Origin of the sequence: Pseudomonas sp. MWU12-2319 (genome assembly GCF_023242525.1) — a bacterium.
GTDB lineage: Bacteria > Pseudomonadota > Gammaproteobacteria > Pseudomonadales > Pseudomonadaceae > Aquipseudomonas > Aquipseudomonas gingeri_D.
Genome location: NZ_JALJES010000021.1, coordinates 55591 through 111459, shown reverse-complemented (window position 1 = coordinate 111459; position 55869 = coordinate 55591). Strand labels below are relative to the sequence as shown.

Sequence of the window (55869 nt, the reverse complement as noted above, 5' to 3'; positions counted from 1 at the left end):
GCGGCCCATTTCCTCACGGACCATATCGCCCAGGGAACGGCCGTTGCGGCGTGTGGAGAGGAACAGGACGATAAAGTCCTGCACCGCACCGGCCAGGACCACACCGGCGATCAGCCAGAGCGTGCCAGGCAGATACCCCATCTGCGCCGCCAGCACCGGCCCGACCAACGGTCCCGCGCCGGCGATGGCCGCGAAGTGGTGACCGAAAAGAATGTGTTTGTTGGTCGGCACATAGTCCAGACCGTCATTGTTGAGCACCGCCGGCGTGGCCCGATTGGCATCGAGCTGCATGACATTGTTGGCGATGAACAAACTGTAGTAACGATAGGCAACCAGATAGATCGCCACAGCGGCGACCACGATCCACAAGGCGTTGATCGCCTCGCCGCGGCGCAAGGCCACTACGCCCAGGGCGCATGCTCCAACGATTGCCAGCAGCAGCCAGGGTAGGTGGCGTAGCGGGCTATTATTATTTTTCATTTTTATATTCCAGCCAGAGAGGACAAGAAAGACAGCTACCTTGAGTTTAGCGCCAACAGGGCCAAAGGCCATACCCGACATTGCTCGAGAACGGCTTTTTTGCCCCTGCGCGATGGCTTGCAATGGCCACCCACCCTAGCCCACGGCAGCACAAATCGTGTGGTATCCGGCTATACATTCGCTCCTGCTGGCTGTGGAGGCTATAGTCAGTGAATACGCCAAGGAGCCACGTCATGAGCGACCCGCATTCCAATCGACGCCAATTCAAACGTATTGATTTCGACGCCGACACCACCCTCAGCCAGGGCTCCACCGTCTGGTCGGCGCATCTGATCGACCTGTCGCTCAAGGGGCTGCTACTTCAGCGACCCGGCACCTGGGATGACAGCAACGAGGGCATCTTCCGCGTCGACATTCGCCTGGCGGCAAACGCCCATGTCGAAATGGACGCCGAACTGGTGCACCGGGAAAAAGACCACCTGGGCTTCAAGTGCCTGCATATCGGCCTCGAATCGATCCAGCACCTGCGGCGCCTGATCGAGTTGAATCTGGCCGACGCGGCGGAACTCGAACGGGAACTGGGCGCCCTGATCGAGCTGTAAACAAAGCCCTACAAAAGTTGTGGAATCAGGCTTGCCGGCGATGCGGCGGTGAATACACCCTCGCAATCACTGGCAAACCCGCACCGGCTCCATCAGGGAAACGCCGAGCGCTGTGGAAAATCGCTCTCGGTGTCCCAATACCCCGTCTCTTGCCGCGACGACAATTGCCAGGCGCCGTTCTTGAACCGATAAGTCCGGTAGGTAGTGACGAACTCTTCATCCTCGCTCGCCGGCGACGAGGACACCTGCTGGATCTGTGCCACGCCGTCCGCCGTCGGCGCACCGACCTGCCAGGCCGCCTTGCCGGTCTGGGCCAGGAACAGCACCTCGCTCTTGCCCTCCGCCGTCCGATAGACCGTGGCGTTGAGCTTGCCCGTCGACGGCATCAGTACCTGGGTGGCCGGACCGCTGTAGGTGCCCATCGGCGCCGTTTCATCGATGGTCAGGAAATAGGCCGGGGCCGGCAGACCCACCAGGGGGGCTTTCTCAACCGTGGCCAGCGGATAACCCAGGCTTTTGTTTTCCAGCGCCTCACCGGAGGCCGCCAGCAAGCGCACCTGGGCGTCGACGAACGGCTTGTTCTCGACATCCGCGGCGAGCACCTGGTCATCGATACTTTCCGGTTCCGTACCGTTGCCCCACAGGGCGCGATGCAGGTCCGGAGTCATCCGCACATCCTCCAGTATCTCCAACACCTGCCCGTTATCGATCGGCAATTGTTGGGCCACGCGATAACCGGCGGGCACCTCTGTCGCCCCTGCCAAGCCGCACCACACGGCCAATCCCAACCCCAGCACGGCCGAGTTGAAACCTTTCATCCTTTGACTCCCTTCCCAATAGGTCGATTGATAGATGAAGCGATCATTATTCAAACAACGCATCCAAAGCCTGCTCCAACCGCGTCACCGCGATGATCACCAGCCCCGGCGGCGCTTCTTTCGGCGCATTGCCCTTGGGCACGATGGCCCGCTTGAAACCATGCTTGGCCGCCTCTTTAAGACGCTCCTGGCCGCTGGGCACCGGCCGCACTTCGCCGGACAGGCCAACCTCGCCGAACACCAGCAGGTCGTGGGGCAATGGCCGGTTGCGCAGGCTGGACATGATCGCCGCCAGCAGCGCCAGGTCCGAGGCGGTCTCCAGGACCTTGACCCCGCCGACGACGTTGAGGAACACATCCTGGTCGTGGGTCGGAATCCCGCCATGGCGGTGCAGGACCGCCAGCAGCATCGCCAGGCGATTCGGGTCCAGCCCGAGGGTGACCCGGCGCGGGTTGGCCAGGTGACTGTCGTCCACCAGGGCCTGCACCTCCACCAGCATCGGCCGGGTGCCTTCCCAGGTGGCCATGACCACACTGCCCGGCACTTCTTCCTGGGCCCGTGTCAGGAAAATCGCCGAGGGGTTGGAGACTTCCTTCAGGCCACGGTCGGTCATGCCGAACACGCCCAGCTCATTGACCGCCCCGAAACGGTTCTTCACCGCGCGCAACAGGCGCAGACGGCCATCGGACTCGCCTTCGAAATACAACACGGTGTCGACCATGTGCTCGAGCACCCGCGGCCCGGCCAGGGCGCCTTCCTTGGTCACGTGACCGACCAGGAAAATCGCCGTGCCGCTCTGCTTCGCATAACGCACCAGCAGCGCCGCGCTCTCGCGGACCTGGGACACGCCGCCCGGCGCCGATTGCAGTTGCTCGGTGAAAATGGTCTGGATCGAGTCGATCACCATGACCTTGGGCTTTTCCACCCGGGCGGTGGCAATGATGGTCTCGATGCAGGTCTCGGTCATCACCCGCAGCTGGTCCTGGGGCAGGCCCAGGCGCCGGGCGCGCATGGCGACCTGTTGCTGCGACTCTTCGCCGGTGACATACAGCGCCGGCATGCGCGTGGCGAGATTGCACAGGGTCTGCAGCAGAATGGTCGACTTGCCGATGCCCGGGTCGCCACCGATCAGCACCACCGAGCCGTCCACCAGGCCGCCGCCGAGCACTCGGTCGAGTTCCCCGGACGCCGTGGAAAAACGCGGGATTTCCTCGACGCTGACTTCGGCCAGGGTCTTGATCTGCGCCTGTTGTCCGGCCCAGCCGGTGCGACCGCTGGGTGGCGCGGCACCGCCGCTTTCCACCATCGTCTCGGTCAGGGTGTTCCAGGCCCCGCATTCACCGCACTGGCCGGCCCACTTGGGAAAGGTCGCGCCGCACTCGGTGCAGCCGTACATGCGCTTGGCCTTGGCCATCTGAACCCCCACGCAAAACCGCGATGATAGCTCAGCTGGCGGCGATCAGCGCGGCGCCGGTGTGCGGATTTCGCCGTCCGCCAGACGCGCCGCGCTATTGCCCAGGGGATCTTCGGCGTCGAGGTTGGCACCTTTGGCCGCCAGGGCGTCGAGCAACCCGGTACGTTTGAACAACCCGGCGTACATGGCCGCCGTCTGGCCGGCGCCGTTGCGTTGGTCCGGGTTGCAGTCGGTGGCGAGCAGGCGCCGGGCGATGCTCACCTCGCCCTTGAAGATCGCGCCCATCAACGCGGTGTTGCCGCGTTTGTCCTGGGTGCAGGCATTGGCTCCGGCGGCCAGCAGGCGTTCGACCGCCGGGCCCTGGCCGTGATAGGCCGCCAGGATCAGCGCGGTGTAGCCCTGGTCGTCCTGGGTATCGAGGCTGTAGCCGGCGTCGATAAAGGTGTTGAGCATCTCGACGTCGCCACGGCGGGCGGCATCGAAATAGTAATCCTTGAGCTGCGCCTGGAGGGCGGCCGGGTCGGTAGGAACTGACGGTTCCTGGGCTGAAGCGCCCAAGGAACAGACCAGTAAAAGCAAGAAAGCATAAATACGCATGGAGAAACTCCGTTGCGGTGGGAAGCCGGAAGGTGTTTGGTGAGTTCAAGGGCCTCTTCGCGGCGATGCGGCGTCCCGACAAGCTCCGCTCCCACAGGATTTGAGTCGAGCCCAGGTTTTGTGTACGACACAAAACCTGTGGGAGCGGAGCTTGCCCGCGAAGAGGCCGGCACTGACACAACAACTATCGGGGATTGCTAGTCCGCCAGCTTCGCCGCCAACGCCTTGACCCGTGCCAGGTCACCCTTGGCCACCTTGGTCACCCCCGCGCCATACTCCGGGTCGGCCTTGTAGAGAAACGACAGCATGATGTGCTTGCTCTCGTCGTCGGTGTCCGCCAGGGAACCGCCGAAGTTCTCGATCAGGTCCTGCTTTTCCTTCTTGCTGTAGGAGCGGTACAGGTCACCGGCCTGCTTGAAGTTCTGCTCGCGCTGGATCTTCGCCTGCTGGGTGCTGCCCGCCAGGGCCAATTGGCTGTAACGGGCCGCCTGCGGCTCCTCGCGAGGCAACAGGCGGCTGGGCTGATAATTCACCCCGGCGCTGCTGTGGCCGCTGTTCATCGCCCCATCCTGATTGCCGTTGTTGACCGCGACTTTCGGCGCGTTGATCGGCAACTGCAACGCGTTCGGCCCCAGGCGATACATCTGGGTATCGGCATAGGAAAAGACCCGGCCCTGCAACAGCCGGTCCTCGGACGGCTCGATACCCGGCACCAGGTTGGCCGGGGCCATGGCCACCTGCTCGGTTTCCTGGAAGACATTCGCCGGGTTGCGATCCAGCACCATCTGCCCGACCTTGCGCTCAGGCACGCCCGGCCAGATCTTGGTGGCGTCCAGCGGATCGAAGTCGAACTTGCCCAGGTCCTCTGGCGTCAGGACCTGGACATAAAGATCCCACTTCGGAAACTCGCCCTTGTTGATATGCGCCACCAGATCGTGGGTCATATGGCTGTAATCCTTGCCCTGCACTTCGACCACCGATTTTGGATCCAGGTTTCGAATCCCTTGCAGACTCTTCCAATGGAACTTGACGTAATGCACGTCGCCCTTGGCATTGATCAATTTGTAGGCGTGCACACCGTTGCCATCCATCTCCCGGTAACTGGCCGGCGTGCCGGAGTCCGAGTACAACTCGGTCAGCGTGCGAGTGGCTTCTGGGACATGGGAGAAAAAGTCGAAGCGCCGCGAGTCGTCATCGAGATTGGTCCGCGGATCGGGCTTGAAGGCATGCACCATGTCCGGGAACTTGATGGCATCGCGAATGAAGAAGGTCGGGAAGTTGTTGCCCACCAGGTCCCAGTTGCCTTCGCTGGTATAGAACTTGGTGGCAAAGCCGCGCGGGTCGCGCAGGGTTTCCGGCGAATGATTACCGTGCACCACTGCGGAGAAACGCACGAATACCGGCGTGGCACTGCCGGCGGCAAAGACCTTGGCCTTGCTCAGGTCGCTCAGGTCATTGGTGACGGTAAAGGTGCCATGGGCACCGGTGCCGCGCGCATGCACCACACGCTCCGGAATACGCTCACGGTCGAAACGCTGGAGTTTCTGGATCAGTTGCACGTCCTGCAGCAGCACCGGCCCGGCGGCACCGGCGGTCTGCGAGTTCTGGTTATCGCCGACCGCGGCACCGTTATCACGGGTCAGGGTCGCGGCGTGGACGGACAGGGATAGCAGGCTGGCGCTCAAGACGCACAGCACGCGCCTTGAAGAAACGCTTCCAAGGGCAGGAATGATGTTCATGTCGGACTCCTCTGGTTTTTGTAGAGCGCATTCCAATGCGCTGACCAGAGGCTAGTGACTGAAGCCCGGTTCTCTAAATAGAAAAGCCTGAAGAGGTCGATTGAGAAAATAGACGGGCCATCCGCCACCAAGGCGCGTATTTCGCGCGATTGCTGGCACTTTGCAAACTTTTCCCCGGGCAACCGGTCGATTAGAGCAAGCGCAGCCGGCTCCGCGCATCCTGCAAGATCCACGCGGCTCCATTACACTGCGCTCACTCCACTCATCTGTAACAAGGAATAACCTATGAGCGTGCTCAGTGAGTTCAAGGCCTTCGCGGTCAAGGGCAATGTGGTCGACATGGCCGTCGGTATCATCATCGGCGCGGCCTTCGGCAAGATCGTTTCGTCGTTTGTCGGCGACGTGGTGATGCCTCCGATCGGGCTGCTCATCGGCGGGGTCGACTTCAGTGCCCTGGCCATTACCTTGAAAGCCGCCGACGGCAATGTGCCAGCCGTGGTCCTGGCCTATGGCAAATTCATTCAGAGCTGCATCGACTTCATCATCGTCGCCTTCGCCATTTTCATGGGGGTCAAGGCCATCAACCGGCTCAAGCGCGAAGAGGCGGCAGCCCCGACCGTGCCGCCGATCCCGACCAAGGAAGAGGAACTGCTGGGCGAGATCCGCGACCTGCTCAAGGCCCAGGCCAACAAGCCCTGACTGCCATAACGCAGTGTCGCCCTACCAATAGTTCTCCACCGCCACCTGCCCGGGGCGCCGGCTCAGACTGAGCTGCAAGCCCCGTTGCTTGAGCAGCGCCCGGGTGTCATCGATCATCTGTGGATTGCCGCACAGCATCACCCGGGAATGCTCGGGTGACAGCGCCACCCCCGCCACCCGTTCAAGCTCGCCGCTCTCGATCAAGTGAGTGATGCGTCCGTTCAACAGACCCGGACACTGCTCGCGGGTCACCGTGGCAATGAACTGCAGTTTGTGGCCGTGCTCGGCCAGGTAATCGCGCCCGGCCAGGCCGGCGATCAGTTCCCCATAGGCCAGCTCCGCCGCCTCGCGGGCACTGTAGACCAGGATGATCCGCTCGAAGCGCTCCCAGACCTCGAAATCCTGCAGGATCGACAGGAACGGCGCGATACCGGTGCCGGTGGCCAGCAACCAGAGGTCGCGCCCGTCGACGAAACGGTCCAGGGTCAGGTAGCCAAATGCCTGTTTGTCCACCAGCAAGGTGTCGCCCTCGCGCAGACGACTCAGCTCGCTGGTGAATTCGCCCCCGGGCACGACGATGGAAAAGAATTCGAGGAACTCGTCATGGGGTGAGGACACCATCGAATAAGCCCGCCACACGACACTACCGTCGGCCTTGCTCACCCCAAGGCGGGCGAACTGGCCGGCTCGAAAACGAAAGCCGGCATCACGGCTGGCGCGCAAGGTGAACAGACTGGGGGTCAAGGGCTGGACATCGTGCAGCACCTGGCGGGTGAACTTCTCGGCGCTGGCAGTCATGACGTTCTCCGTAAGGCAGTGAACGTCAGTGTCGCGCAAAGTCCATGGGAGAAACACCGGTACTTTGTGTTGGTATAGGATTTCCGGAAAACTTATACACATTAATTACAAAAATACACATACAACTGAAAACAACAGCTTATATAAAATATTTCGACCAGCACTTAGTAAACACTCACAAATAGAAGCTCTTGCAGAGTCCGCAAAGGCCCTACTTACACCCACACCCTCCGCAAGGGTACAATCCAAAATGATAGCAAACCGCCCTCAATTACCGCACGACGCGCGATAACTGCTTTTTTTTAAAGTCGATAAAAATATCATCGGAGAGCAAAAAACATCGGCCCGCAATACGGATCTTTCCTACACTATTCCCGTCACCTTCGACCGTTACACGCAATCACGGAAGGGCACCTCAATGGAGAACTGGCAGGACAATCAACTGCATCAGCTCATGAGTGAAAAAGAAGAACAAGCAATCTTCAACGCAGTTTTCAATCTGGCCATGCAAATAGGTTTCACCTACGTATCATTCAGAATGACCACCCTACTCGGAAGCCATCAAACAAACAGCACAAGCTTCAACAACTACCCAAGTGAATGGAACAGATGCTATCAGCGCAACAACTACCAAACGATCGATCCGTTGGTTTTCCACTGTCATCGTTCGGTGTTCCCGATCCTCTGGTCCCCGGAGGTCTTTCAATCCACCCCAACACTCTGGAGAGACATGCAAGAGCATGGGTTGAGACAAGGATGCTCACAGTCCGTCCATGACGTTCGCGGCATCGTCAGTACCTTGAGTCTGGCGCGCAATTCGGTCCCGATTACCACCGATGAGTTCTACAGCAAGGCAGGGCAAGTGCTCTGGCTGTGCAACTGGCTGCATTCAGCGCTGGCAGACAAGCTGCTGCCGACCCCACGGTCGGACAACAGCTACCCGTTGTCGCCGCGCGAAGCCGAGATCATGAAGTGGACCGCGGAAGGCAAGACCGCCTCCGAGATTGCCGACATTCTCCACCTGACCACGCGCACCGTGGGTTTTCACATGAGCACGATCATGAGGAAGTTCGGGGTCAACAACAAAGCTTCCGCCGTCTTGTGTGCCGCCAAATCAGGGCTGCTTTTCTGAACGAGCACGGAGCGACCAGGCAGAAGGACCTGCCCTCAGAAGAAACAGGCAATCCGCGCCAAACCCACGTAAAATCCTTCGAACTTCTCTTCCCGCTTGTCCTGTCCTGACCTGTGACGAGGCAACATCGACGCTCCAGAGCCCTCCATGCCCCTGCTAGAAAGCCCGTTTGCCCGACTCGACCTGATCCGCCAGCCCGAACAACAGAACGAGCCCCTGCAAGCCTTCGATGCCGCGGATGAGTACCTGCTCGCGCATCTGGCCGAGCAGGGCGTGTCGGCCGAGACCCGGGTGCTGGTGCTCAACGACAGCTTCGGCGCCCTGGCCAGCAGCCTGGCCGGACAGGTGCGGGTGACCAGCAGCGGCGACTCGTTCCTCGGTGCCCTGGCGCTGGAAAAGAACCTGGTGCGTAACGGCCAGGCCTTCGACGCGGTGCCGCATATCCCCGCCAGCGAGACCTGGGCCGGGCCCTTCGACCGGGTGTTGATCCGGGTGCCGAAGACCCTCGCGCTGCTGGAAGAACAGCTGATTCGCCTGCAAGGCCAGCTGGCACCGGGCGCCCAGGTGATCGCCGGCGCCATGATCAAGCACCTGCCCAGGGCCGCCGGCGATCTGCTGGAGCGTTATATCGGCCCGGTGCAGGCGTCCCTGGCGGTGAAGAAGGCCCGCTTGCTGATCGCCACGCCCGAGGCCCGGGAGCCGGCCGTATCGCCCTACCCGACGCGCTACCGGCTCGACGAACCGGCCATCGAGCTGCTCAACCACGCCAATGTGTTCTGCCGCGAAGGCCTGGACATCGGCACCCGGGCCTTCCTGCCCCATCTGCCGGGCAACCTGGGTAGCGCGCAGGTCGCGGACCTGGGCTGCGGCAACGGGGTATTGGCGATCGCCAGCGCCCTGCAAAACCCCCAGGCCCAGTACACCCTGGTGGATGAGTCGTTCATGGCCGTGCAGTCGGCGCGGGAAAACTGGCGGGCAACGTTGGGCGAGCGCGAGGCAGTGATACAGGCTGGCGACGGCCTGGCGGGACAAGCGCCGCAATCGCTGGACGTGGTGTTGTGCAACCCGCCCTTCCACCAGCAGCAGGTGGTCGGCGACTTCCTCGCCTGGCGAATGTTCCAGCAGGCCCGTGAAGCCCTGGTGGTGGGCGGTGCGCTGTATATCGTCGGCAACCGCCACCTGGGTTATCACAGCAAGCTGGCGCGGTTGTTCCGGGGCGTCGAACAAGTGGCGGCGACACCCAAGTTCGTGATTCTCAAAGCGCGCAAGTAACCACAACCCACCGAGCTCTGACGCCGTACCCAATGTGGGAGCGGAGCTTGCCCGCGAAGGGGCCCTCAAGGACGCCAAAAGCTTCGCGGGCAAGCTCCGCTCCCACAATGACCGCGTTGGCCGTAAGACGGTATCTACACGGTCACTCGCTAGTGCGTAGTTAACCCTGCCGCTTTCATGAACAGCCGCATCAGGCTGGCAACCACGAAGAGCGAAAGCACGCTCCCCGTCCAGATAATCACCAGCCAGCCAATACGTTGCCAGAGCGGTTTCTTCTCAGCCGCTTCGATCTCCTGCAAAGAAGGTTTGCCTGCCATGACCCCAGTCCTCGTCTTTCAAGCGCCCTAGTGATAACCGTCTTCGTGGGTCACCTTGCCGCGGAACACGTAGTAGCTCCAGAAGGTGTAGCCCAGGATGAACGGGATGATGAACAGCGTCCCCACCAGCATGAAGCCCTGGCTTTGCGGCGGCGCGGCGGCGTCCCAGATCGAGATCGACGGCGGCACGATATTCGGCCACAGGCTGATGCCCAAGCCGCTGTAGCCGAGGAAAATCAGCGCCAGGGTCAGCAGGAACGGCGTGTAGTGGGCGTTACGCGCCACCGCCCGGAGCAAACCGTACAGCGTCACCAGCACCAGGATCGGCACCGGCAGGAACCAGAACAGGTTCGGCAAGGTAAACCAGCGCGCGGCGATCTCGGCATGGGCCAGGGGCGTCCAGAGACTGACCACCCCGATCACCGCCAACACCACATAGGCCAGGGGCCGCGCCAGGTCATGCATCTGCTCCTGCAACTTGCCCTCGGTCTTCATGATCAGCCAGGTGCAGCCGAGCAAGGCATAGGCCACCACCAGCGCAACGCCACAGAACAGCGTGAAGGGCGTCAACCAATCCAGAGAGCCGCCGGCGAACTGGCGATTGACCACCGGAATACCATCGATGAAAGCCCCCAGCGCCACGCCCTGGAAAAAGGTCGCGGTCAGTGAACCACCGATAAACGCCTTGTCCCAGATATGCCGCTTGTGCTCCTTGGCCTTGAAACGGAACTCAAAGGCCACGCCACGAAAGATCAGCCCGATCAGCATCAGGATCAATGGCAGGTAGAGCGCCGACAGCACCACCGAATAGGCCAGCGGAAACGCGCCGAACAAGGCCGCGCCACCGAGCACCAGCCAGGTTTCGTTGCCGTCCCAGACCGGCGCGACGGTGTTCATCATCACGTCGCGGTCACGGTCGTCCTTGATGAAGGGGAAGAGAATGCCGATCCCCAGGTCGAACCCATCCATGACCACGTACATCATGATGCCGAAGATGATGATCACGGCCCAGATCAGCGGAAGATCAATACCCATGACTCAGTTCCCCTTGTTCAGGTGGTGAGCATCTTCGGCGCCATCATCGGCGGCGGAGAGCGGACGGGCCGGCGTACGTTGCTGGCCGGGACCACCGTGGCTCGACTCGGCCCCTTCGTTGGTTTTCGGCCCTTTGCGCACCAGGCGCATCATGTAGCCCAGGCCGGCACCGAACAGCGAGAAATAGACCACGACGAACAGCGCCAGGGTGATGCTCATTTGCACCAAGGTGTGCCCGGACGAAGCATCCGCCGTGCGCATCAGGCCGTAGACCACCCAGGGCTGACGGCCGATCTCCGTGGTGAACCAGCCGGCCAGGATCGCGATCAGGCCCGAAGGTCCCATCCACAGCGCCAGGTACAGGAAGGTACGGTTGCTGTAGAGGCGATCACGCTTGCGCAGCCACAGGCTCCAGAGCCCGGTGAAGATCATCAGGAAACCCAGGCCGACCATGACCCGGAACGACCAGAACACAATGGTCGAATTCGGCCGGTCCTCCGGCGGGAACTCCTTGAGGGCAGGCACCTGTTTGTCCAGGCTGTGGGTCAGGATCAGGCTGCCCAGGTAGGGAATCTCCACGGCGAAACGGGTCTTCTCGGCCTTCATGTCCGGCAGGCCGAAGAGGATCAGCGGGGTCGGCTCGTTGCCGACGTTTTCCCAGTGGCCTTCGATGGCGGCAATCTTCGCCGGCTGGTGCTTGAGGGTGTTGAGACCGTGGAAGTCACCGATCACCGCCTGGATCGGCGCGACGATCAGCGCCATCCACATGGCCATCGAGAGCATGGTGCGGATCGCCGGATTATCGCGCCCGCGCAACAGGTGCCAGGCCGCCGACGAGCCGACGAAAAACGCTGTCGCGACAAAGGCCGCCGTGGCCATGTGCATCAACCGATAAGGGAAGGACGGGTTGAACACCACCGCAAACCAGTCCACCGGGATCACCCGGCCGTCGATGATTTCGTAGCCCTGGGGCGTCTGCATCCAGCTGTTGGAGGAGAGAATCCAGAAGGTCGAGACCAGCGTCCCGATGGCCACCATCACCGTGGAGAAAAAATGCAGGCCCCGTCCGACGCGGTTCCAACCGAACAGCATCACGCCGAGGAAACCGGCTTCGAGGAAAAACGCCGTGAGCACTTCATAGGTCAGCAACGGCCCGGTGACCGCGCCGGCGAAGTCGGAGAAGCGACTCCAGTTGGTCCCGAACTGATAGGCCATGACCAACCCGGAGACCACGCCCATGCCGAAGTTGACGGCAAAGATCTTCGACCAGAAATGGTACAGATCGCGGTAGGTATCGTTGTGCGTCTTCAGCCACAAGCCTTCGAGTACCGCCAGGTAACTCGCCAGGCCGATGGTGATCGCCGGGAACAGGATGTGGAAGGAGATGGTAAACGCGAATTGGATTCGGGCGAGATCGAGCGCCTCCAAACCGAACATAATGCTTCCTCTGTCAGGTATTGATCCGGATCAATCAACGTTGAAAGAGTAGTCCCATTCCGACGAGCTGCCTGCGTGGTCTTTTGCCGCGTGACAGGTTGTCTCAGCCCAGATGCCCTTCTGATCCGCAAAAAACCCGTGCAATCTGGCAACTTCTTGTTACACCCAAATGATAACCTCTGCTTTCCCCACGCCCCGACCGAGCCCCCGATGCCCGACACCACGCCGTTGCTGTTGCGCCACCACCGTCCGTTCCTGGCTTTCTGGCTGGCGCGGATCTTTACCGCCAGCGGCTTCCAGATGCTCACCGTGGCCATCGGCTGGAACCTCTACCAACTGACCGGCAATGTGCTGGACCTGGGCCTGGCCGGTCTGGTGCAGTTTGCCCCGCGGCTGCTGTTCATGCTGCACACCGGCCATGTCGCCGACCGCTACGACCGGCGCTACGTCTCGGCGCTGTGCCAGTCGTTGCAGGCGCTGATCGCCCTGAGCCTGGCCGTCGGCAGCGCGACCCACCACGTGACCCGGGAAATGATCTTTATCCTGGCGTTCCTGCTGGGGGCGGCGCGCTCTTTCGAAATGCCCACCACCCAGGCGCTGTTGCCGTCCATCGTCCCGGCGGCGCTGTTCCCGCGCGCCGTGGCCGCCGCGCAGTCGGCCCAGCAACTGGCGACCATCGTCGCCCCGGCCCTCGGTGGTTTGCTCTATGCCCTGGGCAGTGTCTGGGTCTATGGGCCCACCGTGGCCCTGTATGCGATCGCCTGCCTGCTGATGCTCAACCTGCCGGCGCGGCAGACCGCCCTGAACAAGGGCAAGGCCACCCTGCATTCGCTGTTGGCGGGGATTCGGTTTATCCGCAGTCGCCCGGACATTCTCGGGGCGATTTCCCTGGACCTGTTCGCCGTGCTGCTGGGCGGTGCCACGGCCCTGCTGCCGGTATTCGCCAAGGACATCCTGCTGACCGGCGCCTGGGGCCTGGGCCTGTTGCGCTCGGCCCCGGCGGTGGGCGCCCTGCTGATGTCGCTGTGGCTGGCGCGCTTCCCGGTGGAGCGCAAGGTCGGGCGGATCATGTTCACCGCCGTCGGCGTGTTCGGCGTGGCGACCATCGCCTTCGGCCTGTCGACCTCGTTCTGGTTCTCCCTGGCGGTGCTGGTGGTGCTGGGCGCGGCGGACATGATCAGCATGGTGATCCGTGCGTCCTTCGTGCAGTTGGAAACCCCGGACGAGATGCGCGGCCGGGTCAGCGCCGTGAACGGGCTGTTTATCGGCGCCTCCAACCAGCTCGGCGAGTTCGAGTCAGGATTGACGGCCAACTGGTTCGGCACCGTGCCCGCCGTGGTGATGGGCGGCATCGGCACCCTGGTGATCACCGGGAGCTGGATGAAACTGTTTCCGACCCTGGCCCGACGCGACCGTATGCACGAAGCCCCGGGGCAACCGGCACAAGCGGCCGAGCCTGCGAAAGTCGCTTAGTAGGCGGCGATTTGAATTTCCGCCCCCAGGGTCCGCACCGGCGCCGTCAGCGAACGATCGGCGACGACGAAAGTGCCGACCTGCTGGCTGTCCAGCTCAAACACATAGGTGAATTTGTAACCCACCACCTTGCCACTGGTGCAAGGTGCGAATGGCCGTTGGAATTCACAGAGTGAACTGCGCGTGGCGTATGTCAGGGGGACACCGTTGAGAAAGGCCAGCAGGCCGTGCCCATAACCCGACTCCACCACTGTCACGGTGATCGGCCCGCGATGGGCGCATTGGGTTTGCGTGCGACCGTCGGATACGTCCTCGACACAGCCCTTGGACACCACCGTATAGAGGCCCACGCCAATCAGCGCCTGGGCCGGCGCGGCAGACGCCGTCAGCACCGTACTGGCCATCACCAGGCCCATACCCAGGACCAGACTCTTCACTCGACTGCTCATAAATCCCTCCGAAAGGAGCCAGCAGTATGCCTGATGGACTCGGCGACGACACCGATGCCCCGCGCCAGGACAAATTTTTTGCCCATGTCCTGGCATCTTGCTTGCAACGCGCAGCCAACCGGCACAAACCACTGGTATGATGCGCGGCTTTTTTCCACAGACAGAAGCTCATCAGGCCGCTAGAGTCTGTGCTTGGCTGTTTGGGGATCGATTCATTCACGGCGCCGAGTGCGCCACGGGGGAGCAGAGATGCTGGAAAGGCTGTTTCAACTCAAGGCACACAACACCAATGTACGCACCGAGATACTCGCGGGCGTCACCACCTTCCTGGCCATGGCCTACATTCTGTTCGTCAACCCGAGCATCCTCGGCGAAACGGGCATGGACAAGGGCGCGGTGTTTGTCGCCACCTGCCTGGCCGCGGCCTTCGGCTCGACGGTCATGGGCCTGATCGCCAACTACCCGATCGCCCTCGCACCGGGCATGGGCCTGAACGCCTTCTTCACCTACACCGTGGTCCTGCACATGGGCCATACCTGGCAAGTCGCGCTGGGGGCGGTGTTCATCTCGGCGGTGTGCTTCTTCGTGCTGTCGATCTTCCGCATCCGCGAATGGATCATCAACAGCATCCCGCTGCCGCTGCGTTCGGCGATTGCCGCCGGTATCGGCCTGTTCCTGGCGCTGATCGCCCTGCACAACGCCGGCATCGTGATGAGCAACCCGGCGACCATGGTCGGCCTCGGTGACCTCAAGCAGCCGGCACCGATCCTCGCGACCCTGGGCTTCGCCGCCATCGTCGCCCTGGATGCCCTGAAAGTCCGTGGCGCGGTGCTGATCGGCATCCTCGGCGTGACCATCGTCTCGATCCTGATGGGCTTCAGCCCGTTCGGCGGGATCGTCTCGGCACCGCCATCGCTGGCCCCGACCTTCCTGCAACTGGACATCAAGGGCGCCCTGAACATCGGCCTGGTCAGCGTGATCTTCGCCTTCCTGTTCGTCGACCTGTTCGACAACTCCGGGACCCTGATCGGCGTCGCCAAGCGCGCCGGGCTGATGGGCAAGGACGGCCACATGCCGAAAATGGGTCGCGCGCTGATCGCCGACAGCACCGCCGCCATGGCCGGCTCGCTGCTGGGCACCTCGACCACCACCAGCTACATTGAATCGGCGGCGGGCGTCAGTGCCGGCGGCCGTACCGGCCTGACCGCCGTGGTGGTGGCCGTGCTGTTCCTTCTGGCGTTGTTCTTCGCCCCGCTGGCCGGCAGCGTCCCGGCGTTCGCCACCGCACCGGCGCTGCTGTTCGTCGCCGTGCTGATGACTTCGGGCCTGGCGGAAATCAACTGGGAGGACATCACCGAAGCCGCCCCCGTGGTGGTCACCGCCCTGGCCATGCCGTTCACCTATTCCATCGCCAATGGCATCGCGTTCGGCTTCATTGCCTGGACCGCGATCAAGCTGCTGTCCGGTCGCGCCCGCGAACTGAACCCGGCGCTGGTGATTCTGTCGATACTGTTCGTGATCAAGCTGGGCTGGTTCAACGCATGACTTTTGACTCCAACACCTACACCGCTCAGCTCGAAGACAAGGTCGCGCGCTTGCGCGACCTGCTGGCGCCGTTCGACGCCCCCGAGCCGCGGGTGTTCGACTCGCCCTTGCAGCACTTCCGCCTGCGGGCGGAGTTCCGCCTCTGGCGCGAAGCGGGCGAACGCCACTACGCGATGTTTTCCCAGGACGACAAGCGCACGCCGATCCTGATCGAGGAATTCCCCATCGCCAGCCTGCGCATCAATGAACTGATGCCCAAGCTCAAGGCCGCCTGGCAAGCCAGCGCGCCCCTGAGCCACAAGCTGTTCCAGGTGGAGTTCCTGACCACCCTGGCGGGCGATGCGATGATCACCCTGTGCTATCACCGTCCGCTGGACGAGCACTGGCAGACCGCCGCCGAGCAGCTGGCCGCCGACCTTGGGGTCAGCATCATCGGCCGTTCCAAGGGCAAGCGCGTGGTGATCGGCCACGACTACGTGGTGGAGAAATTCGAGATTGCCGGGCGCACCTTCAGCTACCGGCAACCGGAGGGTGCCTTTACCCAGCCCAACGGCACGGTGAACCAGAAGATGCTCAACTGGGCCTATGAAGCCCTGGGCGAGCGTTCCGACGATCTGCTGGAGTTGTATTGCGGCAACGGCAACTTCACCCTGCCGCTGGCGACCCGGGTGCGCAAGGTACTGGCCACCGAGATCAGCAAGACCTCGGTGAATGCGGCCTTGAGCAACCTCGACGAAAACGGCGTGGACAGCGTCACCCTGGTGCGCCTGTCCGCCGAGGAGTTGACCGAAGCACTGAACGAGGTTCGCCCGTTCCGTCGCCTGCACGGCATCGACCTGAAAAGCTATGAGTTCGGCAGCGTGTTCGTCGACCCACCGCGTGCCGGCATGGACCCGGACACCTGCGAGCTGACCCGGCGCTTCGACAATATCCTGTACATCTCCTGCAACCCGGAAACCCTGGCGGCGAATATCGCGCAGCTGCACGATACCCACCGCATCGAACGCTGCGCGCTGTTCGATCAATTCCCCTGGACCCATCATATGGAATCCGGGGTGTTGCTGACCCGCCGCTGAACCCGGACAAGAGCCCATACCCGTAAATCAAACCCGAACGCGTCCCCTGTGGGAGCAGAGCTTGCTCGCGAAGAGGCCCTTGAAGCCGCTAAAAGCTTCGCGGCGGTGCGGCGATCCGACAAGCTCCGCTCCCACAGTCGCCCGCTTCAGTCTTTTACAAACCTGAACAGCTCCGCCGCCGTGTTGCACAGCAAATGCTGTCGCAATGGCGCAGCGCAGGCCAGACGGCGCAGACGATCAAGCTCCGAGCTGAAACTCACGTCCTGCTCATGCTGCGTATGCGGCCAATCGCTGCCCCACAGCAAGCGATCCGGCCCCAGGGTTTGCAGCATCAACGACAAGGCCTTCTCGGCGAAATGCAGGTTTTCCATCGGCGTCCCGCCCAGCCGGTAAATACCCGAAACCTTGATCCACAAGCGCTGGCATTCACCCAGTTCAAGCAGACGGGCAAAAGCCGGTTGCCCGGCCCCAAGCCGTGCATCGGGCCGGCCGAAATGATCGACCACCACCTTGCACCCCAACGCCAGCAGCGGCTCGACCAAAGCCGGCAGATCCTCCAGTTGACGGTGCACTTCGACATGCCAGTCGAGGCGGCGTAAATGGCCGAAAAACACCTGCCACGACGCGCCGGAGAAGTCCGGCAATGGCTGCCCCATCAGGTTCAGGCGAACGCCCGCCACGCCGAGTCCGGCCATCCGCTCCAACTCGCTGAGGGCAATATCGCGCTCAACCACCACCACCCCGCGCAGCCGTTCGGGCTCCTGCTGCAATGCTGCCAGCAGATAGCTGTTGTCGGTTCCGAGGAAACTCGGTTGCACCAGCACACCGTGGCTCAGGCCGTTTTCCTGCAAGCGCTGCAGGTAGTCGGCCAGGGTCGCATCGTAGTCCGGTGCATAACGGCGCACGCTCGCAAGCCCCAGGCCGCGTTCGAAAACATGGGCATGGGCATCGATGCCGCGAATCGGCAGTGGGCAAGTCTCGGGCATGGAACTCATCTATGGTTGAAGCACCGCACAGGGCGGCGCGATATAAAGTTGAATCACGTCTGAACGCAGGTCTTGTGGCGATGAGGCCCTTGAGCCTGGCGTTGCCTGTCAGGACGCCTTCGCGGGCAAGCCCTGCTCCTACAAGTTACGTGGTGCTCTCAGGATAATTGGCGGGCATCTGCGCCCTTGGCCGACGCGACTTCCGGCACAGCCTCCTGCAGATTGCGGCCCTTGGTTTCCGGCAGCGCCAATGCGGCCAGCACCGCCACGCCGTAGGCGATCCCCGCATCGATACCGATGGCCGAACCCAGGGACATCGACTCGCTCATATGCCCGACCATGAACGGGAACACCGCCGACAGCACACGACCGAAGTTGTAGCAAAAGCCCACGCCGGCACCACGGACATCCGCCGGATACAGCTCATTGAAGAACGACCCCAGGCTGGCCGGGATCCCGGCGGCGAAAAAGCCCAGGGGGAAGCCGAGGAACAGCATCTGGGTATTGCTCAACGGCAGGAACAGATAGCACTGCACCGTGATCACGCAACAGAAGGCGAAGAGGATGATGTTCTTGCGCCGGCCGATACGGTCCAGCAACAGACCGCTGACCACACAGCCGAACCAGAACGCCACGATGATCACCGCCAGGTAGCCGCCAGAACTCAACACCGAAAGGTTGCGTTCGGTCTTGAGGAAGGTCGGCAGCCAGGTCATCACCGCGTGATAACCACCGTGCGCCCCCAGACCGAGGATGCCGCCGAGCAGCGTCACCCGCAGCAACTCGGGACGGAAGATCGCCGCCATCGAAGCCAACAAACCACGGCTCTGGGCCTTGGCCTGGCGTTGCGCGCTGTCGGGTTCGACCACGCTGCGCCGCACATAAATCACCAGCAGCGCCGGCAACAGGCCCACGAGGAACATCACGCGCCAGGCCATGGCCTCGGGCACGAAGGTATAGATCAGCGTAAACACCCCGACCGCCGCGCCCCAGCCGATCGCCCAGGCGCTCTGTACCGCGCCCATGACCTTGCCGCGGAACCGGGCCTGGATGGTCTCGGCCATCAGCACCGCGCCCGCCGCCCACTCGCCGCCGATGCCAAAGCCTTGCAGCGCCTTGACGATCAGCAACTGATTGAAGCTGGTGACAAAGGCCGAAAGAAAGGTGAACAACGAGAACCAGAGGATCATCCATTGCAGCGTTCGGACCCGGCCATAGCGGTCGGACAGCGTGCCGCCGAGCCAGCCACCGATGGCCGAACTGATCAGGGTCACGCCGCTGACCAACCCGGCATCGCCCTTGCTCAGGGCGAAGGCGGCGATCAGCGCGGGAATCGCCAGGCCGAACATTTGCACTTCCAGCGCATCCAGGGACCAGCCGCCAAAGCAGGCCCAGAATGTCTTGCGCTCCCTCGAGGTGATATCGCGATACCAACTGAACATGATTTCTTATCCTTATAGGTGAACGGGGAGCGGGTCAGGGCTCAGCGAATCTCGACGCTGTAGCGGAAGTGGCTGGCCTGGCCACGGGAGCGCCGCCACTCCAGCGGCTGGCCGGCGTAGTCGCGGGCCAGTCGCTCGATCACCACCACCGGGCTGTTGGCCTCGATCTGCAACAACCGCGCATGGACCTCGCCCACGGCTTCGGCGGTAAGGGTTTCCTCGGCACAGGCGACGACCTGGCCGCAGAGTTCCTCGTAGATCGGATAGAGCAGCGGCCCCTGCTGGTCCAGATCGGCGCTCAGCAGCGCCTGGAACGGCCCCTTGGGCAGCCAGATTTCCTCGGCCAGCACCGGCGCGCCTTCCAGCAGTCGCAGACGGACCATACGGATAACCTCGGCCTCGGGCGGCAGCCCCAGGGCCTGGCTGACGGCGGAGGGCGCGGGCAGGGAATCGATATTGAGGATTCGGCTTTCGGGGACCTGGCGTTCACCGGCCAGGGTCTGGAAGCGGAAGAAGCGGAACAGCGAAGACTGGAACTGCGGGCGACGGATAAAGGTGCCGCGGCCTTGATGGCGTTCGAGAATGCCCTCCTCCACCAGCTTGTCGATGGCCTTGCGCACCGTACCGATGGACAGCTGGTACTCGCCGGCCAGCACCGTTTCGGTGGGAATCGCCTCGCCCGGGCGCCAGCGGTTGTTGGCTATTTGCCGGGCCAGTTCGTCACGCAGACGTTGATAAAGGGGCAGGCGTTCGTCGCTGGAAAGGGCATTCATTCTTGTAGTTATCCAGTCATCTATATGAATTTTTACCGAGTATTCTCCCTGGATGAAAAAGCGTCAAGTGGCTGGCCGAAACGGCCTGACGACCGGACTGGCGCTCACCCGCCCCAGCAGCAACACTCATTGCGACAGCAACAAGAGGATTCCCACATGCTCTGGAGAAAAGGACGGCGCAGCGACAACGTGGTGGATGCTCGCGATGACAGCAATGCCGGGAGTGGCGGTCTGCGTTTCGGCGGTGGCAAAGGCTTGAGCCTGGGCGCCGTCGTGTTGATCGTCGGCATCGGTCTGCTCACGGGCCAGGACCCCATGCAGATTCTCGGAGAACTCAGCAACCACCTCAGCCAGCAACCTTTAGCCCCCGCCACTCAGCCAACCCGCCAGGCACCGCCGGCCAACGATGAGCAGGCGGACTTCGTCCGAGCCATTCTCGGGGACACCGAAGACACCTGGGGCCAGATCTTCCAGCAGGCCGGTCGTCAATACAAAGACCCGACACTGGTGCTGTTCCGCGGACGGGTCGCCTCCGCCTGCGGCCTGGCCTCCTCCGCCACAGGACCGTTCTATTGCCCAGCGGATCAACAGGTCTACCTGGACCTGGATTTTTTCCGCGAGATGTCCCAGCGCTTCAAGGCCGCCGGGGATTTTGCCCAGGCCTATGTGATCGCCCACGAAGTCGGCCATCACGTGCAAAACCTGCTCGGCGTGTCCGCCAGGATGCAGGCGGCCCGCCAGCAAGGGCAAAAGATGGAAGGCGCCGATGGCTTGCTGGTCCGCCAGGAACTACAAGCCGATTGCCTGGCCGGGGTCTGGGCCTATCACGCGCAGCAACGCTTGAAATGGCTGGAACCCGGCGATATCGAAGAAGCCTTGAATGCCGCCAACGCAATCGGTGATGATCGTCTCCAGCAGCAGGGTCAGGGACGCGTGGTGCCGGACTCCTTCACCCACGGCACCTCTGCGCAACGGGTGCGCTGGTTCAAGACCGGCTTCGCCCAAGGGCAACTCAACCAATGCGATACCTTCGCCGCCAAGAGTCTGTGAATGAAAAAAATACTGTGTGGGTCATTGTTGTTGGGCATGTGCGTGATCGGCGCCCAGGCCCAGGCCAAGGAACACGGGCTCGAAGTCAGCCCCAATCACTTGAAGTTGTCGGCCGGTGAATTGAGCGTCGGGCTCAATCGCGATTGGCAGGGGCCGATGCCGGATGTGGAACGGGTGCTGATCATCGTCCACGGTCGGCTGCGTAACGCCATGACCTATCTGCAGAGCGCGGAGACAGCCGCGGCCCAGGCGGGCCAGGACCGCAATACCCTGATCATCGCCCCGCAGTTCCTCAATGACAGCGATGCGCGGAGCAATCACCTGCCGGGCAACCTGCTGCGCTGGCACGGCGATGACTGGATGGCCGGTTCGGAATCGACCGGGCCTTCGGCGATGAGCTCCTATGCGGCCCTGGACGAAGTGCTCCAGCGCCTGGGCAACAGGAAGAAATTTCCGGCCCTGCGTGAAGTGGTCGTCGCCGGGCACTCCGGGGGTGGCCAGGTGGTGCAACGCTATGCGCTGGTAGGGCATGGCGACGCGCAATTGGCGGGGAGCGGCGTCAAGCTGCGCTATGTGGTCGCCAACCCGTCGTCCTATGCCTATTTCAACGCCCAGCGGCCAGTGGTGGGGTTCAGCCCGGCGAGTTGCCCGGGGTTCAACGACTGGAAGTATGGCCTGCAGAACCTGCCCGACTACGCCAAGGGGCAATCACCGGCGCAGTTGGAGCAGGGTTATGTGCAGCGCGATATCACCTACCTGCTGGGGCAACAGGACACCGACCCGAACCATCCGGCCCTGGACAAGAGCTGCGGGGCGGAAGCCCAGGGGGCGTATCGGCTGATTCGCGGGCATAACTATTTCGCCTACCTGCAACAGCGTCATCCGCAAGGCTTCACGCAGACGCTGGTCGAGGTGCCCGGGGTTGGGCATAACGGCGATGGGATGCTGACTTCGCCGCAGGGGCAGAAGGCGTTGTTTCAGCGCTAGCGGTTTACGGTACAGGCAGCGAGGGATGTGTTGCCTGGACTGACGTCTTCGCGGCGATGCGGCGTCCCGACAAGCCCTGCTCCTACAAATTTCTGTCGTGCATAGATTTTGCGGACGACAAATAACTGTAGGAGCCGGGCTTGCCCGCGAAGAGGCCCTCAAGCCAAAAGCATCTGCCGAAGCGCCACGCAATCCTCGGCATGCCAGTCGGTCAACTCCGGCCACGGGTTGTCCGGCAGGTTGACCAATATGGTCCGAGCCCCCGCCGCCCGTCCGCAATCCAGGTCGAAACGATAGTCACCGACCATCACCATCTCGCTCGGCGCCACCTCCCAGGCCTCGGCCAACTTCAGCAAACCACCCGGATGCGGCTTGGGCGGTGCTTCATCGCGACCCAGCACATCGGCCTCGGCAAAACAGTCCGCCAAACCAATGGCCTCCAGTGTCACATGGGCCAACTCGCGGGCATTGCGCGTCAGGATACCCAGGCGATAACCGCGCCCGGCCAACTCACGCACCAGCTCCACCGCCCCCACCGCCGGCTTCGAGCCCAGCGCCAGGTCCCGCTCGTGCTCCAGCAACCAGGCATGTTTGGTCGCGGCTTCATCCGCCGGCAATGCCGCCAGATGGGTGAGAATGTCGTGTTCCGGCGGAATCGACAGGGCCACGCGGATCGCGGCGAAATCGTGCACGGCCACCGTCAGGGTGCCGTCCATATCGAACACCCAATGACGTACCTCGGACAGACTCATGCCCAATCCTTGCGATGACGGATCAAGCCTTCCTGGGTCACCGATGCCACCAGCACACCGGCGCGGTTGTACACGCTCCCCCTGGAAAATCCGCGGGAATTGCCGGCCCACGGGCTGTCCATGGCATAGAGCAACCAGTCGTCAGCGCGCAGATCGGCATGGAACCACAAGGCATGATCAAGACTGGCGACCTGCATATCCTTCTGCCACACCGACTTGCCATGGGGCAGCAAGGACGTGGTCAGCAGACCGAAGTCCGAAGCATAGGCCAGCAGATATTTATGCAGTGCCGGCGAGTCGGCCAGTGCCCCATCGGCACGAAACCAGACGTACTTCACCGGGTCCGACGGCTGCGGGTTGTAAGGGTCCTTCTCGGTGACCGGGCGCACTTCGATGGGCTTGGGGCACAGGAGTTTTTCACGCATATGTTCGGGAATCAGGTGCGCACGTTGCTGGGTGAGCTCCAGCTCCGTGGCCAGGTTCTCCGGCCCGACGACCTGGGGCATGCTGCTCTGGTGCTCGAAACCTTCCTCGTCGTACTGGAACGAGGCGCTGCAGGTGAAGATCGGCTGGCCCTTCTGGATCGCCGTGACGCGCCGCGTGCTGAAGCTGCCGCCGTCGCGCACCCGATCGACCGAGTAGACCACCGGCAAACCGGCATCGCCCGGGCGCAGGAAATAACCGTGCATCGAATGCACATGCCGCGCTTGCTCGACCGTCTGGCTGGCCGCCGACAACGACTGGCCCAGCACCTGGCCGCCGAACAACTGGCGAAAGCCCAGGTCCTGGCTGCGGCCGCGAAACAGGTTTTCTTCAATCGGTTCCAGGGTCAGCAAGTCGACCAGGTCTTCCAGCACTTGGCTCATTCAAACGCTCCTCACACAGGGCAATACTGTTCACTTAACGACGATATCAAGCCATCCGTGCTTGTGTGGCCGGCACGCTGGCCACAGGCCTCGAATGATACAGCCTTTGTCGCTCCCGGCGGTGCAGCGGATCGGCCAACCCCGGGGTTATCCTTGCAGGGTGCGCAGCCATTGCGCGTGGTTGATGCGGTAGAGCACGTGGCGGCGCAACGGATGATCGTCGGCCAGCTTCGGATGCTCGAAGTCCGATTGCGGGTCGTAATGCATGCCGATAGCCTGCATGACCTTCTGCGATGCCGTATTGCTCTCGCTGGTAAAGGCCACGACCTCGTCCAGGGACAGGCGCTCGAAACCGCAGCGCAAGGCCGTCCAGGCCGCCTCGCTGGCATAGCCCAGGCCCCAGTGCTCGCTGGACAGGCGCCAAGCGATCTCCACCGCCGGGGTGAAGGTGGCCTCGAAGTTCACCTGCATCAGCCCGGTCAGGCCGATAAAGGCCCCGGTGTCCTTGCGTTCCAGCGCCCAGAGGCCAAAGCCGTATTCGGCGAAGTGCCCGCGAATCCGACCGATCAGCGCGGCACTTTCCAGACGGTTGAGGACTGTCGGAAAATAGCGCATCACCTGAGGATCGGCACACATCCGGGCAAACTCCGGCAAGTCCTCGTCGCGCCACTGGCGCAACAGCAAGCGTGCACTCTCAAGTTCCAGTATCGGCCCCATCAACTCTCTCTCCGGATTCTTTCAACACGGACTCCCTGCTCGTCAGTGTATCGCGCTGATAAGATCCTTCACTCCTTCCTACATGAATTCGCCATGCCGTTGCCTTTGATCTACCACGATGATTACAGCCCGGACTTCCCCGCGGACCATCGCTTTCCCATGGACAAATTCCGCCTGCTGCGTGATCACCTGGTGGACAGCGGCCTGACCCGGGACGCCGATCTGCTGCGCCCGGCCATCTGCCCTGTGGATATCCTCGCCCTGGCCCACGACCGTGGCTACATCGAGCGCTATATGGCCGGCGAACTGTCCCGCGAAGACCAGCGCCGCCTTGGCCTGCCCTGGAACGAGGCCCTGGCGCGGCGCACCGTGCGCGCGGTCGGCGGCTCGCTGCTGGCCGCCGAACAGGCGCTGGAACACGGTCTGGCCTGCCACCTGGCGGGCGGCACCCACCATGCCCATTACGATCACCCGGCGGGTTTCTGCATTTTCAACGACCTGGCAGTCATCAGCCGCTATCTGCTGGAAAGCGGCCGCGTGGGTCGGGTGCTGATCTTCGACTGCGACGTGCACCAGGGCGACGGCACCGCGCGCATCCTCGAAGACACCCCGGACGCCATCACGGTGTCCCTGCACTGCGAGAAAAACTTCCCGGCGCGCAAGGCCCACAGCGATTGGGACATTCCCTTGCCGATGGGCATGGGTGACGGTGACTACCTCAAGGTGGTGGATGACGCGTTGAACTACCTGCTGCCGCTCTACCAGCCGGACCTGGTGCTGTATGACGCCGGCGTGGATGTGCACAAGGACGATGCCCTGGGTTACCTGAAACTGACCGATGAAGGGGTGGCCGCCCGGGATGAAAGTGTACTGCGCCATTGCCTGGGCCGGGATATCCCGGTGGTCGGGGTGATCGGCGGTGGCTACAGCAAGGATCGCCAGGCCCTGGCCCGGCGCCACGGGATCCTGCACCACAGCGCGCGGAAGGTCTGGGCGTCATCAGGTTGTCACTGAAGCCTGGGCTTACCCACAATGGCTGTGGAACCGCCTGTGGATAACCTGAGTGAAATGCGCTGCAGGTCTTATGGGGAAAGGGCTGTACAGGACTGTATATTTTTTGTACAGGGATTCTGAATCTACCATCACTCCTAAGGCCCCCACCGTCCTGTAGGAGCAGGGCTTGCCCGCGAAGCTTTTAGCGATTTGGGGGCCTTTCGAGGCCAATCGAGCGTCGACCGGCCGCTCCTACAAGGCCCGCGTACACCACATCCTCGGTGGAAAAACGTAGAATGCCCGGCTCGTCCAGCCAATTCGCCATCCGCCATGACCCAGCCAGCCCCTGACACCGCCCCTCACGTCGCCATTATCGGTGGCGGCCCTGCCGGCCTGATGGCCGCCGAGGTCCTGAGCCAGGCGGGTATCCAGGTCGACCTCTACGACGGCATGCCTTCGGTCGGGCGCAAGTTCCTGCTGGCCGGCGTCGGCGGCATGAACATCACCCATTCCGAAGCCTACCCGGCGTTTCTCTCCCGCTACGCCGAACGTGCGCCCCACATCGCTCCGTTGCTCCGAGCTTTTGGTGCCGATGCACTGTGCGAATGGATTCACGGCCTGGGGATAACTACGTTCGTCGGCAGCTCCGGCCGGGTTTTCCCCAGCGATATGAAAGCCGCCCCGCTGCTGCGCGCCTGGCTCAAGCGCCTGCGGGAAGCCGGGGTAGTTATCCACACCCGCCATCGCTGGCTGGGCTGGCAGGATGGCAGCCTGGTCATCCACAGCCCGGAGGGCGAAAAAACCTTGCGCCCCGACGCCACGCTCCTCGCATTGGGCGGCGCCAGCTGGGCGCGACTGGGCTCCGACGGGGCCTGGTTACCGCTGCTTGAGCAACAGGGCGTGACGATCGCACCCTTGCAACCGAGCAACTGCGGCTTCGACGTCGCGGCCTGGAGCGAGGTTCTGCGCGGCAAGTTCGCCGGTGCGCCACTGAAGAACGTCGCCATCGCCCTGCCCCACGGCACGCCGCGCCTGGGGGAATGCGTGATCACCGCCAGCGGCATCGAAGGCAGCCTGATCTACGCGCTGTCCGCGCCGATTCGCGAGCAGATCAACCAGCAAGGCCAGACGACGATCGAGATCGACCTGCTGCCCGGCAAGCCTGTGGACAAGGTCCAGGCCGCGCTGGCCAAACCCCGCGGCTCACGTTCCATGGCCAAGCACCTGCACAGCCAGTTGGGGATCGACGGAATCAAGGCCGCGTTGCTGCGGGAGCTGACCGATGCCGAGACCTTTGCCGACCCGGCGCGTCTGGCCAGCGCCATCAAGGCCCTGCCGCTGACGCTGGTCAAGGCGCGTCCGCTGGACGAGGCCATCAGCAGCGCCGGGGGCGTACCGTTCGAGGTCATGGACGAGCGATTGATGCTCAAGGCCTTGCCCGGGGTGTTCTGTGCGGGCGAAATGCTTGATTGGGAAGCGCCGACCGGCGGCTACCTGCTCACGGCCTGCTTTGCCAGCGGGCGGGTGGCGGGACAAGGGATATTGGAGTGGTTGCGGCAGCGGAGCCGAGACAAGGTCATCCCAGGATAACGCACACAACTGTAGGGGCCGGCTTGCTGGCGATGAGGTCCTTGAGCCTTGCATCAATTTCAAGGACGCCATCGCCAGCAAGCCAGCTCCTACAATGACCGTGTTGACCCTGGAGCCAACACGGCATCGATGCTCGCCTTACGGCTTGCGCTTGCGCGGCCCGGTATTGAACACCGGCACCTTGCGCACCGGTTTGATCGACTGCACCACATCTTCCGGCTTCTCGCCGCTGTCGACCCACTTGCCCAGGTTGCGCTTGCCACCAGCGGCTTTCGGTTTTTTCGGCTTCTTCGGTTTCTTGATCACGCTGCCCGAGGCATCGGTGTCCGGCACCCGGTGATCCGGTTCGAAACCGGCTTCGTCCTGACGCTTCAGAGTCTGACGAGTCAGGGTCTCGATGGCTGACAGCAGATTCACCTCATCGGCGCAGACCAGGGAAATCGCCTCGCCAGTGGCGCCGGCACGGCCGGTACGACCGATCCGGTGAATGTAGTCCTCGGCCACGATCGGCAGGTCAAAGTTGACCACCAGTGGCAAGTCCTCGATGTCCAGGCCACGGGCCGCCACATCGGTGGCCACCAGGATCTGGATCTCGCTCGCCTTGAAGCGGTCCAGGGCGCGCTGGCGGGTAGCTTGTGGTTTGTCGCCATGGATGCCGTCGGCATTGATGCCCAGGCCCTGGAGTTTTTCCACCAGTTGATCAACGCCATTGCGGGTCTTGGCAAACACCAACACCTGCTTCCAGTGCTGCTTGCGCATCAGGTGCACGAACAGCTCCGGCTTGCGCTTCTTGTCCACCGTCACCAGCCACTGCTTGACGGTGTTGGCCGCCACGTTGCGCGGGCTGACTTCGATGCTCAGCGGATCGTTGAGCATCTGCCCGGCCAGCAGGCGGATCGCATCGGAGAAGGTCGCGGAAAACAGCAGGGTCTGGCGCTTCTTCGGCAGGGCCTTGTAGATATTGCCCAGCTCTTCCTGGAAACCGAGGTCGAGCATGCGGTCGGCTTCGTCGAGCACCAGGGTCTGCAACTGGTTGAACTTGAGAGCGTTCTGACGATAGAGATCGAGCAGGCGGCCCGGGGTTGCCACCAGCAGGTCGACGCCCTTGCGCAGCTTCATCATCTGCGGGTTGATGCTGACGCCGCCGTACACCGCATAGGTGCTCAGCGGCAGGTGCTCGGCGTACTGGCGCACGCTTTCATGCACCTGCTCGGCCAGCTCCCGGGTCGGCACCAGGATCAGCGAACGCACCGAGTTGGCGGTGACCTTCGGCCCTTCCAGGGTCAGCAGTTGCAACAGCGGCAAGGCGAAACCGGCGGTCTTGCCGGTGCCGGTCTGGGCCGCGGCCATCAGGTCGCGACCGGCCAATACGGCGGGAATGGCCTGGGCCTGGATCGGTGTGGGGGTCTGGTAACCCAGAGTGTCCAGGGCCCGCGTCAGGGGTTCGATCAGGCCGAGTGTGGCGAATGTCATGGAAATACCGTAGGAAAAGTGTCAGCGCCGTGAAGCAATGCGCGGCAGTTTACCCTGTCAGGCCTCTTTCGGCTTGCGCCACTGCGGTAAACCGATCAACACCACGGCGCTGATGATCACGCCCATGGCCATGCACTCCTGCCAGCCAATGTGCTCGCCGGCAAAGAGGATGCCCAGCAGCACCGCCACAGCCGGGTTGACATAGGCATAGCTTGTGGCCGCCGCCGGGCGCACATGCTTCAACAGGTACATATAGGCGTTGAAGGCGATGATCGAGCCGAAGACGGTCAAGTAAGCCATGGCGATCCAACCGTCGGTCGAGGGCATCTGGGTCAGGCGCTCGCCGCGGACAAAGCTGGCCATCAGCAACACCACGCCGCCCACCAGCATTTCCGCCGCGCTGGCCATGCCGCCCTGGGGCAGCGGCAGGTGCTTGCTCCACACCGAACCGAAGGCCCAGGTCGCGGCGGCCAACAGCAGCAGGCCGGCACCGAGCGGGCTGGCTTGCAGGTTGGAGCCCATGTTCAGCAGGGCGATACCGATCAGGCCGAGCACAATGCCGGCCCATTCAAGACCGGTATTGCGGTTGCCCCAGAAATAGCCGCAAAGCAAGGTGAACAGCGGCACCGTGGCCACCGTCAGCGCGGCGACGCCCGAGGCCACGCCCATGTGCTCGGCCAGGGTCACCGCGCCATTGCCGAAGCTGAGCAGCAGCACGCCGATGGCCGCCGCTGCTTTCCATTGCGGCCAGGTCGGTGCCGGTACGCCGCGAAGGCGTTGATAGGCAAACAGCAGGCTGCCGGCGATCACAAAACGGATGCCGCCCATCATCAACGGTGGCCAGGATTCCACGCCAATACGAATGGCCAGGTAGGTCGAGCCCCAGATGAAATACAACGCAAAAAAAGCACCGATCAGCGGTAACGGGAAACGGCGTGGGGCAGACATGGGGGGCGGATCCAGGCAGGGCAAGGGAGGCTTATTCTAGAAAGGCGCCTGGAAAATAATAAGTTACAAAACCGTGTTATAAGGCCAGTACACTTTGTAAAGCATGGATATCAGGGGTTTCGACCATTGTTTCGAAAGCCCGCACAATAGAGAGCCTGTGGATGGATAAATACGACCGTTTGATTCTGGGTGAGCTGCTGGACAATGGCCGCGCCTCGTTCGCCGAACTGGCGCGCAAGGTCAACCTGTCCGCGCCGGCGGTGGCGGAGCGGGTGGCGAAGCTGGAAAGCAGCGGGGTGATCACCGGGTATCAGGCCAAGGTGGACCTGGCGAAGATCGGTTTACCGATTCAGTGCGTGATCGAGTTGCGGCTCAACCAGCATGGCAAGCAACAGGTCTATGACGACCTGGCGCAGATTCCGCAGATTACCGAATGCCATCGGGTGACCGGGGACCCGTGCGTGATTCTGCAGGCGGCGGTGGGGAGCATGGCGGAGCTGGAGCAGTTGATCAATCGGATTGCCCAGTTCGGCTTCAGCAAGACCTCGATTGTGCTGTCGAGCGCGATTGAGCGGCGGGTGCCGTTGGGGCATTTGGACATGAATGGGAAGGCGAAGGGCTGATAAACCGGCTGCGGTGTTCTGCCTGATAGTCCGTGTTTACCGGTTTTGGGGGCGCTTCGCACCCCATCGCGAGCAAGCTTGCTCCTACAGTTCTACTGTCGTACACGGGCCTTGTGCACGACACAAATCCTGTAGGAGCAGGGCTTGCCCGCGAAGAGGCCCTCAAAATCGCTAAAAGCTTCGCTGGCAAGCCAGGCTCCTACAGTTTTTTATCGTATGCAGCCCGTGTGTACGACACAGAACTGTAGGAGCAAGCTTGCTCGCGATAGCTCTCTACCAGACGCTGCCACACCCACTGACCGGCACCACCTGCGGCATATCACGCAGACGAATCCACGGCTCCTTGCGCCAGTGCAGCAGACTCAACGCACCGCCATCCCATTCCAGAATTCCAAGGCTCGGCGCCTGGGTCAACGCCGGCTGCGGCTGGCCGCGCAACATCGGCAGCACCTGGTGCGTCAGCCATTGGCGCAGATGGCGATTTTCCGGCAGGTAGTGATAGACCAACATCGCGTAGACGCCGGACTCGCTGAGCATCAGGTGATCTTCAGATCGGCCGCTACCCTTGAGTTTCAGCACTCGCCGCTGATCCGGATCGAGCTTGATGGCTTTGCGTTCATGCCACTCGATTCCCATCAGATGCCCGATATCACGGGCGCAGAACCAGGCTTCGTCATGCAGGAGCAAGGCCCGGAGCTTTAGATGATGGCGGGTAAAAATGTGTGGTTCGAAAGCAATGTTAACGGCAAGACCAAGCGGCTTTGACGCATCAGTAGCAGCGCCGTCATCAAGATGTTTTTGTATGGTTTCAGCGTGGCTTTCGAGAATGACTTTTTCCATTTTGGAATACTCCGAGAGATTCAAGGAGCTGCCATAAAAGCCTTCCTACGGACTTGGGTGGCAGCCGTACGCGGGGTAGGAACCGAGCTCTCTCGGACACTCGGCCACGAATCAACGTGCCCGCGCACGGCCACCATGAGGGGAACACTGGCGACAAAACCAGCGAGTATGGTGGCTGTTCAGTATCGAAAGAGTCAATTGCAAGGGTTCCTACGCCCTGTCACCGATTTGGCGATGACAGGAGAAAGGCTAACGTCACCGCACCATTCAGAAAAGACAGCACAGATCGCCACCCGCAGTACGACATTTCCTAAAAACCACACGACAAATTGCAATATCACAGCAGCGTCTTCAGACGCCCCGATAGCGCTTCAAATGCTCACCGATCTTCGCCGCCGGCACCTTCTGCAATTTGCACAACCAATCATGGGACAACGCCTGTACCCCATGTTTGTCGCGCAACTCGCCGGCCATATGCGCCAGCAGGTTCGCCGCCATCTCGGCATCGGCCATGGCCCGGTGCGCCTGCCCCGTGTGTGGCAAGCGGGCAAAAGCCGTCAGCGTGCCCAGCTTGTGATTGGGCGCCGCCGGCATCAAGCGCCGCGCCAGCAACAACGAACAGGCAAAATTCTGCAAACGTGTACGCTTGATCCGCCCCAGTTCGTAATCCCAGAACTTCTGGTCGAACGCGGCGTTGTGCGCCAGTAACGGAGTCGTACCGACAAACTCGTTGACCTCGCTCATCACCCGCTCCGCCGACGGCGCGGTGCGCAACATGGCGTTGCTGATGCCGGTCAACTGTTCGATAAAGGCCGGCACTCGCACGCCAGCATTCATCAGGCTCTGGTAACGGTCGACGATGCGCCCTTGTTCCAGGATGACCACGGCGATTTCCGTGGCCCGGCACCCCGCGTTCGGTGTGATGCCCGTGGTTTCAAAGTCGATGACCGCAATACGTTCCAAAAGCCCAGCCCTTTGCAAAATCGGTTTCAGTTTTTCAACAACAACGCGCCTTCAATGGGCACGTAGCGGCTTGCGGCACGGATCAACGAGTTGGCCGTCAGCCCCGGCACGCCATAGGCCACGGCTTCGACGCCGTGCTTGTCGATGATGCGTGTGAGCAACAGGTCGAAATCGCCGTCGCCGGAAGCCAGCACCACTTCGTCGACATGGGGCGCCACGTCCATGATATCGATGGTGATGCCCACGTCCCAGTCGCCCTTGGCCGAGCCGTCACTGCGCTGGATATAAGGCTTGAGCTTCACCGTAAAGCCCAGGTTGCGCAGGATCTGCTGGAACTGCTGCTGCTTGCTGTCGCCGCGATCGATGGCGTAGGCGTAGGCCTCGACAATCTCCCCGCGCTGGCTGATATCAGCCCACAGGGCGGCATAGTTGAAGTGACAACCATAGGCCTGGCGAACGGTGTAGTAGAGGTTCTGCACATCGGCGAACACAGCGATTTTCTTCACCGCGAATCCTCATGGCGCAAAAGCGCACTGGCGGGTGATGACGAGCGCTCGGAAGCGATTAGGTGCGCAGTATGCCAGCCCGGGAGAAGGTTCAGCGAATAATCGGCGGGGCGAGTGTCAGCGCTTCAGGCCTCTGACGGACTTGAGGCGGCGAACGCAGATTCGGCGAATCACGCAAAAACCTGTAGGAGCATGGCTTGCCAGCGAAGCTTTTGGCGGCCTCAAGGGCCTCTTCGCGGGCAAGCCCTGCTCCTACAGGACTGTGTTCACCCAAACAGAGGGTCAGACGAAGGAATCGTCGTCGCCAGAAAAGGAAGAACTGTCATCATCGAAATCGGTGTCGGCGAAACCACCCTGGTTGTTATTGCTGCCCCAGGAATCGTTGTTGGCCATGCGCTGATCATCGCCCCAACCACCGCCACCACCGTTGTTGCTCATCGGGCTCGGCTCGATGATTTCCTCGATGATCTGCGGTTGCTGCTGGTTGTGATGGAACAGGCTGCTGATACCTTCCGCCAGCATCACGCCACCGGCCACGCCGGCCGCGGTTTTCAGCGCGCCACCGAGGAAGCCGCTACCCATGGGCGCCGCCGGGGCCGCCTGCTGTGGCGCGGGCTGGGCGTAGGCAGGCTGCTGATAGTTGGGCTGGGTGTTGTAGTTCTGCTGCGGTGGCGGAGCATTGAACCCAGGACGCCCCGGCTCACGCCAGCCGCCACCGGAATTGCTCGGTGCAGGCGCTGGAGCCGGATCGCGGCTGCCACCGAAAATGCTCGACAGGAAACCACCGCTGCTCGACGCCGGCGCGGCGCTCTGGGCACGGGCCTGCTGCAATTCGTCCTGAAGCTGCTGCAACTGCGCCTGCAGTTGCTTGTTCTGTTCGTCGAGGCTCTTGATCGCGTGCTCTTGCACCAGGATCGACTGGGTCATGTAGTACGGTGCAGCCGGTTGGCGAGTCAGGTGTTCCTTGATCCGCGCCTCGGCCAGGGCGTCACGCGGGGCTGAGTCCGTTCCGGCTTGCTGCAACCGTGAAAACAGTCCATCGATCAGGGTTTGCTCTTCGCTGTTCATGGCGACCTCATTAGATTGCCGGGTAGAAATCGATCGCCCCGACCCAAGCGGGTCCAGGCGTCCTCCAGTTATGGGGTTGTTACCGGAAGTTTCAATAGTCCTTACCTAACGTTTACATTTGAGTGTCGGCCCGCGCCATCGGTTAAAGTGTGGCTCTGCCTCAGCCTGCGCGATAGACAACCGATGAACCCGTTCAATGTAATCCGCGATTCCCTGTATTTTTTCCAGCGCAACCTGCGCCAGATTGCCCTGCTCTGCCTGCCGTTGGTGATCTTCGAAACCTTGCTCCAGCAGGTGTTGGACAACGCCGTGGGGCCGGATGCTTCACCGGCCTATGGATTGGTCGCCGGGCTGCTGGTCTATCCGCTCTACACGGCGGCGCTGATCCTGTTTCTCGATGCCCGCAGCCGTGGCGAAACGCCAGCCAATCGCGATCTGCTGGCCATGTCCCTGCGCCTGTGGCCGCGCTTTGCGCTGCTCTCGGCGGTCAATACCATTGCCATCGTGCTGGGCCTGTCGCTGTATTTCATTCCCGGTATCTGGCTGACCGTGATCCTGGCCTTCTCCGAATACCTGCTGGTGCTGCGCGGGCGCGAGCCGTTGCGGGCGATGAAGGAGAGCTTCGCCTTGAGCCGTGGCCACTTCTGGCTAACCTTCACCTGCATCTTGTGTGTAATGGGTCCACTCTGGCTGCTCAAGGGGTTGAGCCTGAGTGTCTACCCGGCACCGCAGAACCCGGTGTTGATGCTGATCATCGACAGCGCCCACAGTTTCCTGCAACTGTTCAGCTGCGTCGTCTTGTTCCGAATCTACATGCTGATCGGTGAAAATTCCGCCAAAGACTGAACCGAGGCCCATGACCCATCTATTACGTTACCTGGTGGCAGGCCTGCTGATTGTCGCGGGCCTGGCCGCCCTGCTGGTCTACAGCCTGACCTGGCGCCCGGAAGAGCGCGAAACCCTGCCCGTGCGCTGTACCGCCGAGGTGCCGGTGCTGGTTCCCGGCCAGGCCCTCAAGGTGATGACCTGGAATCTCCAGTACCTGGCGGGTAAACGTTATGTGTTCTGGTACGACCTGCCCGACGGCAGCGGCCCGGACGATCGCCCGACCCCGGAAGACATGGCTTTCAGCCTGGACGAGGTGACCCGGGTGATCCGCGACGAACAGCCGGACATCGTGCTGTTGCAGGAAGTCGACGAGAATGCCAAGGCCAGCGACTACCAGGATCAGTTGAAGTTGCTTCAGGAACGGCTCGCGGACCTGTATCCCTGCAGTTCCCAGGCGTTCGACTGGAAAGCCGACTTTGTCCCGAACCTGCATATTTTCGGCAGTGTCGGGCGCAAGCTGGCGACCTTGAGTCGCTATCAGGTCGAACACGCCGAACGCCAGCAACTGCCCCTGGCACCGGGCAATCTGCTCAAGCGCCAGTTCGAGCCCCGGCCGGCGCTGCTGGTGAACTACCTGCCGCTGAGCGACGGCGGACAGCTGGCGGTGGTCAATACGCAACTGGGGGCCTTTGCCCAGAACGACACCCAACTCAGGCAAGCAGCGGCAACCCTGCAATTGCTCGACAAGTTCGAGAGCCAGGGCACGCCGTGGCTGATCGGCGGTGATTTCAACCTGCTGCCGCTGGGGCAGTATCTGCGCCTGCCGCCACGGTTGCGCGGCGGTTACTCGGCGGACAGTGAACTGCATCTGTTATGGGACAAGTACCCGATGATCCCGAGCAACAACGAAGCCAGCGGCATCGACCGTGAGCGGTGGCTGACGTTTTACCCGAACGATCCCGACGTCAGTGGGCCGGATCGGACCCTGGACTACTTTTTCTACAGTGCCAAGCTCAAGCGGATCGAGGCCCAGGTGCGGCAGGACGATACCTTGACGATTTCCGATCACTTGCCGGTGCTGGCGCGGTTTCTGTTGCCGGCGGCGCAGTGACCGCCCCATCAACGCGGCCAAGCCAGACACAGTTTGTATTCTTGATGCAACCCCCACCGCCGCCCATTTTCTTGACTTTTCTGGGGGCACTATCAAAGATGATCAAAAGGAAATGATCGTTCGGGCACCTCTGAAAACCCGAGCGACCACGGAGAAACTGGAGATTGTCATGCCCAACGTCTCGATCGCACTCGTCAAGGAAAGTAACAAGCGACTCTCGTCGCCGGCCAGGAAGGATGTCATTGCCCGCTCCTCGAAGCTGTCCAAAGAAACCCTCAATGACATGATGAAGCGGGCGTACGAACGCCTGTCTCGTTGACTGCGGGACTGCTGTTCTTTGTCCGCGCGCCCATCAGTCGAGATGACACCTCAGGTGTCATCTCCTGCTGACCTCCCTCACGCTTCAGATCAATCCCCCTGCGCTAGCTCAATAACGTTCAACGTCTTCAACAAGATGGTTGAAGCCGATGAGGATTTCCTGGGCCTGCTCGCGTACGCACTGTACAAACGCCACAAAATCGAATGGATTCGTAGTCACGACAGCGATAACCATGAGGCATTCAAACAGGTTGCCTGTACCCCACAGCAAGTCAGGATGTATCGAGATAAAGCCGAGCAGTTGGCAAAAAACTTCATTGACGAGTCCCTTGATCAACTCGGTGCGGAGATGAAAGAGACTATCGCCAATGGCGTTATCGTTGCCAAGATCGAAAGCTTAAAGCCTGGGTTCTGGCGATCCCTTGGAAACCATACACTCAGTGGTATTGCTTCTGTCGCCGTGGCGCTAGCGCTGTTTGGCCTTTTCACCTTCTATTCGAGCTACCAGGAAAATGGCGGCCTGGAAGGACGCATCAAACAGATGGGCGCCCCCTTACAGTCCTACCCTGCCAACCAACCGCAAGGTTGAGACATTCCTGACCATATCCTGGTGATCTGACCCGCTCGACCCGTCGCGCCCTCAAGTCCCCCTGGGTTTTATACGAGCAGTAGCCTCGGCCACCAAGGGATCATCCGGCCAGTAATGCTTCGGATAACGTCCCTTGAGGTCCTTCTTCACTTCGGCGTAGGTGCTGCGCCAGAAGTTTGCCAAATCCTGGGTAACCTGCACCGGCCGCCGAGCCGGCGACAGCAGGTGCAGTTTCACCACTTGGCGGCCACCGGCAATCCGCGGAGTCTCGGCCAGGCCGAACAACTCCTGCAGACGCACCGCCAGAATCGGTGGCTGCTCACTGTAATCCAAACGGATCGACGAACCCGAAGGCACACTCAGATGATGCGGTGCCAGTTCCTCCAGGCGTTGTGGCAACGGCCAGGGCAACAGGCTGTGAAGAATCCCGGCCAGTTCCAGATTGGCGAAATGACTGAGCCGAGAAACCCGCCCCAGATAGGGCTTGAGCCACTGTTCCAGGGTCGCCAGCAAGGTCTTGTCGCCGACATCCGGCCATTCGCTCTCGCCCTTCCCGTCCAGGTCCAGCTGGCGTAACAAGGCCACCCGCGCCTGCCATTGGCGCAGCTCCGGGGTCCAGGGCAACAGTTCCAGGCCCTTGCGCCGCACCAGGTTGACCAGCGCCTGGCTACGCGCTGCCTCGTCCAGCCCGGTCAGGGGCTCGCGACTGAGGATCAACTCACCGACCTTGCGCTGGCGCTCGGCACGCAGCACACCTTCGCGCTCATCCCAGTCCAGTTGGTCGACCGTGCTCACCTGCTCGGCCAGCACGCTGTCGAACAGGCCCGGATCGAACTCCGCCGCCAGGTAGATACGTTCTTCACGCTGGCCCTGGCGACTGCCCAGATCGGCCACCACCAACCAGGGCTGTTTCATCAGGCTGTCGGTTTCGCTGAACAAGGCCGCCCGGCCGTTGGCCAGCCGGTATTCCGCGCCACCGTCGCGGCGCTGTTGCGCCACCCGATCCGGATAGGCCAGGGCCAACAGCGCCCCGAGCCAGCGCGGATGATCCGGATCAGCCACCGGTTCGTTCGCCGAACCGCGCAAGTAGCCGCGATACTGCCGCGCCAGTTGCCGCGCACGCTGCACGCCCCCCTGAGCACCACGGGTTACCCGCTCTTCACCCGCCAGCAAGGCCAATCGCGTGTGCAGGTCAGCCCCGCCACCACGCTGGATATCCCGCTCGCCCAGGAGTGCCGCGACATCGCAGGCCATGGCCGCCAGCCCCAGCGCCTGCCCGCGCAACAGCAAATGGGCGATACGCGGATGGGCCGGCAACTCGGCCATGGCCTGGCCGTGATTCGTCAATGCGTACTCGGCGCCGGCCTTACCGGCCAACGCCCCAAGCCGCTGCAACAGATCCTGGGCCTGGGCATAAGCGGCAGCAGGCGGCGCGTCCATCCAGACCAGCTCGCCGGGCGCCACGCCCCAGCGCGCCAGCTGCAAGGCCAACCCGGCCAGGTCCGCCTGAAGGATTTCCGCGCTGCCATAGGCCGCCAACTGCTCATGCTGGGCCTCGGACCACAACCGATAACACACCCCCGGTTCCAGGCGCCCGGCGCGACCCGCCCGTTGGGTGGCGCTGGCCCGGGAAATGCGCTGGGTGTCGAGGCGGGTCATGCCGCTGCCGGGATCGAAACGCGGCACCCGCGCCAGCCCGGCATCGATCACTACCCGCACGCCATTGATGGTCAAGCTGGTTTCCGCAATGTTGGTCGCCAGCACCACCTTGCGCTTGCCGGCGGGTGCCGGCTCGATGGCGGCGCGCTGGGCCGCGAGGTCCAACTCGCCATGCAGCGGGCACAGCAGCACATCGGCCCGCCCGCCCAGGCTTTCCTCCAGTTGCTGGTGCACCCGGCGGATCTCCGCCTGACCCGGCAAAAACACCAGCAGGCTGCCGTGCTCGGCGTCCAGCGCCTCGTGCACGGCTTGCACCACTCGCGGCTCGATAAATTCTCCGGGTTGAAAGGCCCGGCCCCAGCGCAAGGTCACCGGGAACATCCGCCCTTCGCTGCGTACCACCGGCGCGTCGTCCAGCAAACCGGCCAGGCGTTCGCCTTCAAGCGTGGCGGACATCAGCAGGATCTTCAGCGGCTGCTCGTCACGAAACATCTGCCGCCCGTTGAGGCTCAGGGCCAGGGCCAGGTCGGCATCCAGGCTGCGTTCGTGGAATTCGTCGAAGATCACCAGCCCGACCCCCTCAAGGGCCGGATCGTCATTCAAGCGACGGGCAAGAATACCTTCGGTGACCACTTCGATACGCGTCTTGGGGCCGACCCGGCTTTCCAGGCGAATGCGATAGCCGACGGTTTCACCAACCTTTTCCCCCAGCTCACTGGCCAGTCGCTCGGCCGCCGCGCGGGCCGCGAGACGCCGCGGCTCAAGCATCAGGATGGTTTGCCCGGCCAGCCACGGCTCGTTCAGCAACGCCAGCGGCACCCGGGTGGTCTTACCGGCACCGGGCGGCGCTTCCAGCACTGCCTCATGGCGTTCGTTCAACGCCTGGCGCAAAGCCGGCAATACTTCATCAATCGGCAACGAATTCATGGTGGCTCCCAGGCTGACCGTGAATTATACGGTGAACCCCGCGGGCCTCCAAAGCCAAAGGCTTTGCAAGCGGTTGTCAGCTCATCACGCGCCTGGCCCGGCGCCGGGTACAAAGCCGGCAAGACTTCATCAATCAGCAACGCATTCAGGGTGGCTCCCGGACAAAGAGCCGGGTATAACGGCGAACTGCCCGGTCTTAATCGCGGTCTTAACAACTGATCCAGACGCGCCCCCAGCGGCTTCACGTTTCCTTCAGGAGATATCCATGCGTATTGTTTCCCGTGTTATCGGCACCGTTCTGGTTGCTACCCTGCTGACCCAACTGAGCGCTTGCGGCTCGATTTTCTACCCGGACCGGCGTGGCCAGATCGAAGGCCGGATCGACCCGCTGATCGCCGGTCTCGACGCCATCGGCATCCTGTTCTTCGTTATCCCCGGCCTGATCGCGTTCGGCATCGACTTCGCCACGGGCGCCATTTATCTGCCCCACGGCAAGACCGCACAGATCGCCCCGGAAAAACTCCAGGAAGCCATCACTGCCGATGGCCACGTCGACAACCTCAAGCTGCAGGCGATTCTCAAGACCGAACTGCACCAGACCCTACCGCTGAACGACCCGCGCCTGATCCAGCAAAAAGGCAATCTGCAACAACTGGCGATGTACAACCTGCGTCCTGCGGCCTGAGCCCGGGGACACTGAAAAAGGATCGCAGCCTTCATGACCAGCAGCCCGGAACACGCCCGCCTGTTACGTCTGGCTACCCGGGCCTCGGTCGGGGTGGCGAGCCTCCTGATCCTGACCAAGGCCGCCGCCTGGTGGCTGAGCGGTTCGGTGAGCATGCTCGCCGGGCTGACCGACTCGCTGCTCGACGGCGTCACCTCGTTTCTCAATCTGCTGGCGGTGCACTACGCGCTGCGCCCGGCGGATAACGATCACCGCTACGGGCACGGCAAGGCCGAATCCCTGTCGGGCATGGCCCAGGCGCTGTTCATTGCGGTAAGTGCGGTGCTGATTGCGATCCAGGCCTTCGAGCGCCTGAAAAACCCGGAACCGATCGGTGCCCCGTGGATCGGCATCGGGGTGATCGTGTTGTCGCTGCTCCTGACCGCCGGGTTGCTGCTGTTGCAGCACAAGGTGGTCCGCGAGACCGGCTCCACCGCCGTGCGCGCTGACTCCCTGCACTACCGCTCGGACATGCTGCTCAACGCCAGTATCCTGCTGGCGCTGGTGCTCGCCGGCTTCGGCTGGCCGCAGGTGGACGCCTGGTTCGGCCTGGGGATCTCGGTCTATATCCTCTGGAGCGCGATCCAGATCGGCCGGGAAAGCTTCGCCGTGCTGATGGATGAGGAGCTGTCGCCGGATATCAGCCAGCACATGCTGGAACTGGCGTGCAGTGTGCCCGGGGTGCTGGGCGCCCACGATCTGCGGACACGGATCTCCGGCAACCGCTGGTTTGTGCAGTTGCACCTGGAGTTGCCGGGAGAATTGACGCTATCGGTGGCCCACGACCTGAGTGACCAGGCCGCCGATGCCATCCAGGCCGCCTACCCGCAGGCCGAGGTGCTGGTGCACGCCGACCCGCGGGAAGTGGTAACGCCGCGCCACTGATCCGTCAGTAGTTGACCTGATAGCCGCGACTGCTCAGGCAGTTACCCTGGGCCTGGCGGTAAGCCTGGACCACCGCCGGTGCCGGCGCGTAGGTCACGTTGGCCGGGTCGAAGCCGCTTTGCTGCACCGCCCAGCGATAGCAATCCTCGCCATCCTGCTGGACCTGCTGCGGGCTCTGGCCGTTGGCCGGATAAGCCACCACATCGTAGCCGTTGCCTTGCGGCTCGGGCGCAACCTGTGGCGCGGCGGCCGGTGGATCGACCACCACGTAGTCCTGGGTATCTTCCTGGTAGAGGTAATAGGCACCGGCCGCGAGGAAAAACAGCGAGCCACCGATCCAGACTTCCCGCGCATAGTCAGGCAGGTAGGTGGTGCGAATCCCACGTGGCGGAGCGACGACTATGTAACGTGCGCCCTGCGGGCGATACCAGTAGCCACCGGAGAAGAAATAGTCCTGGCCACGGTAAGGCACCCGCCAGTTGCGATCCGGAAAGCGATCGACCACATAGCCGGGGCGATATTGCGGGCCCGGGCCCCAACCATTGCCATGACCGTCGGGACGACCCGGCCAGCGACGATCATCGTGATGCTCGAAATTACCGCCGGGACGGTTGTTATTGTTGCCACCCTGCCAGTTCGGGTTGTTGCCGTTGCGCCGGGGAATGTCGGAATAGTTGCCACGCAACGGTTCCTGGGTCTGGCGTACGCTGTCGGGATGAGGCTGGATCGGCAGGTTGTTCTGCGGTGCCGGACGCGGCGCCTGATTGGGCTCGTTCTGCGGCGGCCGGCCTTGCCATTGGCCGCCTGGGTTCTGGTCGTGCCGCTCGAAATGCTGATTGTTCTCCGGGCGAACCTGGGGCGCAGGAGCAGGAGCCGGTGGACGCGGAGCGGGTGCCGGGGGACGGACTTCCGGCGCGGCTGGCCGTGGGGTCGGGGCCTGGGGACGCGGTTGATTGTTTTGCGGATGCGCCTCGTTACCTCCCGGGCGCCCTTCAGGGCGATGTTCGCCCTCATGTTTCTGATTTTCATCACCCTGGTTTTCAGCCAGTGCTTGCGCACCAACACTCATACAGAGCAAGCCAACACCTGCCAGACGCCAGATGCGCGATTTCATTCCATTCCTCACTGCGGTTCAGGGCTTAACCATAAGACTGGGAAAGCGGATTCCGGTTCTGTGACACTCTACCAGTCGCACAACTTATTTTTCGCCCATTAAAAAAGGGAGACCCGTCGGCCTCCCCTTGAGAACTTCGTCCGTGCTCGGCGCTTTTGACGCCGGCTCACCTCACACCGTCTTCTGGACAGCGTGTAGCCCGGTGGCCGGCGCAACCCTGTGGGATTGTCGGCCGCGGCTGGCCTGATTCGGCGGGCCGCAGTGGACTGGGGTGTCTGTCTCGAATGTGAACAGGCTTGCGAGACAGGACACTTGTCCGGGCAGTGATTCTGGTAATAAGCATAGGCTCGGGGTGCCGGCAGAGGATTGCGAACATTGCTCAAATAAACATCTCTTGCGCAATTTTTAACTTAAGATAGATAATTTACCGCAATAGTTCTTGGAAAGGCCCTGACGATGAGCAAACTCGACCGATACGACCTGAGCATTCTGGCGGAATTGCAGCGTGATGCCCGCATCTCCAACCAGGAACTGGCCGAGCGTATCGGCCTGTCGCCCTCGCCCTGTTCGCGGCGGGTCAAGCAATTGGAGGACGACGGTTATATTTCCCGCCAGGTGGCCTTGCTTGATCGCAAGATGCTCGGCCTGAGCCTGACCGCCTATGTGCTGATCGGCATGGACCGGCATACGCCGGAGCGCTTCGAAAACTTCGAGGCGGCGATCCGCACCCTGCCCCAGGTGCTGGAGTGCAGCCTGGTGACGGGGATGGACGCCGACTATCAGCTGAAAGTGGTGGTGCCGGACATGGACCACTACCAGAAACTGCTGCTGGGGCACCTGACGCGTATCGAGGGGGTGACCAGCGTACGCTCCAGCTTTGTGCTGAACCAGGTGCTCAACAGCACGGAACTGCCGTTGACCCATTTGCGCAGTTGATGGCCGTACTGCTTTATTGCCCGAGATCAGATCAGTTCTCGCCCATGGCGTATAATCGGACGGTTTTCCACCCCGCTCGTGCTGGAGAGGTCTGATGGATCCTGCCGTTTTCGAAGAGTGGATGATGACCGGCCTGGTCAGCATCCTGGTCATTTTCATGGGCTTTATCGTCTGGGACCTGGCGAAGAAATCCAAGGCCGGGCGCTTCGGCACCTTTATCCTGTTTTTCGTACTGGGCCTGGGCATCGTCGCGTTTGTGATCAAGAGCGTGGTGATCGGGCTGATCGAGTCAGGCTCGCTTTAACGCCGCCACAAGCTACAGACGCGCCGGCACTTCTCGCCACTGGCCTTGATCCAGGCCGTCCAGGGTCCAGTCGCCGATACGCACCCGCACCAGGCGCAAGGTCGGCAAGCCCACCGCCGCCGTCATGCGCCGGACCTGACGGTTACGTCCCTCGCGAATGATCAACTCCAACCAAGCCGTGGGAATGCTCTGACGAAACCGCACCGGCGGGTTGCGCGGCCAGAGCGCGGGCTCGTCGATCTGCCGCGCCTGGGCCGGCAAGGTCATGCCGTCGTTCAATTCCACACCCTTGTGCAACTGCTCGATCTGCTCGGCGCTAGGCACACCCTCGACCTGTACCCAATAGGTTTTCGCCAGTTTGTGCCTGGGGTCGGCAATGCGTGCCTGGAGCTGACCGTCGTTGGTCAGCAACAGCAGGCCCTCGCTGTCGCGGTCGAGCCGGCCGGCGGGATAGACGCCCGCCACGTCGATAAAATCCTTGAGGGTCGCGCGCCCTTCACCATCGCTGAACTGCGTCAGCACATCGAAGGGTTTGTTGAACAGGATCAGCTTGGGTTCGGCCGGCGGGGCCTTGGCAACCCGACGCGGCGCGACAGGCGTTTTCGCGGCCGAATGGCGCACGACGGGACGGGGTGGACGAGACATGGCAAAGAGGACATCTGAGGATCAGGAGCCGCCATGCTAGGGCGTGCCAGTCATTATTTCCAGACGTGCGTCCATTGACCCGTTGATGATGACATTCTCAAGGCCGCCAAAAGCTTCGCGGGCAAGCCCTGCTCCTACAGTTCTATGGCGATCACAGGTTTTGTGTACGACCCGGAACTGTAGGAGCAGGGCTTGCCCGCGAATAGGCCCTCAAGACCGCTGAAAATCAGCGACCTTAACGAAACGGCGGCTCATCAAAGCTGCGCAGCTTGCGCGAGTGCAGCGAATGCAGCTCGGTGCGCAGCAGGTCCACCGCCGCAATACCGATCTTCAAATGCTGGCTGACCGCCCGCTCATAGAAGGCGTTCGCCGAACCTGGCAGCTTGATCTCACTGTGCAGCGGCTTGTCCGACACACAAAGCAAGGTGCCATACGGTACCCGCAGACGATAACCCTGGGCGGCGATGGTGCCGCTTTCCATGTCCACGGCCACGGCGCGGGACAGGTTGATCAACGGCCGCTCCTGGGCCCAGCGCAGCTCCCAGTTACGGTCGTCGTAGGTCAGTACGGTGCCGGTGCGCAGACGCTTCTTCAAATCGTCGCCACGTTCGCCGGTGACGTTCGCCGCCGCCTGTTGCAAAGCCATCTGCACTTCAGCCAGGGCCGGGATCGGGATATTCGGCGGCACTACCCGGTCGAGAATCCCATCGCGGCGCATATAAGCGTGGGCCAGCACATAGTCGCCGATGGTCTGGGATTGGCGCAGGCCGCCGCAGTGACCGATCATCAGCCAGCAGTGCGGACGCAGCACCGCCAGGTGGTCGGTGATGTTCTTCGCGTTGGAGGGGCCGACGCCGATATTCACCAGGGTCACGCCATGGCCATCGGCGGCCTGCAGGTGGTAGGCCGGCATCTGGTAGCGGTGCCAGACCACACCGGCGGCCACGGCCTGGGCCTCGCCGTACTCCATGCTCTGGTCGATGATCACGTTGCCCGGCAACACCATGCGCACGAAACGCGGATCATCACGCAGCTGTTGCAGGCCATGGAGGATGAACTGGTCGACATAGCGGTGGTAGTTGGTCAGCAGGATCCACGGCTGCACATGGCGCCAGTCGCTGCCGGTGTAATGCACCAGGCGGCGCAGGGAGAAGTCCACCCGAGCGGCGTCGAACAGGGCCAGGGGCAAGGGCGAGGTATTTTCCCAGTCGTGCAGGCCATCGGCGATGTCATCGGTGGCGGCCGACAGGTCGGTGCTCGGGAACACCCGCGCCAGGGCCGAGGCGGTGACGCCGGAGCCGGCCAGTTCATCGCCCTGCTCGACCACATAGGGGTAAGGAATATTCTGTTCGCTGACGCCCACTTCCACCGTGACGGTGAAGTCGCGCATCAGCGGCACCAGTTGTTCCAGCAGGTATTTGCGGAACGCCGCCGGGTGGGTGACGGTAACACTGTAGGTGCCCGGCAACTGGACCTTGGCGTAGGCCCGGGTGGTGGCGGGGACTTCACCCTGGTAGGTGTAGGTCAGGCGCAATTCGGGGTAGCGGAATACGGCACGCTGTTCGGCGTCGGGTTCGACGCGGTCCTTGAGGTAACGCTTGAGGGCCTGGCTCAGGGCGCTGGTGGCACGCTCGTGGAGTTCGGCCAGACGGTCCACGGCTTCTTCGGGGGATTGCACGACAATAAAAGCTTCGGTCACGGAGAGCATCCTGTCTTCTGATGTTGCAGACCTTCATCTTGCCTGTTCCGCCCTCCAAAGGCACTACTTCCTCCCCTTTCGGGCTGACCCGAGAGGGATCGATCAGCTCTCCGTACGCCGATGCAGGCGTTCAAAACCCATATCCCCAAGCCGTTGATCATCAGAGAAAACTATCGATATAAATCGAATGATAGCTGTCACTTCTGACAGTATACAAAGAGGTATTTTGGGTGTTTTCTAGCCCGTGTGCCTGTTGCCAATCGCAGTACCGAGATGTGTGGAGTTAACCGTTGATTGCGTTGTAGAGGCCCCTCTCAACCCTCAAGGTCTACTTCAATGAACCCATCAACCAAAGACAACAAAGCGCCCGCCAGCTTCGACCCCAGTTTCGGAACCCAAGGCATCGTGCGTATCCAGCTACCGTCCGAGTCCTTCTACGGCACATCCAGATTATTGCCGGATGGAAAAATACTGTCGGTTGGATCGATCCTGTCATCGGACATGCTGGTCATCGTGAGGCACACGACGGACGGCGTTCTGGACGACACCTTTGGCAACCAAGGTGTTGTCCATACTTGCCTCCCGGAGAACCATAACGCCACGCTATTGAATTTCGTTGTGCAATCAAATGGAAAAATCATTGTATTCGCAGGCATAGGAAGTGGCCTCAATCCTTTCGGCGCTGCGCTATTCGCCCGATTACTGCCTGATGGCCGCCTGGACCTGATATTCGGCACTAGCGGAATGACCTCTTTCAATATCCAACTGGACTCAGGTCGCCGCAGAACGGGGATAGCGGTTCAGCCGGATGGAAAGGTTTTCGTGGCCGCGGAAACCGCTGATATTGGAGCCGGGCGGGGCGGTGTGATTTTTGGCCTCAGTGCAAACGGCCAGCCTGACGTGACCTTCGGCAACAATGGCCTGGTGTACGGAATGGAGGGTGCCACTTTTCAATCACTGACCCTCCAGGGAGACAAGATCCTGGTCGGCGGCATCTACCAAAGAGGCGGACTCATCGCTCGCTATACCGACAAGGGCGAGCTGGATTTGAGCTATGGCAGTTTCAACCAAGGGTTTGTTTTGATTGATAGCACTGGGGGCGTTCATGTGGAGCTTATTCACTTGTCACAGCAGCCTGACGGAAAGACATTAGCCGCCGGGTATATTTTCAAAGGAGAGAACGGAGCTCTGATAGGAGCACTGCCTCTTCTGTCACGTGTTAACTCAGATGGTAAGGAAGACGGTACGTTTAATGGGGGGAAAGCCCTGGAAATATTCGTCAACGGCGAACTGGACTACGGATGGCAGGCCTTGTGCGCCACTGTACAAGCTGACGAAAAAATCGTCGTGCTGTGCCAACCACCTGGCAGCACCCGGTCTGCGTTACTCAGGTATATAAAAGATGGCGCCCCGGACGCGGACTTCGGAACCCAGGAACTCCAGATCATCAGTTCACAACCGTCCCCTGTCGTTCAAGTACAACCTGACAACAAGATACTGATCTCGGGCTCAACCGACGGTACCGGCATCATCGCCCGCCTTTTAGGCTGATAGAAACCGATCATTGTGAAGAGGAAAACTGTAAGTTTCCCTCTTCACATTTGAAACTTCAAAATCACCTTCCCCCTGCGACAGGTCGCTGCAATCGCCCGTCAAAAACCCTGCGGCGTCGAACGAGCGACAATAGCCTCGACATTCACTCCACGGGGCAAGGTGCCGTAGACCCGTCCCCTGCCCTCCAGCCGACTGGCGATAAAACCATCGCTGACCTCGGCATTGCCCGCCTCCAGCAACAATTTGGCCTGCAACGCCAGGGCGATGTCTTCGGTCAGTTGCCGGGCGCGGTACTGGATATCGTGGGTGTCGGTAAACGCCAGCTTCAAGTGTTCGATATGCCGGGCCAGGCGCTTGTCGCCATGGCCGTCGCCCAATTCGCCGAACAGCACTTCGAGGACACCCGGCTCCTTGGAGAGCGAACGCAACACATCCAGGCACTGCACGTTCCCCGAACCTTCCCAGGTCGAGTTGACCGGTGCTTCGCGGTACAGCCGCGGCAGGATGCTGTCTTCCACATACCCGGCGCCGCCCATGCATTCGGCGGCCTCGTTGATCATCGCCGGGGCACGCTTGCAGATCCAGTATTTGCCCACCGCCGTCACCAGCCGCGCGAACTTCGCCTCATGCTCATCCCCCAGATGATCCAGCGCCCGGCCCATGCGCAGGCTCAAGGCCAGCGCCGCCTCGCTCTCCAGCGCCAGGTCGGCGAGCACGTTCTGCATCAGCGGCTGCTCGCTGAGCACGCGACCACCGACCAACCGATGGGCACAATGATGGCTGGCCTGGGTCAGCGCCTGGCGCATCAAGGCACTGGAGCCGACCATGCAATCGAAACGGGTCATCGCCACCATCTCGATAATGGTCGGTACGCCGCGTCCTTCCTCGCCGATCATCCAGGCCAGGGCGCCACGGAATTCCACTTCGCTCGACGCGTTGGAGCAGTTGCCCAGCTTGTTTTTCAAGCGCTGGATATAGAACTGGTTACGGCTGTCATCCGGGCGATGGCGCGGCAGCAGGAAACAGGTCAGGCCCTTGTCGGTCTGGGCCAGGGTCAGGAAGGCGTCGCACATCGGCGCCGAACAGAACCATTTGTGCCCCACCAGTTCATAAGGTTGTCCCGGGCCACCAGCGCCGACGGGATAGGCCCGGGTGGTGTTGGCGCGCACGTCGGTCCCCCCCTGCTTCTCGGTCATTGCCATGCCGATGGTTGCCCCGGTCTTGTGGGCGATGCCGATATTGCGTGGGTCGTATTGGGTACTGAGAATGCTCGGCAGCCATTGCCCGGCGATATCAGCTTGCAGACGCAAGGCGGGCACGCAGGCGAAGGTCATGGTCAACGGGCAACCGGTGCCGGCCTCGGCCTGGCTGTGCAGGTAGGTCATGGCGGCGCGGGCGACATGGGCGCCGTCCTGCGGATCGGTCCAGGGCAACGACGGCAGGCCGTGTTCGACGGCGGTGCGCATCAGCTCGTGATAAGCCGGATGGAACTCCACCAGGTCCTGGCGATGGCCGTAACGGTCATGGCTGACGAACACCGGTTTGTTCTGGTTGGCGAGAAACCCCGCCTCCATCAGCGGCCCGCCGGCCAGGGCGCCATAAACGTCGATCCGCGATTCGGCCCAACCGGCGCCGAAACGCCGCGCCCACTCTTGCAGCGGCAGGTCGATGCGATAGAGATTGGTCCCGTCCAGCGACGGCGGCTGGTTGGTGACCTCGTGGGTTTCGGCGTATTGATGGAGGTTCATGTCGGGCTCCTTTGAGAAATGGCTTCGCAGAGAAAGGCCAGGGAACCCAGTGAATCACGCGTACCGTCGCGAAAAAAGTGACATAAGCGCCTAAGTACCGGCGCTTTCACCCTGTACAGGCGTCAATAGACAACGGGCCAGCAGGTTCTTCAACTCCTCGAAACGCACCGGCTTGGACAAGGTGTCCGTGACGCCCGCCGCCAGGCACCGCTCGCGTTCGCTGGCCTCGGTCGAGCTGACCAGGGCCAGGATCAGCAGGTCGGCACCACCGGGCATCGCCCGCAACTGTCGACAGAGCAATACCTCGTCCGCCGGCTGCGCCGGGCAATCGAGCAACAGCCCATCCACGGCCTGCCCATGCAGGACATCGAGCGCGGCCCGGGCGTCGACCGCGGTGAACACCCGATACCCCAGTTTGAGCAACATGCCCCGCACCACCAACTGGCTGACGGTGTTGTCATCCACCAGCAACAGGGTACAGTCGTAGGGATAACGCGCCACCGACAGCGCCGAGGGCCGCAACGCCCGCGGGATCAGCGCCTCGACCTCGACATCAAGCTGGAAACGGCTGCCCATCCCCGGCTCCGACTGATGGGTGAGATGACCGCCGAGCAGATCGATCAATTGCCGACAGATCGCCAGGCCAATCCCCAGGCCGCCATATTCACGGGTCATCGAGCCATCCAGCTGGAAGAACCGTTGATAGAGCGTGGCTTCATCCAGGTCGATAAAACCGATACCGCTGTCGATGACCGCAAACGACAGGGCCCATTGCTGCTCCGCGACCTGCCGGCCGCGCACCCGCAACACCAACCCGCCTTCACGGGTGAACTTGATGGCGTTGTCCACCAGGCATTCCAGGCATTGCAGGATTTTCTGCGCGTCGCCATGGAGACTGTCCGGCACGTTGTCATCCACCTCAATGGCGAAATGCAGCCCCTTGCCCTGGACGCGACCGGCAAACTGCTCCTGCAAACCATCCAGCAGGCGCCGCAGGCCGAACGACTGCGTCGTGACCTTGAGCCGGCCGGCCTGCAACTCGGTCAGGGTCAGGATGCCATTGACCATGCGCATCATGTCCCGTGCGGAACCGGCCGCCGTCTGCTGGTATTGCGCCAGTTCCGAGTCCAGTTCCAGGGTCTGCATCAGTTCCAGGGAGCCGATCACACCATTCATCGGCGTGCGTAGTTCATGGGTGACGGTGGCGAGGAATTCATCCTTGAGCCGGTTACTGTTGGCCAGTTCACGGTTCAGCACTTCCAGCTTCTGCCCGGACTCGAGCAAGGTCTGCGCCTGCTGCTCGCGCATGGTATTGATCCGGTCGGCCAGGGCCAGGGACAACAGCCCGACCTCCAGGGCCGAGCCGATCTGGCTGGCGTACATGGTCAGGAACACGTTCGGCAGGTAGCCCAGCACCATCAAGGTATTGACCAGGCCGCCGAGCAGGAACGCCGACCAAGCGATAATGAAGTAGCGCGCCACCCGCAAGCCGCAATACCAGGCACTGATCCCGGCAACGAAAATAGTCACGGTGAACGCCAGGGCGAGGACGGTCGCCAGGCGCAGGGCCAGGGCATAACCGGTCAACAGCGACATCGCCGTGACCACCGCGCTATAGGCCATCAACAGCAGCAACAGCCGGTCCAGCCAGCGACTGTGGGCGCCCGTGTGCAGGAAGCTGCGGGTGAACTGACAACCGAAGAAACCCGCCAGGCCGATAAAGAAAGGCGTCGATGCGTTGGCCCACCAGGGGTTGTTCGGCCAGAAATACTGCGCCGCGGCGCCATTGACCGACAGTTGGTAGAAGCCGAACGAGGCGATGTAGAAAATGTAGTAGAGGTAGCTGGTGTCGCGCACGCTGAGGTAGATGAACAGGTTGTAGACCAGCATCCCCAGCAGCACACCATAGATCAGCCCCAGGACATACAAACGCACCGGTTCGTCTTCGAGGTAGGCCTGCATCGACCAGAGGGTCAGTGGCGCCTGCATCGAGCCTTCGGTTTGCAGCCGCAGGTAGACGGTCTTGCTTTCGTTGGGAGCGAACGCCAGCTCGAACAGGTAGTTGTTCTGCTTGATCGGCCGGCTGGCGAACGGTAGTTCATTACCGGTGCGCTGGGCCAGGCGATAGCTGCCCTTGGCGTCAGGCACATAGAGTTCGATGTGTTTCATCGGCGGATAGGCCAACTCCAGCAACCAGATGCGCCGGGCGCTGGGATCCTTGGGGAGATAGGTCAGGTCGACCTTGAGCCAGAACGCCGAGAGCGTATAGCCGGCATTCAGCGAGGCCTTGTTGTGCGCATGAAACTGTAGGGCCATGGCGGGCGAGGCGATCTGCGCGATATCGGCCTGGCCGCTCGCGTCTTCGAACACCTGCATGACCCGGCCCAGAGGCAGGCTCTGGGTGGACTCATCAAACTCGACCGCGCTCGCCGACAGCGGCAGCCAGCTCAACAAAATCAGCAGCAAATAGCGCATACAGCCCCAGCATGGCCAATCAAGTCGCGTCAGGAGCCCCCCTTCCCTTTGAGACGACGTGAAACTTCATGACCTGTTATTCGTTTGGATCCACTCTAGCATAGCCACTAATGGCTAAAACACACCATTGAAACATTTTATCCAAAGGCTCTAGAACGGGCGTCCCAGCACAAAACCTGGCTGTATGACGAAGGGTTATCGGCCGCCCTGAAAAAACCTTCAGGGGACAAATTCAACGCCGGGCGGACGATCCCGAAAAAAGCGTTTGGTGGTAAGCTCGCGCTCCATGAATACCTACAGCTCCCGCCCCGTTGTCCTCTGTCTCTCCGGCCACGATCCCAGTGGCGGTGCCGGCCTCCAGGCAGATATAGAAGCCCTGCTCGCCCAGGGTTGCCATGCCGCTCCCGCGGTCACCGCGCTGACCGTGCAAGACACGGTCAATGTCAGTGACTTCCGCGTGCTCGATCGTGAGTGGGTGTTGGCCCAGGCCAATGCCGTACTCAACGACTCGACCGTGGCGGCCGTCAAGCTGGGCATGCTCGGCTCCCTGGAAATGGTCGACACCGTGGTCGAACTGCTCCTGGCGCACCCGCACCTGCCGCTGGTCTGCGACCCGGTGCTGCGCGCCGGCGGCGGCGGCCGCCTGGGCAAGGACGAAGTCGGCTATGCCATGCGCGAACGCCTGCTGCCCTTGGCGACCATTGCCACCCCCAACCTCCCGGAAGCCCGCATCCTCGCCGAATTGCCCGAGGGCAGCGCCGACGAATGCGCGGAAAAACTCCTGCCGTTCTGCCAACACCTGCTGATCACCGGCGGACATGGCGATGAAGACGAAATCCACAACCGCCTGTATAGCCGCGACGGCACCCGCCAGACCTTCAAGTGCCAACGCCTGCCCGGCAGCTACCACGGCTCCGGCTGCACCCTGGCGAGCACCCTGGCCGGACGCCTGGCCCTGGGCGAAGGCCTGGTCAGCGCCGTACAGACCGCGCTGAACTACACCTGGCGGACCTTGCGTGATGCCGAGCAACTGGGCAAAGGCCAGTTCGTGCCCCGACGCCTGCCCCTGGATTTCTGCTCGTAACTTTCAGCGCTACCCAACACCCCGAGGCTGACCCGATGAAACTACGCGGCCTGTATGCCATCACCGATAGCCAGTTGCTGGCCGGCAAGTTCCTGTCTTATGTCGAGGCGGCGCTGGAGGGCGGCGTGACCTTGCTGCAATACCGCGACAAAAGCACCGATGAGGCCCGCCGCCTGCGGGAGGCCGAGGCCCTGCGGGTGCTCTGCGAACGCTACAAGACCCGCCTGATCATCAACGACGACGCCGAACTGGCGGCGCGGCTGGGGGTCGGCGTGCACCTGGGGCAGACCGACGGCCCGCTGACGCCGGCCCGCGCGCTGCTCGGTAGCCGGGCCATTATCGGCTCCACCTGCCACGCGCAGCTTGAGCTCGCCGAACAGGCGGCCCGGGAAGGCGCCAGCTATGTCGCTTTCGGGCGCTTCTTCAATTCCACGACCAAGCCCGGTGCACCGGCCGCCGACGTCGCGCTGCTGGAGCGCGCCCGCCCGCGACTGCAACTGCCGATCGCGGTGATCGGCGGCATCACCCTGGACAACGCCGCCCCGCTGGTGGCCCACGGCGCCGACCTGCTGGCGGTGATCCATGGCCTGTTCGGTGCCGACAGCACCCGGGAAGTGACCCGCCGCGCCCAAGCCTTCAATGCCCTCTTCACTTCATGACTCCTGAGAGCCTGCCCATGTCTCGTTCCGAAACCCTGTTTGCCAGTGCCCAGAAACACATCCCCGGCGGCGTCAACTCGCCGGTTCGCGCGTTCAAGAGCGTTGGCGGCACCCCGCTGTTCTTCAAGCACGCCGAAGGCGCTTATGTCACCGACGAAGACGACAAGCGTTATGTCGACTACGTCGGTTCCTGGGGCCCGATGATCCTCGGCCACAGCCACCCGGATGTGCTCGATGCCGTGCGCAAGCAGCTGGAACACGGCTTGTCCTACGGCGCGCCGACCGCCATGGAAACCGAGATGGCCGACCTGGTCTGCGCGATCGTGCCGTCGATGGAAATGGTCCGCATGGTCAGCTCCGGCACCGAGGCGACCATGAGCGCCATCCGCCTGGCCCGTGGTTTCACCGGCCGTGACAGCATCATCAAGTTCGAAGGCTGCTACCACGGCCACTCCGACAGCCTGCTGGTCAAGGCCGGCTCCGGCGCCCTGACCCAGGGCGTGCCGAGCTCGGCCGGTGTCCCGGCGGACTTCGCCAAACACACCCTGACCCTGCCATTCAACGACATCAATGCCGTCGAGAAGATGCTCGGCGAAGTCGGCCAGCAAGTCGCCTGCATCATCGTCGAGCCCGTGGCCGGCAATATGAACTGCGTGCCGCCGGCGCCAGGTTTCCTCGAAGGCCTGCGGACCCTGTGCGACCAGCACGGCGTGGTGCTGATTTTCGACGAAGTGATGACCGGTTTCCGCGTTGCCCTCGGCGGCGCCCAGGCCCATTACGGCGTCAAGCCGGACCTGAGCACCTTCGGCAAGATCATCGGCGGCGGCATGCCGGTGGGCTGCTTCGGCGGCAAGCGCGAGATCATGTCCTGCATCGCCCCGCTGGGCCCGGTCTACCAGGCCGGGACCTTGTCGGGTAACCCGCTGGCCATGGCCGCCGGCCTGACCACCCTGCGCCTGATCAGCCGCCCGGGCTTCCACGCCGAACTGAGCGACTACACCAGCCGCCTGCTCCAAGGCCTGCAGGAACGCGCCGACGCGGCCGGCATCCCGTTCGTGACCACCCAGGCCGGCGGCATGTTCGGCCTGTACTTCAGCGGTGCCGACGACATCGTCACCTTCGACGACGTGATGTCCAGTGACGCCGAGCGCTTCAAGCGTTTCTTCCACCTGATGCTCGACGGCGGCGTGTACCTGGCGCCCAGTGCCTTCGAAGCCGGCTTCACCTCCATCGCCCATGGCGAAACAGAGTTGAAGCTGACGTTGGATGCGGCTGAAAAGGCTTTTGCCGCACTGAAGTAACCGATGTCCCCGACGTCGGTTTCAGCCGACGTCGGTTTTCCCGCTTAAACTTCCCCTGTTTCCTACCGTCCTCTGTGCAGATACTTGCAAAACAAGGCCATATAGCGCCCGTGCAGCAGAAAAACGAGTAAAGACTTTGTAAGGTGGCCCCCGCTTATTTCATAATGCGCGCCATAGTCATCCCCTGGCCGGGTCCGCCCGCCCTTCAGAGGTACGTCGATTCCCATGAACCGCACCGGCCGCGCCCTTGCCTTGGGCTGCCTGTTGCTCCTTCAGCCGCTGCTGGCCTATGCAGGCGGTAACTCGTTGTTGATCCCGGCGATGGGCCGTTGCACCCTCAACTCCCAGCCACAGGACCTCGCCGAGGCCCTGGCCGCCTGCGAAGAAGCGGCAAAGGGCGGCGATGCCCAGGCACAATACGAGTTGGGCGCGTTCTATCACGACGAGAAAAACCCGCAACACGACCTCAACAAGGCCCTGAGTCATTTCGAACAGGCGTCCCTGCAAGGTCACGCCCAGGCGCAATACCAGCTCGGCATCATGTTCTACAAGGGTGAGGGTGTGCCGGCCAACAACGTCCAGGCCTATATCGTGCTGAAGATGGCGGCGGTCAACGGCGCAGAGGATGCGCTGGACACGGCGGATGAGGTCGCGGCGCAGATGCCCCGTGACCAGTTGGAGATGGCGACCCAGGTGCTGGGGCAGATTTTCCGCAAGTACCTGCTGGAATTGCAGACGGCTGACGGCCGTACACCGTTCTCGCCGCTGCCCTGAGCCTTATTTGTCGGGCATCGGCATCGGGAATGGCATCACGTTGCTCATCCCCCTCGCCTCGCTGATCTTCGGCGTACCCAGGCGCTCGACCTCGTCGATGCGCACGATCGAATGCATCGGCACGAAACTGCGCACCACGCCTTCGAACTGGGCCTTGAGCTTTTCCTCGCCGGGATCGACCACCAGTTGCGTGCGCTCGCCAAAGACAAATTCTTCGACTTCCAGGAAGCCCCACAGATCGCTCTGATAGATCTGCTTGGCGTACATTTCGAACACCTGGCCCTGGTTGAGGAAAATCACCTTGTAGATGGGGGCTTCACGTTTGGTCATGGTGGGCGGGCAACACATCGGGGGATAAAAAAGAGGGCGCGAACTATAGCATAGCCGCCGAACGCACAGCGCTAGGAAGCAAGCGCGATGACCACTATAATGCGCGGTTCTTTGAACCACCTGATGAAACTCCATGGCCAAGAAGCTTTACATCGAAACCCACGGTTGCCAGATGAACGAGTACGACAGCTCGCGCATGGTCGATCTGCTGGGCGAACACCAGGCCCTGGAAGTCACCGCCCGCGCCGAAGACGCGGACGTCATCCTGCTCAACACCTGCTCGATCCGCGAGCGTGCCCAGGACCGGGTCTACTCCCAGCTGGGCCGCTGGCGCGAACTGAAACTGGCGAACCCGGAGATGGTGATCGCCGTCGGTGGCTGCGTCGCCAGCCAGGAAGGCGCCGCCATTCGCGACCGCGCGCCCTATGTCGATGTGGTCTTCGGCCCCCAGACCCTGCACCGTCTGCCGGAAATGATCGACGCCGCGCGCCTGACCAGGCTGCCGCAGGTGGATGTGTCGTTCCCGGAAATCGAAAAGTTCGACCACCTGCCCGAACCGCGCATCGACGGCCCGAGCGCCTATGTCTCGGTGATGGAAGGCTGCAGCAAGTACTGCACCTTCTGCGTGGTGCCCTACACCCGTGGCGAAGAAGTCAGCCGGCCGTTCGACGACGTGATCGCCGAGATCATCCACCTGGCAGAACACGGCGTGCGCGAAGTGACCCTGCTGGGACAGAACGTCAAC

At 62.2% G+C, this 55869-nt stretch carries 55 protein-coding genes (1 of these 55 only partly in view); 26 read left to right on the top strand and 29 right to left on the bottom strand.

Translation table 11 applies throughout. The annotated features are described in order from the left end of the window. Nucleotides 1–480: carbon starvation CstA family protein (locus M5C01_RS27745; protein WP_283094132.1), on the bottom strand; the 480-nt coding region annotated here is incomplete at its 3' end. A 233-nt stretch (nt 481–713) separates the two neighbouring features. Between M5C01_RS27745 and M5C01_RS27740 the strand changes: the two genes are divergently transcribed. Then, the gene (locus M5C01_RS27740; protein WP_152741773.1) at nt 714–1082 is read left to right on the top strand and encodes a PilZ domain-containing protein; all 369 of its coding nucleotides are present in this window, start codon (nt 714–716) and stop codon (nt 1080–1082) included. Between the two features lie 92 nt (nt 1083–1174). Here M5C01_RS27740 and M5C01_RS27735 read toward each other — a convergent pair whose 3' ends face one another. The 4 genes from M5C01_RS27735 to katB all read right to left on the bottom strand — a co-directional run bounded on the left by M5C01_RS27735 (nt 1175) and on the right by katB (nt 5650). Beyond that, on the bottom strand, nt 1175–1900 hold the full coding sequence (locus M5C01_RS27735) for a hypothetical protein (RefSeq protein ID WP_152741772.1): 726 nt from the start codon (nt 1898–1900) through the stop codon (nt 1175–1177). A gap of 46 nt (nt 1901–1946) precedes the next feature. Next, nucleotides 1947–3314 (bottom strand): DNA repair protein RadA, encoded by a 1368-nt coding sequence (radA, locus tag M5C01_RS27730; RefSeq protein ID WP_100941462.1) that lies wholly within the window; start codon nt 3312–3314, stop codon nt 1947–1949. A gap of 45 nt (nt 3315–3359) precedes the next feature. Further along, complete coding sequence (locus tag M5C01_RS27725) at nt 3360–3911, bottom strand: ankyrin repeat domain-containing protein (protein ID WP_152741771.1); 552 nt, start codon at nt 3909–3911, stop codon at nt 3360–3362. A gap of 197 nt (nt 3912–4108) precedes the next feature. Beyond that, the gene (katB, locus tag M5C01_RS27720) at nt 4109–5650 is read right to left on the bottom strand and encodes a catalase KatB (protein ID WP_152741770.1); all 1542 of its coding nucleotides are present in this window, start codon (nt 5648–5650) and stop codon (nt 4109–4111) included. 285 nt (nt 5651–5935) lie between these two features. Here katB and mscL point away from each other — a divergent pair, with 285 nt between their 5' ends. Continuing rightward, nucleotides 5936–6349, top strand: a complete 414-nt coding sequence (mscL, locus tag M5C01_RS27715) for a large-conductance mechanosensitive channel protein MscL (RefSeq protein WP_152741769.1) — start codon at nt 5936–5938, stop codon at nt 6347–6349. A gap of 21 nt (nt 6350–6370) precedes the next feature. Here the strand turns inward: mscL and M5C01_RS27710 are convergent, their stop codons facing one another. Continuing rightward, on the bottom strand, nt 6371–7147 hold the full coding sequence (locus M5C01_RS27710; protein ID WP_152741768.1) for a ferredoxin--NADP reductase: 777 nt from the start codon (nt 7145–7147) through the stop codon (nt 6371–6373). A 418-nt stretch (nt 7148–7565) separates the two neighbouring features. Between M5C01_RS27710 and M5C01_RS27705 the strand changes: the two genes are divergently transcribed. Together M5C01_RS27705 and M5C01_RS27700 are read left to right on the top strand one after the other, a co-directional pair. Beyond that, complete coding sequence (locus M5C01_RS27705; RefSeq protein WP_103498102.1) at nt 7566–8279, top strand: LuxR family transcriptional regulator; 714 nt, start codon at nt 7566–7568, stop codon at nt 8277–8279. A 147-nt stretch (nt 8280–8426) separates the two neighbouring features. Next, entirely contained in the window at nt 8427–9551 is a 1125-nt protein-coding gene (locus tag M5C01_RS27700) for a methyltransferase (protein ID WP_152741767.1), read from the top strand. A gap of 149 nt (nt 9552–9700) precedes the next feature. On the opposite strand, the gene M5C01_RS27695 is transcribed toward M5C01_RS27700, so the two are convergent. The 3 genes from M5C01_RS27695 to M5C01_RS27685 are packed head-to-tail and all read right to left on the bottom strand — an operon-like array spanning nt 9701 to nt 12340. Next, complete coding sequence (locus M5C01_RS27695) at nt 9701–9868, bottom strand: DUF2474 domain-containing protein (protein WP_152741766.1); 168 nt, start codon at nt 9866–9868, stop codon at nt 9701–9703. Between the two features lie 27 nt (nt 9869–9895). Next, entirely contained in the window at nt 9896–10903 is a 1008-nt protein-coding gene (gene cydB, locus M5C01_RS27690; RefSeq protein ID WP_100941470.1) for a cytochrome d ubiquinol oxidase subunit II, read from the bottom strand. Nucleotides 10904–10906: 3 nt separating this feature from the next. After that, nucleotides 10907–12340: a cytochrome ubiquinol oxidase subunit I gene (locus M5C01_RS27685; protein ID WP_152741765.1), complete on the bottom strand. Its 1434-nt coding sequence runs from the start codon at nt 12338–12340 to the stop codon at nt 10907–10909. A gap of 210 nt (nt 12341–12550) precedes the next feature. Here M5C01_RS27685 and M5C01_RS27680 point away from each other — a divergent pair, with 210 nt between their 5' ends. After that, complete coding sequence (locus M5C01_RS27680; protein ID WP_152741764.1) at nt 12551–13813, top strand: MFS transporter; 1263 nt, start codon at nt 12551–12553, stop codon at nt 13811–13813. On the opposite strand, the gene M5C01_RS27675 is transcribed toward M5C01_RS27680, so the two are convergent. Then, a complete protein-coding gene (locus M5C01_RS27675; RefSeq protein WP_103495862.1) occupies nt 13810–14262 on the bottom strand; it encodes a DUF4879 domain-containing protein in 453 nt (150 codons plus the stop codon). The genes M5C01_RS27680 and M5C01_RS27675 overlap by 4 nt on opposite strands. A 249-nt stretch (nt 14263–14511) precedes the next feature. Here M5C01_RS27675 and M5C01_RS27670 point away from each other — a divergent pair, with 249 nt between their 5' ends. Both M5C01_RS27670 and trmA read left to right on the top strand, forming a co-directional pair. Next, the gene (locus tag M5C01_RS27670; protein WP_152741763.1) at nt 14512–15807 is read left to right on the top strand and encodes an NCS2 family permease; all 1296 of its coding nucleotides are present in this window, start codon (nt 14512–14514) and stop codon (nt 15805–15807) included. Beyond that, on the top strand, nt 15804–16883 hold the full coding sequence (trmA, locus tag M5C01_RS27665) for a tRNA (uridine(54)-C5)-methyltransferase TrmA (protein ID WP_103495860.1): 1080 nt from the start codon (nt 15804–15806) through the stop codon (nt 16881–16883). Before M5C01_RS27670 ends, trmA begins: the two co-directional genes overlap by 4 nt. 146 nt (nt 16884–17029) lie before the next feature. Here trmA and M5C01_RS27660 read toward each other — a convergent pair whose 3' ends face one another. The 3 genes from M5C01_RS27660 to M5C01_RS27650 all read right to left on the bottom strand — a co-directional run bounded on the left by M5C01_RS27660 (nt 17030) and on the right by M5C01_RS27650 (nt 20084). Continuing rightward, nucleotides 17030–17869, bottom strand: coding sequence for an amidohydrolase family protein (locus M5C01_RS27660; protein ID WP_152741762.1), 840 nt, complete (start codon nt 17867–17869; stop codon nt 17030–17032). Nucleotides 17870–18027: 158 nt separating this feature from the next. After that, on the bottom strand, nt 18028–19311 hold the full coding sequence (locus tag M5C01_RS27655) for an MFS transporter (protein ID WP_103495858.1): 1284 nt from the start codon (nt 19309–19311) through the stop codon (nt 18028–18030). A 41-nt stretch (nt 19312–19352) separates the two neighbouring features. Beyond that, nucleotides 19353–20084, bottom strand: a complete 732-nt coding sequence (locus M5C01_RS27650) for a GntR family transcriptional regulator (RefSeq protein WP_103495857.1) — start codon at nt 20082–20084, stop codon at nt 19353–19355. A gap of 156 nt (nt 20085–20240) precedes the next feature. Here M5C01_RS27650 and M5C01_RS27645 point away from each other — a divergent pair, with 156 nt between their 5' ends. Beyond that, the gene (locus M5C01_RS27645) at nt 20241–21134 is read left to right on the top strand and encodes a neutral zinc metallopeptidase (protein ID WP_152741761.1); all 894 of its coding nucleotides are present in this window, start codon (nt 20241–20243) and stop codon (nt 21132–21134) included. Further along, nucleotides 21135–22121 carry an alpha/beta hydrolase gene (locus tag M5C01_RS27640; protein ID WP_178129991.1) on the top strand — a complete coding sequence of 329 codons (987 nt, stop codon included), beginning with the start codon at nt 21135–21137 and terminating at the stop codon, nt 22119–22121. Between the two features lie 158 nt (nt 22122–22279). On the opposite strand, the gene M5C01_RS27635 is transcribed toward M5C01_RS27640, so the two are convergent. From M5C01_RS27635 to M5C01_RS27625, 3 genes are all read right to left on the bottom strand, one after another. Next, on the bottom strand, nt 22280–22873 hold the full coding sequence (locus M5C01_RS27635; protein ID WP_152741760.1) for an HAD family hydrolase: 594 nt from the start codon (nt 22871–22873) through the stop codon (nt 22280–22282). After that, nucleotides 22870–23739 carry an acyl-CoA thioesterase II gene (tesB, locus tag M5C01_RS27630; RefSeq protein ID WP_103495853.1) on the bottom strand — a complete coding sequence of 290 codons (870 nt, stop codon included), beginning with the start codon at nt 23737–23739 and terminating at the stop codon, nt 22870–22872. The genes M5C01_RS27635 and tesB overlap by 4 nt, the downstream gene beginning before the upstream one ends. 147 nt (nt 23740–23886) lie before the next feature. Continuing rightward, nucleotides 23887–24456, bottom strand: coding sequence for a GNAT family N-acetyltransferase (locus M5C01_RS27625; protein WP_103495852.1), 570 nt, complete (start codon nt 24454–24456; stop codon nt 23887–23889). 93 nt (nt 24457–24549) lie between these two features. On the opposite strand from M5C01_RS27625, the gene M5C01_RS27620 reads away from it, so the two are divergent. Both M5C01_RS27620 and M5C01_RS27615 read left to right on the top strand, forming a co-directional pair. Beyond that, nucleotides 24550–25470: a histone deacetylase gene (locus M5C01_RS27620; RefSeq protein WP_103495851.1), complete on the top strand. Its 921-nt coding sequence runs from the start codon at nt 24550–24552 to the stop codon at nt 25468–25470. A 309-nt stretch (nt 25471–25779) separates the two neighbouring features. Then, nucleotides 25780–27039, top strand: coding sequence for a TIGR03862 family flavoprotein (locus tag M5C01_RS27615; RefSeq protein WP_152741759.1), 1260 nt, complete (start codon nt 25780–25782; stop codon nt 27037–27039). 138 nt (nt 27040–27177) lie between these two features. Here the strand turns inward: M5C01_RS27615 and M5C01_RS27610 are convergent, their stop codons facing one another. Beyond that, nucleotides 27178–28512, bottom strand: a complete 1335-nt coding sequence (locus M5C01_RS27610) for a DEAD/DEAH box helicase (protein WP_100941488.1) — start codon at nt 28510–28512, stop codon at nt 27178–27180. Between the two features lie 57 nt (nt 28513–28569). Further along, nucleotides 28570–29460 (bottom strand): drug/metabolite exporter YedA, encoded by an 891-nt coding sequence (yedA, locus tag M5C01_RS27605; protein ID WP_152741758.1) that lies wholly within the window; start codon nt 29458–29460, stop codon nt 28570–28572. Between the two features lie 161 nt (nt 29461–29621). On the opposite strand from yedA, the gene M5C01_RS27600 reads away from it, so the two are divergent. Then, nucleotides 29622–30083, top strand: coding sequence for an Lrp/AsnC family transcriptional regulator (locus M5C01_RS27600; protein ID WP_103495848.1), 462 nt, complete (start codon nt 29622–29624; stop codon nt 30081–30083). 273 nt (nt 30084–30356) lie between these two features. Here the strand turns inward: M5C01_RS27600 and M5C01_RS27595 are convergent, their stop codons facing one another. The 4 genes from M5C01_RS27595 to M5C01_RS27580 all read right to left on the bottom strand — a co-directional run bounded on the left by M5C01_RS27595 (nt 30357) and on the right by M5C01_RS27580 (nt 33460). Next, entirely contained in the window at nt 30357–30923 is a 567-nt protein-coding gene (locus tag M5C01_RS27595; protein WP_103495846.1) for a Bro-N domain-containing protein, read from the bottom strand. A gap of 351 nt (nt 30924–31274) precedes the next feature. Then, nucleotides 31275–31886, bottom strand: coding sequence for a 3'-5' exonuclease (locus M5C01_RS27590; RefSeq protein ID WP_103495845.1), 612 nt, complete (start codon nt 31884–31886; stop codon nt 31275–31277). 26 nt (nt 31887–31912) lie between these two features. Further along, nucleotides 31913–32392, bottom strand: coding sequence for an NYN domain-containing protein (locus M5C01_RS27585; protein WP_100941494.1), 480 nt, complete (start codon nt 32390–32392; stop codon nt 31913–31915). Between the two features lie 282 nt (nt 32393–32674). Next, on the bottom strand, nt 32675–33460 hold the full coding sequence (locus M5C01_RS27580; protein WP_103495844.1) for a DUF2076 domain-containing protein: 786 nt from the start codon (nt 33458–33460) through the stop codon (nt 32675–32677). Nucleotides 33461–33643: 183 nt separating this feature from the next. Here M5C01_RS27580 and M5C01_RS27575 point away from each other — a divergent pair, with 183 nt between their 5' ends. The 4 genes from M5C01_RS27575 to M5C01_RS27560 all read left to right on the top strand — a co-directional run bounded on the left by M5C01_RS27575 (nt 33644) and on the right by M5C01_RS27560 (nt 36306). Next, nucleotides 33644–34306: a YciC family protein gene (locus M5C01_RS27575; protein ID WP_152741756.1), complete on the top strand. Its 663-nt coding sequence runs from the start codon at nt 33644–33646 to the stop codon at nt 34304–34306. Between the two features lie 10 nt (nt 34307–34316). After that, nucleotides 34317–35399 carry an endonuclease/exonuclease/phosphatase family protein gene (locus tag M5C01_RS27570; RefSeq protein WP_152741755.1) on the top strand — a complete coding sequence of 361 codons (1083 nt, stop codon included), beginning with the start codon at nt 34317–34319 and terminating at the stop codon, nt 35397–35399. 169 nt (nt 35400–35568) lie between these two features. Beyond that, nucleotides 35569–35718: a hypothetical protein gene (locus tag M5C01_RS27565; protein ID WP_178129990.1), complete on the top strand. Its 150-nt coding sequence runs from the start codon at nt 35569–35571 to the stop codon at nt 35716–35718. Nucleotides 35719–35853: 135 nt separating this feature from the next. Next, on the top strand, nt 35854–36306 hold the full coding sequence (locus M5C01_RS27560) for a hypothetical protein (RefSeq protein ID WP_152741754.1): 453 nt from the start codon (nt 35854–35856) through the stop codon (nt 36304–36306). A gap of 51 nt (nt 36307–36357) precedes the next feature. Here M5C01_RS27560 and hrpB read toward each other — a convergent pair whose 3' ends face one another. Continuing rightward, nucleotides 36358–38892: an ATP-dependent helicase HrpB gene (gene hrpB / locus M5C01_RS27555; protein ID WP_152741753.1), complete on the bottom strand. Its 2535-nt coding sequence runs from the start codon at nt 38890–38892 to the stop codon at nt 36358–36360. 265 nt (nt 38893–39157) lie between these two features. Between hrpB and M5C01_RS27550 the strand changes: the two genes are divergently transcribed. Further along, complete coding sequence (locus M5C01_RS27550) at nt 39158–39577, top strand: polyribonucleotide nucleotidyltransferase (RefSeq protein ID WP_103495838.1); 420 nt, start codon at nt 39158–39160, stop codon at nt 39575–39577. 33 nt (nt 39578–39610) lie between these two features. Beyond that, nucleotides 39611–40501 carry a cation diffusion facilitator family transporter gene (locus M5C01_RS27545; protein WP_152741752.1) on the top strand — a complete coding sequence of 297 codons (891 nt, stop codon included), beginning with the start codon at nt 39611–39613 and terminating at the stop codon, nt 40499–40501. Nucleotides 40502–40505: 4 nt separating this feature from the next. Here the strand turns inward: M5C01_RS27545 and M5C01_RS27540 are convergent, their stop codons facing one another. Then, entirely contained in the window at nt 40506–41615 is a 1110-nt protein-coding gene (locus M5C01_RS27540; RefSeq protein ID WP_152741751.1) for a DUF6515 family protein, read from the bottom strand. A 456-nt stretch (nt 41616–42071) separates the two neighbouring features. Here M5C01_RS27540 and M5C01_RS27535 point away from each other — a divergent pair, with 456 nt between their 5' ends. Together M5C01_RS27535 and M5C01_RS27530 are read left to right on the top strand one after the other, a co-directional pair. After that, nucleotides 42072–42551, top strand: coding sequence for an Lrp/AsnC family transcriptional regulator (locus tag M5C01_RS27535; protein ID WP_007937367.1), 480 nt, complete (start codon nt 42072–42074; stop codon nt 42549–42551). A gap of 94 nt (nt 42552–42645) precedes the next feature. Then, the gene (locus M5C01_RS27530) at nt 42646–42855 is read left to right on the top strand and encodes a DUF2788 domain-containing protein (RefSeq protein WP_100941503.1); all 210 of its coding nucleotides are present in this window, start codon (nt 42646–42648) and stop codon (nt 42853–42855) included. A 12-nt stretch (nt 42856–42867) separates the two neighbouring features. Here M5C01_RS27530 and M5C01_RS27525 read toward each other — a convergent pair whose 3' ends face one another. After that, entirely contained in the window at nt 42868–43500 is a 633-nt protein-coding gene (locus tag M5C01_RS27525; RefSeq protein WP_152741750.1) for a pseudouridine synthase, read from the bottom strand. Nucleotides 43501–43735: 235 nt separating this feature from the next. Beyond that, nucleotides 43736–45208 carry an AMP nucleosidase gene (gene amn / locus M5C01_RS27520; RefSeq protein WP_152741749.1) on the bottom strand — a complete coding sequence of 491 codons (1473 nt, stop codon included), beginning with the start codon at nt 45206–45208 and terminating at the stop codon, nt 43736–43738. Between the two features lie 327 nt (nt 45209–45535). On the opposite strand from amn, the gene M5C01_RS27515 reads away from it, so the two are divergent. Beyond that, nucleotides 45536–46750, top strand: coding sequence for a hypothetical protein (locus tag M5C01_RS27515; protein ID WP_152741748.1), 1215 nt, complete (start codon nt 45536–45538; stop codon nt 46748–46750). A 101-nt stretch (nt 46751–46851) separates the two neighbouring features. On the opposite strand, the gene M5C01_RS27510 is transcribed toward M5C01_RS27515, so the two are convergent. Next, on the bottom strand, nt 46852–48501 hold the full coding sequence (locus M5C01_RS27510; RefSeq protein ID WP_152741747.1) for an acyl-CoA dehydrogenase family protein: 1650 nt from the start codon (nt 48499–48501) through the stop codon (nt 46852–46854). Between the two features lie 90 nt (nt 48502–48591). Continuing rightward, on the bottom strand, nt 48592–50976 hold the full coding sequence (locus tag M5C01_RS27505) for a hybrid sensor histidine kinase/response regulator (RefSeq protein ID WP_152741746.1): 2385 nt from the start codon (nt 50974–50976) through the stop codon (nt 48592–48594). 286 nt (nt 50977–51262) lie between these two features. Between M5C01_RS27505 and M5C01_RS27500 the strand changes: the two genes are divergently transcribed. The 4 genes from M5C01_RS27500 to M5C01_RS27485 all read left to right on the top strand — a co-directional run bounded on the left by M5C01_RS27500 (nt 51263) and on the right by M5C01_RS27485 (nt 54794). After that, on the top strand, nt 51263–52060 hold the full coding sequence (locus M5C01_RS27500; protein WP_103495832.1) for a hydroxymethylpyrimidine/phosphomethylpyrimidine kinase: 798 nt from the start codon (nt 51263–51265) through the stop codon (nt 52058–52060). Between the two features lie 35 nt (nt 52061–52095). Further along, complete coding sequence (thiE, locus tag M5C01_RS27495; RefSeq protein WP_103495831.1) at nt 52096–52719, top strand: thiamine phosphate synthase; 624 nt, start codon at nt 52096–52098, stop codon at nt 52717–52719. 17 nt (nt 52720–52736) lie between these two features. Next, nucleotides 52737–54020 (top strand): glutamate-1-semialdehyde 2,1-aminomutase, encoded by a 1284-nt coding sequence (gene hemL, locus M5C01_RS27490; protein WP_103495830.1) that lies wholly within the window; start codon nt 52737–52739, stop codon nt 54018–54020. A gap of 225 nt (nt 54021–54245) precedes the next feature. Further along, nucleotides 54246–54794, top strand: a complete 549-nt coding sequence (locus tag M5C01_RS27485) for an SEL1-like repeat protein (protein ID WP_103495829.1) — start codon at nt 54246–54248, stop codon at nt 54792–54794. A 3-nt stretch (nt 54795–54797) separates the two neighbouring features. On the opposite strand, the gene M5C01_RS27480 is transcribed toward M5C01_RS27485, so the two are convergent. Further along, entirely contained in the window at nt 54798–55124 is a 327-nt protein-coding gene (locus M5C01_RS27480; RefSeq protein WP_103495828.1) for a DUF1820 family protein, read from the bottom strand. A 133-nt stretch (nt 55125–55257) separates the two neighbouring features. On the opposite strand from M5C01_RS27480, the gene miaB reads away from it, so the two are divergent. Beyond that, nucleotides 55258–55869 carry the 5' end (the start) of a tRNA (N6-isopentenyl adenosine(37)-C2)-methylthiotransferase MiaB gene (gene miaB / locus M5C01_RS27475; RefSeq protein WP_152741745.1) on the top strand. 714 nt of this gene lie beyond the right edge of the window, so the window shows 612 of its 1326 coding nt (coding positions 1–612); its start codon is at nt 55258–55260; its stop codon lies off the right edge, out of view.

Excerpts from the sequence above, each read along its gene's own strand:
- M5C01_RS27710 (WP_152741768.1), bottom strand. The coding sequence starts at position 7,147 with ATGACTGCCAGCGCCGAGAAGTTCACCCGCCAGGTGCTGCACGATGTC.
- tesB (WP_103495853.1), bottom strand. The coding sequence starts at position 23,739 with ATGAGCCAAGTGCTGGAAGACCTGGTCGACTTGCTGACCCTGGAACCG.
- M5C01_RS27680 (WP_152741764.1), top strand. The coding sequence starts at position 12,551 with ATGCCCGACACCACGCCGTTGCTGTTGCGCCACCACCGTCCGTTCCTG.
- M5C01_RS27545 (WP_152741752.1), top strand. The coding sequence starts at position 39,611 with ATGACCAGCAGCCCGGAACACGCCCGCCTGTTACGTCTGGCTACCCGG.
- M5C01_RS27480 (WP_103495828.1), bottom strand. The coding sequence starts at position 55,124 with ATGACCAAACGTGAAGCCCCCATCTACAAGGTGATTTTCCTCAACCAG.
- M5C01_RS27695 (WP_152741766.1), bottom strand. The coding sequence starts at position 9,868 with ATGGCAGGCAAACCTTCTTTGCAGGAGATCGAAGCGGCTGAGAAGAAA.
- M5C01_RS27515 (WP_152741748.1), top strand. The coding sequence starts at position 45,536 with ATGAACCCATCAACCAAAGACAACAAAGCGCCCGCCAGCTTCGACCCC.
- M5C01_RS27560 (WP_152741754.1), top strand. The coding sequence starts at position 35,854 with ATGGTTGAAGCCGATGAGGATTTCCTGGGCCTGCTCGCGTACGCACTG.
- M5C01_RS27530 (WP_100941503.1), top strand. The coding sequence starts at position 42,646 with ATGGATCCTGCCGTTTTCGAAGAGTGGATGATGACCGGCCTGGTCAGC.
- M5C01_RS27735 (WP_152741772.1), bottom strand. The coding sequence starts at position 1,900 with ATGAAAGGTTTCAACTCGGCCGTGCTGGGGTTGGGATTGGCCGTGTGG.
- M5C01_RS27740 (WP_152741773.1), top strand. The coding sequence starts at position 714 with ATGAGCGACCCGCATTCCAATCGACGCCAATTCAAACGTATTGATTTC.
- M5C01_RS27600 (WP_103495848.1), top strand. The coding sequence starts at position 29,622 with ATGGATAAATACGACCGTTTGATTCTGGGTGAGCTGCTGGACAATGGC.
- M5C01_RS27660 (WP_152741762.1), bottom strand. The coding sequence starts at position 17,869 with ATGCCCGAGACTTGCCCACTGCCGATTCGCGGCATCGATGCCCATGCC.
- M5C01_RS27705 (WP_103498102.1), top strand. The coding sequence starts at position 7,566 with ATGGAGAACTGGCAGGACAATCAACTGCATCAGCTCATGAGTGAAAAA.
- M5C01_RS27700 (WP_152741767.1), top strand. The coding sequence starts at position 8,427 with ATGCCCCTGCTAGAAAGCCCGTTTGCCCGACTCGACCTGATCCGCCAG.
- cydB (WP_100941470.1), bottom strand. The coding sequence starts at position 10,903 with ATGGGTATTGATCTTCCGCTGATCTGGGCCGTGATCATCATCTTCGGC.
- radA (WP_100941462.1), bottom strand. The coding sequence starts at position 3,314 with ATGGCCAAGGCCAAGCGCATGTACGGCTGCACCGAGTGCGGCGCGACC.
- M5C01_RS27500 (WP_103495832.1), top strand. The coding sequence starts at position 51,263 with ATGAATACCTACAGCTCCCGCCCCGTTGTCCTCTGTCTCTCCGGCCAC.
- thiE (WP_103495831.1), top strand. The coding sequence starts at position 52,096 with ATGAAACTACGCGGCCTGTATGCCATCACCGATAGCCAGTTGCTGGCC.
- M5C01_RS27610 (WP_100941488.1), bottom strand. The coding sequence starts at position 28,512 with ATGACATTCGCCACACTCGGCCTGATCGAACCCCTGACGCGGGCCCTG.
- M5C01_RS27570 (WP_152741755.1), top strand. The coding sequence starts at position 34,317 with ATGACCCATCTATTACGTTACCTGGTGGCAGGCCTGCTGATTGTCGCG.
- M5C01_RS27635 (WP_152741760.1), bottom strand. The coding sequence starts at position 22,873 with ATGAGTCTGTCCGAGGTACGTCATTGGGTGTTCGATATGGACGGCACC.
- M5C01_RS27535 (WP_007937367.1), top strand. The coding sequence starts at position 42,072 with ATGAGCAAACTCGACCGATACGACCTGAGCATTCTGGCGGAATTGCAG.
- M5C01_RS27615 (WP_152741759.1), top strand. The coding sequence starts at position 25,780 with ATGACCCAGCCAGCCCCTGACACCGCCCCTCACGTCGCCATTATCGGT.
- yedA (WP_152741758.1), bottom strand. The coding sequence starts at position 29,460 with ATGTCTGCCCCACGCCGTTTCCCGTTACCGCTGATCGGTGCTTTTTTT.
- M5C01_RS27510 (WP_152741747.1), bottom strand. The coding sequence starts at position 48,501 with ATGAACCTCCATCAATACGCCGAAACCCACGAGGTCACCAACCAGCCG.
- M5C01_RS27655 (WP_103495858.1), bottom strand. The coding sequence starts at position 19,311 with ATGTTCAGTTGGTATCGCGATATCACCTCGAGGGAGCGCAAGACATTC.
- trmA (WP_103495860.1), top strand. The coding sequence starts at position 15,804 with ATGACTTTTGACTCCAACACCTACACCGCTCAGCTCGAAGACAAGGTC.
- M5C01_RS27595 (WP_103495846.1), bottom strand. The coding sequence starts at position 30,923 with ATGGAAAAAGTCATTCTCGAAAGCCACGCTGAAACCATACAAAAACAT.
- M5C01_RS27640 (WP_178129991.1), top strand. The coding sequence starts at position 21,135 with ATGAAAAAAATACTGTGTGGGTCATTGTTGTTGGGCATGTGCGTGATC.
- hrpB (WP_152741753.1), bottom strand. The coding sequence starts at position 38,892 with ATGAATTCGTTGCCGATTGATGAAGTATTGCCGGCTTTGCGCCAGGCG.
- M5C01_RS27505 (WP_152741746.1), bottom strand. The coding sequence starts at position 50,976 with ATGCGCTATTTGCTGCTGATTTTGTTGAGCTGGCTGCCGCTGTCGGCG.
- M5C01_RS27650 (WP_103495857.1), bottom strand. The coding sequence starts at position 20,084 with ATGAATGCCCTTTCCAGCGACGAACGCCTGCCCCTTTATCAACGTCTG.
- M5C01_RS27525 (WP_152741750.1), bottom strand. The coding sequence starts at position 43,500 with ATGTCTCGTCCACCCCGTCCCGTCGTGCGCCATTCGGCCGCGAAAACG.
- katB (WP_152741770.1), bottom strand. The coding sequence starts at position 5,650 with ATGAACATCATTCCTGCCCTTGGAAGCGTTTCTTCAAGGCGCGTGCTG.
- M5C01_RS27580 (WP_103495844.1), bottom strand. The coding sequence starts at position 33,460 with ATGAACAGCGAAGAGCAAACCCTGATCGATGGACTGTTTTCACGGTTG.
- M5C01_RS27725 (WP_152741771.1), bottom strand. The coding sequence starts at position 3,911 with ATGCGTATTTATGCTTTCTTGCTTTTACTGGTCTGTTCCTTGGGCGCT.
- M5C01_RS27685 (WP_152741765.1), bottom strand. The coding sequence starts at position 12,340 with ATGTTCGGTTTGGAGGCGCTCGATCTCGCCCGAATCCAATTCGCGTTT.
- amn (WP_152741749.1), bottom strand. The coding sequence starts at position 45,208 with ATGCTCTCCGTGACCGAAGCTTTTATTGTCGTGCAATCCCCCGAAGAA.
- M5C01_RS27620 (WP_103495851.1), top strand. The coding sequence starts at position 24,550 with ATGCCGTTGCCTTTGATCTACCACGATGATTACAGCCCGGACTTCCCC.
- M5C01_RS27550 (WP_103495838.1), top strand. The coding sequence starts at position 39,158 with ATGCGTATTGTTTCCCGTGTTATCGGCACCGTTCTGGTTGCTACCCTG.
- hemL (WP_103495830.1), top strand. The coding sequence starts at position 52,737 with ATGTCTCGTTCCGAAACCCTGTTTGCCAGTGCCCAGAAACACATCCCC.
- M5C01_RS27645 (WP_152741761.1), top strand. The coding sequence starts at position 20,241 with ATGCTCTGGAGAAAAGGACGGCGCAGCGACAACGTGGTGGATGCTCGC.
- M5C01_RS27675 (WP_103495862.1), bottom strand. The coding sequence starts at position 14,262 with ATGAGCAGTCGAGTGAAGAGTCTGGTCCTGGGTATGGGCCTGGTGATG.
- M5C01_RS27670 (WP_152741763.1), top strand. The coding sequence starts at position 14,512 with ATGCTGGAAAGGCTGTTTCAACTCAAGGCACACAACACCAATGTACGC.
- mscL (WP_152741769.1), top strand. The coding sequence starts at position 5,936 with ATGAGCGTGCTCAGTGAGTTCAAGGCCTTCGCGGTCAAGGGCAATGTG.
- M5C01_RS27565 (WP_178129990.1), top strand. The coding sequence starts at position 35,569 with ATGCCCAACGTCTCGATCGCACTCGTCAAGGAAAGTAACAAGCGACTC.
- M5C01_RS27575 (WP_152741756.1), top strand. The coding sequence starts at position 33,644 with ATGAACCCGTTCAATGTAATCCGCGATTCCCTGTATTTTTTCCAGCGC.
- M5C01_RS27540 (WP_152741751.1), bottom strand. The coding sequence starts at position 41,615 with ATGAAATCGCGCATCTGGCGTCTGGCAGGTGTTGGCTTGCTCTGTATG.
- M5C01_RS27625 (WP_103495852.1), bottom strand. The coding sequence starts at position 24,456 with ATGGGGCCGATACTGGAACTTGAGAGTGCACGCTTGCTGTTGCGCCAG.
- M5C01_RS27485 (WP_103495829.1), top strand. The coding sequence starts at position 54,246 with ATGAACCGCACCGGCCGCGCCCTTGCCTTGGGCTGCCTGTTGCTCCTT.